The 57,671-nt window shown below is 61.9% G+C and carries 49 protein-coding genes and 2 pseudogenes (1 of these 51 running past the window's edge); 24 read left to right on the forward strand and 27 right to left on the reverse strand.

Features of this window, described 5'->3' with window-relative positions:
* Positions 1-153 (reverse strand): transposase (locus tag QD408_RS23260; RefSeq protein WP_414140949.1); only part of this gene is annotated, 153 nt, incomplete at its 3' end.
* A 74-nt stretch (positions 154-227) separates the two neighbouring features.
* Between QD408_RS23260 and QD408_RS23265 the strand changes: the two are divergent.
* The 9 genes and pseudogenes from QD408_RS23265 to QD408_RS23305 all read left to right on the forward strand — a co-directional run.
* Positions 228-425 (forward strand): annotated as a pseudogene (locus QD408_RS23265) (ISAs1 family transposase); the annotation flags it as partial.
* A gap of 586 nt (positions 426-1,011) precedes the next feature.
* Positions 1,012-1,896 (forward strand): dihydrodipicolinate synthase family protein, encoded by an 885-nt coding sequence (locus tag QD408_RS23270; RefSeq protein ID WP_414140913.1) that lies wholly within the window; start codon positions 1,012-1,014, stop codon positions 1,894-1,896.
* Positions 1,897-1,903: 7 nt separating this feature from the next.
* Positions 1,904-2,581 (forward strand): GntR family transcriptional regulator, encoded by a 678-nt coding sequence (locus QD408_RS23275; protein WP_190237407.1) that lies wholly within the window; start codon positions 1,904-1,906, stop codon positions 2,579-2,581.
* A gap of 59 nt (positions 2,582-2,640) precedes the next feature.
* Positions 2,641-3,969: an ABC transporter substrate-binding protein gene (locus QD408_RS23280; protein ID WP_088681482.1), complete on the forward strand. Its 1,329-nt coding sequence runs from the start codon at positions 2,641-2,643 to the stop codon at positions 3,967-3,969.
* Positions 3,969-4,907, forward strand: coding sequence for a carbohydrate ABC transporter permease (locus QD408_RS23285; protein WP_414140915.1), 939 nt, complete (start codon positions 3,969-3,971; stop codon positions 4,905-4,907). Before QD408_RS23280 ends, QD408_RS23285 begins: the two co-directional genes overlap by 1 nt.
* Complete coding sequence (locus QD408_RS23290; RefSeq protein ID WP_033183241.1) at positions 4,907-5,722, forward strand: carbohydrate ABC transporter permease; 816 nt, start codon at positions 4,907-4,909, stop codon at positions 5,720-5,722. Before QD408_RS23285 ends, QD408_RS23290 begins: the two co-directional genes overlap by 1 nt.
* An 18-nt stretch (positions 5,723-5,740) precedes the next feature.
* Entirely contained in the window at positions 5,741-6,727 is a 987-nt protein-coding gene (locus QD408_RS23295; protein ID WP_414140916.1) for a sugar kinase, read from the forward strand.
* Between the two features lie 132 nt (positions 6,728-6,859).
* Entirely contained in the window at positions 6,860-7,882 is a 1,023-nt protein-coding gene (gene ftsZ / locus QD408_RS23300) for a cell division protein FtsZ (RefSeq protein WP_088681588.1), read from the forward strand.
* Between the two features lie 42 nt (positions 7,883-7,924).
* Positions 7,925-8,901: pseudogene (locus QD408_RS23305) on the forward strand (L,D-transpeptidase family protein).
* Positions 8,902-9,010: 109 nt separating this feature from the next.
* Here QD408_RS23305 and QD408_RS23310 read toward each other — a convergent pair.
* Positions 9,011-10,336 (reverse strand): NAD(P)/FAD-dependent oxidoreductase, encoded by a 1,326-nt coding sequence (locus QD408_RS23310; RefSeq protein WP_414140917.1) that lies wholly within the window; start codon positions 10,334-10,336, stop codon positions 9,011-9,013.
* A 219-nt stretch (positions 10,337-10,555) separates the two neighbouring features.
* On the opposite strand from QD408_RS23310, the gene QD408_RS23315 reads away from it, so the two are divergent.
* Both QD408_RS23315 and QD408_RS23320 read left to right on the forward strand, forming a co-directional pair.
* Positions 10,556-11,032, forward strand: a complete 477-nt coding sequence (locus QD408_RS23315) for an Lrp/AsnC family transcriptional regulator (protein ID WP_008532606.1) — start codon at positions 10,556-10,558, stop codon at positions 11,030-11,032.
* 125 nt (positions 11,033-11,157) lie between these two features.
* Positions 11,158-11,472 (forward strand): EthD family reductase, encoded by a 315-nt coding sequence (locus QD408_RS23320; protein WP_414140918.1) that lies wholly within the window; start codon positions 11,158-11,160, stop codon positions 11,470-11,472.
* Between the two features lie 74 nt (positions 11,473-11,546).
* On the opposite strand, the gene QD408_RS23325 is transcribed toward QD408_RS23320, so the two are convergent.
* The 7 genes from QD408_RS23325 to QD408_RS23355 form a co-directional block, all read right to left on the reverse strand.
* Complete coding sequence (locus QD408_RS23325; RefSeq protein WP_414140919.1) at positions 11,547-13,202, reverse strand: ABC transporter ATP-binding protein; 1,656 nt, start codon at positions 13,200-13,202, stop codon at positions 11,547-11,549.
* Positions 13,202-14,056, reverse strand: a complete 855-nt coding sequence (locus QD408_RS23330; protein WP_088681488.1) for an ABC transporter permease — start codon at positions 14,054-14,056, stop codon at positions 13,202-13,204. Before QD408_RS23330 ends, QD408_RS23325 begins: the two co-directional genes overlap by 1 nt.
* Complete coding sequence (locus QD408_RS23335) at positions 14,053-15,003, reverse strand: ABC transporter permease (RefSeq protein ID WP_088681489.1); 951 nt, start codon at positions 15,001-15,003, stop codon at positions 14,053-14,055. Before QD408_RS23335 ends, QD408_RS23330 begins: the two co-directional genes overlap by 4 nt.
* A gap of 87 nt (positions 15,004-15,090) precedes the next feature.
* The gene (locus QD408_RS23340) at positions 15,091-16,701 is read right to left on the reverse strand and encodes an ABC transporter substrate-binding protein (RefSeq protein ID WP_088681490.1); all 1,611 of its coding nucleotides are present in this window, start codon (positions 16,699-16,701) and stop codon (positions 15,091-15,093) included.
* Between the two features lie 77 nt (positions 16,702-16,778).
* The gene (locus tag QD408_RS23345; RefSeq protein ID WP_088681491.1) at positions 16,779-17,492 is read right to left on the reverse strand and encodes an HAD-IA family hydrolase; all 714 of its coding nucleotides are present in this window, start codon (positions 17,490-17,492) and stop codon (positions 16,779-16,781) included.
* 240 nt (positions 17,493-17,732) lie between these two features.
* Entirely contained in the window at positions 17,733-19,109 is a 1,377-nt protein-coding gene (locus QD408_RS23350) for an aspartate aminotransferase family protein (RefSeq protein WP_414140920.1), read from the reverse strand.
* A 14-nt stretch (positions 19,110-19,123) separates the two neighbouring features.
* Entirely contained in the window at positions 19,124-19,981 is an 858-nt protein-coding gene (locus QD408_RS23355) for a GNAT family N-acetyltransferase (RefSeq protein WP_414140921.1), read from the reverse strand.
* A 307-nt stretch (positions 19,982-20,288) separates the two neighbouring features.
* On the opposite strand from QD408_RS23355, the gene QD408_RS23360 reads away from it, so the two are divergent.
* Positions 20,289-20,957 carry a haloacid dehalogenase type II gene (locus QD408_RS23360; RefSeq protein ID WP_088681493.1) on the forward strand — a complete coding sequence of 223 codons (669 nt, stop codon included), beginning with the start codon at positions 20,289-20,291 and terminating at the stop codon, positions 20,955-20,957.
* 14 nt (positions 20,958-20,971) lie between these two features.
* Positions 20,972-22,246 (forward strand): NAD(P)/FAD-dependent oxidoreductase, encoded by a 1,275-nt coding sequence (locus QD408_RS23365; protein WP_414140922.1) that lies wholly within the window; start codon positions 20,972-20,974, stop codon positions 22,244-22,246.
* Between the two features lie 208 nt (positions 22,247-22,454).
* Here QD408_RS23365 and QD408_RS23370 read toward each other — a convergent pair whose 3' ends face one another.
* The 6 genes from QD408_RS23370 to argE all read right to left on the reverse strand — a co-directional run bounded on the left by QD408_RS23370 (position 22,455) and on the right by argE (position 29,030).
* Positions 22,455-23,912, reverse strand: coding sequence for an NAD-dependent succinate-semialdehyde dehydrogenase (locus QD408_RS23370; protein WP_414140923.1), 1,458 nt, complete (start codon positions 23,910-23,912; stop codon positions 22,455-22,457).
* Positions 23,913-23,934: 22 nt separating this feature from the next.
* On the reverse strand, positions 23,935-24,975 hold the full coding sequence (locus QD408_RS23375) for a tartrate dehydrogenase (protein WP_414140924.1): 1,041 nt from the start codon (positions 24,973-24,975) through the stop codon (positions 23,935-23,937).
* Positions 24,976-24,986: 11 nt separating this feature from the next.
* Positions 24,987-26,450 (reverse strand): aldehyde dehydrogenase family protein, encoded by a 1,464-nt coding sequence (locus QD408_RS23380; protein WP_414140925.1) that lies wholly within the window; start codon positions 26,448-26,450, stop codon positions 24,987-24,989.
* Between the two features lie 126 nt (positions 26,451-26,576).
* Positions 26,577-26,933 carry a cupin domain-containing protein gene (locus tag QD408_RS23385; RefSeq protein WP_088681498.1) on the reverse strand — a complete coding sequence of 119 codons (357 nt, stop codon included), beginning with the start codon at positions 26,931-26,933 and terminating at the stop codon, positions 26,577-26,579.
* 25 nt (positions 26,934-26,958) lie between these two features.
* On the reverse strand, positions 26,959-27,882 hold the full coding sequence (locus QD408_RS23390; protein WP_414140926.1) for a 2-hydroxyacid dehydrogenase: 924 nt from the start codon (positions 27,880-27,882) through the stop codon (positions 26,959-26,961).
* A gap of 23 nt (positions 27,883-27,905) precedes the next feature.
* The gene (gene argE / locus QD408_RS23395; RefSeq protein ID WP_414140950.1) at positions 27,906-29,030 is read right to left on the reverse strand and encodes an acetylornithine deacetylase; all 1,125 of its coding nucleotides are present in this window, start codon (positions 29,028-29,030) and stop codon (positions 27,906-27,908) included.
* Between the two features lie 248 nt (positions 29,031-29,278).
* Here argE and QD408_RS23400 point away from each other — a divergent pair, with 248 nt between their 5' ends.
* On the forward strand, positions 29,279-30,199 hold the full coding sequence (locus QD408_RS23400) for a GNAT family N-acetyltransferase (protein WP_414140951.1): 921 nt from the start codon (positions 29,279-29,281) through the stop codon (positions 30,197-30,199).
* Here the strand turns inward: QD408_RS23400 and QD408_RS23405 are convergent.
* Positions 30,184-31,110 carry a LysR family transcriptional regulator gene (locus tag QD408_RS23405; RefSeq protein WP_414140927.1) on the reverse strand — a complete coding sequence of 309 codons (927 nt, stop codon included), beginning with the start codon at positions 31,108-31,110 and terminating at the stop codon, positions 30,184-30,186. The genes QD408_RS23400 and QD408_RS23405 overlap by 16 nt on opposite strands.
* Before the next feature lie 102 nt (positions 31,111-31,212).
* Between QD408_RS23405 and QD408_RS23410 the strand changes: the two genes are divergently transcribed.
* Complete coding sequence (locus tag QD408_RS23410; protein WP_414140928.1) at positions 31,213-31,848, forward strand: DsbA family protein; 636 nt, start codon at positions 31,213-31,215, stop codon at positions 31,846-31,848.
* A gap of 16 nt (positions 31,849-31,864) precedes the next feature.
* Entirely contained in the window at positions 31,865-32,476 is a 612-nt protein-coding gene (locus tag QD408_RS23415) for an NAD(P)-dependent oxidoreductase (protein ID WP_414140929.1), read from the forward strand.
* Positions 32,477-32,611: 135 nt separating this feature from the next.
* Here the strand turns inward: QD408_RS23415 and QD408_RS23420 are convergent, their stop codons facing one another.
* The 10 genes from QD408_RS23420 to QD408_RS23465 form a co-directional block, all read right to left on the reverse strand.
* Entirely contained in the window at positions 32,612-35,242 is a 2,631-nt protein-coding gene (locus tag QD408_RS23420) for an AMP-binding protein (protein ID WP_414140930.1), read from the reverse strand.
* Between the two features lie 54 nt (positions 35,243-35,296).
* Positions 35,297-36,976 (reverse strand): ABC transporter permease, encoded by a 1,680-nt coding sequence (locus QD408_RS23425; protein WP_414140952.1) that lies wholly within the window; start codon positions 36,974-36,976, stop codon positions 35,297-35,299.
* On the reverse strand, positions 36,969-37,979 hold the full coding sequence (locus QD408_RS23430; protein WP_414140931.1) for a Fe(3+) ABC transporter substrate-binding protein: 1,011 nt from the start codon (positions 37,977-37,979) through the stop codon (positions 36,969-36,971). Before QD408_RS23430 ends, QD408_RS23425 begins: the two co-directional genes overlap by 8 nt.
* 107 nt (positions 37,980-38,086) lie before the next feature.
* Positions 38,087-39,127, reverse strand: coding sequence for an ABC transporter ATP-binding protein (locus QD408_RS23435; RefSeq protein ID WP_414140932.1), 1,041 nt, complete (start codon positions 39,125-39,127; stop codon positions 38,087-38,089).
* A gap of 190 nt (positions 39,128-39,317) precedes the next feature.
* Entirely contained in the window at positions 39,318-39,452 is a 135-nt protein-coding gene (locus QD408_RS23440) for a hypothetical protein (protein WP_280950433.1), read from the reverse strand.
* Positions 39,453-39,495: 43 nt separating this feature from the next.
* Positions 39,496-40,542: a GDP-L-fucose synthase gene (gene fcl, locus QD408_RS23445; RefSeq protein WP_414140933.1), complete on the reverse strand. Its 1,047-nt coding sequence runs from the start codon at positions 40,540-40,542 to the stop codon at positions 39,496-39,498.
* A 27-nt stretch (positions 40,543-40,569) separates the two neighbouring features.
* On the reverse strand, positions 40,570-42,780 hold the full coding sequence (locus QD408_RS23450; RefSeq protein ID WP_414140934.1) for a GumC family protein: 2,211 nt from the start codon (positions 42,778-42,780) through the stop codon (positions 40,570-40,572).
* The gene (locus tag QD408_RS23455; protein ID WP_414140935.1) at positions 42,777-43,922 is read right to left on the reverse strand and encodes a glycosyltransferase family 4 protein; all 1,146 of its coding nucleotides are present in this window, start codon (positions 43,920-43,922) and stop codon (positions 42,777-42,779) included. The genes QD408_RS23450 and QD408_RS23455 overlap by 4 nt, the downstream gene beginning before the upstream one ends.
* Positions 43,916-45,016, reverse strand: coding sequence for a glycosyltransferase family 4 protein (locus tag QD408_RS23460; protein WP_088681511.1), 1,101 nt, complete (start codon positions 45,014-45,016; stop codon positions 43,916-43,918). Before QD408_RS23460 ends, QD408_RS23455 begins: the two co-directional genes overlap by 7 nt.
* Positions 45,013-45,963, reverse strand: coding sequence for a glycosyltransferase family 2 protein (locus QD408_RS23465; protein WP_088681512.1), 951 nt, complete (start codon positions 45,961-45,963; stop codon positions 45,013-45,015). The genes QD408_RS23460 and QD408_RS23465 overlap by 4 nt, the downstream gene beginning before the upstream one ends.
* Before the next feature lie 493 nt (positions 45,964-46,456).
* Here QD408_RS23465 and QD408_RS23470 point away from each other — a divergent pair, with 493 nt between their 5' ends.
* The 6 genes from QD408_RS23470 (at position 46,457) to QD408_RS23495 (ending at position 55,665) form a co-directional block, all read left to right on the forward strand.
* Positions 46,457-47,779: an O-antigen ligase family protein gene (locus QD408_RS23470; RefSeq protein ID WP_414140936.1), complete on the forward strand. Its 1,323-nt coding sequence runs from the start codon at positions 46,457-46,459 to the stop codon at positions 47,777-47,779.
* Positions 47,776-49,905 carry a nitrous oxide reductase family maturation protein NosD gene (locus QD408_RS23475; protein WP_414140937.1) on the forward strand — a complete coding sequence of 710 codons (2,130 nt, stop codon included), beginning with the start codon at positions 47,776-47,778 and terminating at the stop codon, positions 49,903-49,905. The genes QD408_RS23470 and QD408_RS23475 overlap by 4 nt, the downstream gene beginning before the upstream one ends.
* Before the next feature lie 476 nt (positions 49,906-50,381).
* Positions 50,382-51,239: a WecB/TagA/CpsF family glycosyltransferase gene (locus tag QD408_RS23480; protein ID WP_414140953.1), complete on the forward strand. Its 858-nt coding sequence runs from the start codon at positions 50,382-50,384 to the stop codon at positions 51,237-51,239.
* Between the two features lie 15 nt (positions 51,240-51,254).
* Positions 51,255-52,748 carry a sugar transferase gene (locus QD408_RS23485; RefSeq protein WP_414140938.1) on the forward strand — a complete coding sequence of 498 codons (1,494 nt, stop codon included), beginning with the start codon at positions 51,255-51,257 and terminating at the stop codon, positions 52,746-52,748.
* A 57-nt stretch (positions 52,749-52,805) separates the two neighbouring features.
* On the forward strand, positions 52,806-53,849 hold the full coding sequence (locus tag QD408_RS23490) for a UDP-glucuronic acid decarboxylase family protein (protein ID WP_088681517.1): 1,044 nt from the start codon (positions 52,806-52,808) through the stop codon (positions 53,847-53,849).
* A gap of 4 nt (positions 53,850-53,853) precedes the next feature.
* On the forward strand, positions 53,854-55,665 hold the full coding sequence (locus QD408_RS23495; RefSeq protein ID WP_414140939.1) for a glycosyltransferase: 1,812 nt from the start codon (positions 53,854-53,856) through the stop codon (positions 55,663-55,665).
* A gap of 83 nt (positions 55,666-55,748) precedes the next feature.
* Here the strand turns inward: QD408_RS23495 and QD408_RS23500 are convergent, their stop codons facing one another.
* Positions 55,749-56,516: a LuxR C-terminal-related transcriptional regulator gene (locus QD408_RS23500; RefSeq protein ID WP_414140940.1), complete on the reverse strand. Its 768-nt coding sequence runs from the start codon at positions 56,514-56,516 to the stop codon at positions 55,749-55,751.
* A 564-nt stretch (positions 56,517-57,080) separates the two neighbouring features.
* On the opposite strand from QD408_RS23500, the gene QD408_RS23505 reads away from it, so the two are divergent.
* Both QD408_RS23505 and QD408_RS23510 read left to right on the forward strand, forming a co-directional pair.
* Positions 57,081-57,587, forward strand: coding sequence for an acyltransferase (locus QD408_RS23505; protein ID WP_088681520.1), 507 nt, complete (start codon positions 57,081-57,083; stop codon positions 57,585-57,587).
* Positions 57,584-57,671 carry the 5' portion of a Gfo/Idh/MocA family protein gene (locus tag QD408_RS23510; protein ID WP_414140941.1) on the forward strand. Its footprint extends 950 nt past the window's final position, so 88 of the gene's 1,038 nt are visible here — the first part of the coding sequence; it begins with the start codon at positions 57,584-57,586; its stop codon lies beyond the right edge, outside the window. Before QD408_RS23505 ends, QD408_RS23510 begins: the two co-directional genes overlap by 4 nt.

Raw genomic sequence — 57,671 nt, forward strand, 5'->3', positions numbered from 1 at the left:
ATGATGTGCCCCCGAGCGCAACACCCACAAACAGCCGTTCACAAACAACCGGTTGTCTGCTCCCGTCCTGCCTGGATCGCCCGCCTTGCCAGGCAGCAAAGGCGCAATTCTCGACCATTGCGACTCGTTCAACTCGTATCGCTTCACCGCCATCAAGGCCTCCGTGCGTCACACGGGTACTCTATGAATCAGTGATCAACTGATTTGGGAATCCTGAATGTCGATTGGTCCTAGACGTCATTTTTCACGACGACCTCTCGAGACTGCGAACCGCTTCCGGACCCCAGAACATGGCTCTCGTCAAACACATCGCCATGAACCTCGTCAGAAATCCAAACGACAAGCACAGCCTCAAAGTCCGGCGAAAAAAGGCAAACCTCAACGACGACTATCTCGAAAAGCTCATCACCCAAGCAATAAATTAACCTGAAGCGATTCCCCTGACACGGGTCCGGGGCAGCCGAAATCGTCACTAAATGCCTGCGCGTTCGCTCTCCTGGGCCGAACTAGTTCTCTCGGAACCGACCGGATTCTCCATCTGCGACCCTGAGAAGGTGAATATCCTCTAGCCGCCGTGTTCGCTGTTTCCCGGCCCGGCTCCGCGCGGGAAGTTTTGCGCGGGCTGTCCGAGATCAGGACCACACTTCGTCCCGAAGACGCGGCAGCGGCGCTGAGCTCCTTCATGGACGAACTCTGAGCGCAGGCCGGCATTCCGTGTAGCGTCCGACCGGAGAAATCACGGCCGCTCAAGCCGCTGCACTCGCGCACGGCAAATATCAGCCGTGGCGCCGCATACCTACGACATCAACCCTGCCTCGCCCAACCAAAATACCCACTTGACCTTAGTATGTTCGGGGACATCGATTCAGGTGCTATGCAACCGCTTTGGAAGTGCAAAAGGACATTGTGGAGGGGCGGGTCCAATTGCCGACCCATGGAGATGGTAACGAATCCCTTTACAACTAACATGTCAGTCTGCTACACCTGACCCGTTAGCTGGGAGGAATGAAGTTGACATCAAAATTCGGGCTTTCCGTCGCCCTCGCCACGCCGTTCCATGAGAACGGCAATATTGCGATCGAGGTGATGATCGCGCAGGCGCGGCGGTGCCTTGCTGCCGGATGCTCCAGCGTGACGCTGTTCGGGACGACGGGTGAAGGTTCTTCGATCGGCAACGGGGAACGGGAGCGCGTGCTGTCTGCCTTTCTCGATGCCGGCATTGCGCCTGGCAACATCATCGCCGGCGTGTTGGTCGATGCCGCGGAAGATGCGGCGACGCAGGCCGGTCAGGCCCTTTCGCTCGGCGCCCGCAATATCCTTCTTGCCCCGCCGTCCTATTTCAAGAATGTCAGCGATGACGGCGTCTTCCAGTGGTTTTCCGCCGTCTTCGCCCTGCTGGGCGACAAGGCGCGCGATATCATCGTCTACAATCTTCCGTCGGTGACCATGGTTCCGCTGACGGTGTCGCTGATCGGCCGTCTCAAGGCCGCTTTTCCCAATATCGTCACCGGCGTCAAGGATTCCTCCGGCGACTGGCCCTATACCGAAAGCCTGCTGAAGGCGCATAACGATCTCATCATCCTGGTGGGCGACGAACGGCACCTCGCCAAAGCCGTGCGACTCGGCGGCCAGGGCGCGATCTCGGGCATGGCGAATTTCGCGCCTCGCGAACTCAGGCCGCTGGCCGAAGAGGGCAAGGACGACGTCCGCATCGAGAATATGGTGGTGGAACTGCTGAAACATCCCGTCATCCCGGCGGTGAAGGCGATGATCGCGCGCACCACGTCGGAGGAGACGTGGATTGCGGTGCGTCCGCCGCTCATTTCGATCTCGGGTGAAGCGCGGGCGCAGCTCGCCCTGGCTTTCGATCATCTTTTCCGCTCGAAAGCCGCATAGGTCAGCCATGTTCGTGGGGGAGGCGATGGAGGAAACGGAGGAGCAGCCGACACTGCGGGAAAAGGCGTATGCGAGCTTCACGCGCCATCTTCTTGCGCGTGACGTGCGCCCCGGCCAGTTCGTTTCCCAGCGCCGGCTCGTCGAGCTGACGGGCCTGCCGCTCGGCGCCATCCGCGAGCTCATCCCCCGGCTCGAAGCTGAAGGGCTGATCAAGACCGTGCCGCAGCGGGGTCTGCAGATCGCCCACATCGATCTCAACCTCATTCGCGAGGCCTTCCAGCTGCGCGTGTTCCTGGAGAAGGAAGCCGTGGCGCTGTTTACCAGGTCCGCCTCGGACGAGACGATCGCGAAACTCCTGAAGCAGCATCGGGATATCGCCGATGCCATTCGCAGCGGCGACGGATCGCATGAGCTGGAACTGCGCGCGCAGGCCGTCGACTGGGGCATGCACGACGCCTTTATCGATGCGCTTGGAAACACCATCATCTCGAACGCCTACCGCGTGAACTCGATCAAGATGCGCCTGATCAGCCAGGACCGTTTCCGCATCGAGGGCCATGTCGGGCCTGTCATGGGCGAGCATCTGAAGGTTCTCGAGGCGATCGAACGACGATCGGCGGAGGACGCCGTCAACAGCCTTGTCGCACACATCAACGGTGCAAGGGATCGTGCGCTGAGGATATAATCGGGAATAATCGGCCGGCGATGAGGAGATCGCCGGCACATAAAGGAGGAGGAACTCACATGCCATCATTCTTCAATCCGACGCGCAGAGGATTTCTGGCGGGCACGGCCGCGCTTGGGGCGAGCAGCATGCTCGGCATGCGCGCCGCATCGGCCGCCGTCGACTGGAAGCGCTTCACCGGCACGACGCTCGAAGTCAACCTGGTCAAGAGCCCGCGCAGCGAAATCCTTCTGAAATACCTGCCTGAATTCGAGGCGCTCACCGGCATCAAGGTCAATGCCGAAGCGACGCCCGAGCAGCAGCAGCGCCAGAAGACGACGATCGAGCTCAGCTCCGGCAAGCCAAGCTTCGATGTCGTGCACATGAGCTACCATGTCCAGAAGCGGCAGTTCGAAAAGGGCGGCTGGCTTGCCGATATCAGCGGCTTCCTCAAGGACGCCTCGCTGACCGACCCGTCGCTCACCGAAAGCGATTTCGCCGAAGCCGGCCTCGCTTTCGCCAAGGATGGCGACGGCGTTCTGCGCTCTCTTCCCTTCTCGGTCGATTACTGGATCATCTACTGGAACAAGGCGCTGTTCGAGAAGAAGGGGCTTGCCTATCCCACGAGCTTCGACGAACTGGCAAGTGCGGCCGAAGCGCTGACCGATCCTTCGACCAACACCTATGGCTTCGTCGCCCGCGGCCTGAAGAACGCCAATACGCCAGTCTGGACATCGCTGCTGCTCGGCTATGATTCGAGCCCGCTCGGCCCCGACGGCAAGCTGCGCACGACCTCGCCGGAAGCGGTCGATGCGGCCAAGCTTTACCAGAAGCTGATGACCAAGACCGCCCCTCCCGGCGTCTCCGGCTTCAACTGGGCCGAGGCGCAGTCGGCCTTCCTGCAGGGCAAGATCGGCATGTGGCTCGATGGCGTCGGCTTCGCGCCGCCGATCGAAAATCCGGAAAAATCGCGCGTCGTCGGCCAGGTCGGTTACGGCATCATGCCGAAGGGCCCGAAGGCACAGGCCGCCGGTACCTTCGGCGACGGTCTCGGCGTCGTCGCGGCCAGCCAGAAGAAGGAAGCCGCCTATCTCTTCTGCCAATGGGCGATTTCGCATGAAATGGGCGCACGCCTGCTGCAGGCCGGCGCCGGCGTTCCTTTCCGCCAGTCGGTGCTCGAGGATGCGAAGGTCCGCGAAGGCGTCAAGATGCCGGCCGCATGGCTGGATGCGGTCGTCGGCTCGGGCAAGATTTCCAAGCTCGCGCTGCCGGTCATCATTCCGGTCACCGAGTTCCGCGACATCTATGGCGTCGGCCTCACCAACATGATCGGCGGCGCCGATCCTGAAACCGAACTGAAGACGGCGACGGCACAGTTCGAACCCGTCCTGGCGAAGAGCGAGGGATAATGGCCTCGGCAGGCATCGAAACGGCCGCAGTGGCCAAGGCGCTGAAAGGAAGGAGCAAACCGGACAGGTTTGCTCCCAACTACTGGCCCTTCGTCATCCCGGCGCTCATCGTCATATCAGCCGTCATCGTCTTTCCATGGGTGTTTACGGTGTGGATGAGCGTCAACAGCTGGACGCTCGGTCAGTCGCAGGTCTTTGCGGGGCTGGACAATTATATCCGACTCGCGACCGACATGCGCTTCTGGGAGTCACTGTGGCATACGGTGCTCTATACGACGCTCTCCGTGGTGGTTCCCCTTTTCCTGGGGACGCTCGCCGCACTGATCTTCGATGCCCGGTTCCCGCTGCGCGGTCTCATTCGAGGCATATTCGTGATGCCGATGATGGCGACCCCGGTCGCCATCGCGCTCGTCTGGACCATGATGTACCATCCGCAGCTCGGCGTGCTCAATTATCTCCTCTCCTTCGTCGGCATCGGCCCGCAGGAGTGGATCTACAATCAGAGCAGCGTCATTCCATCGCTGGTGCTGGTCGAAAGCTGGCAGTGGACGCCGCTCGTCATGCTGATCGTGCTCGGGGGCCTGGCGGCCGTCCCGCGCGAGCCTTACGAGAGCGCTGAGATCGACGGCGCCAATGTCTGGCAGAAATTCCGCTATCTCACGCTGCCGATGATCGCGCCGTTCCTGATGATCGCGGTGATCATCCGCAGCATCGATGCGGTGAAGAGCTTCGACATCATCTATGCCATGACCCAGGGTGGGCCCGGCACTGCGTCGGAAACGATCAACATCTATCTCTACAACACCGCCTTCGCCTATTACGACATCGGCTACGGCTCGGCCATGGCGGTCGTCTTCTTCATCCTCATCGTGCTGCTCTCCTTCGTCCTGATGATGATCCGGCAGCGCGTGAACTGGTCCGACGGGGAGGCACGCTGATGAAGCGCAAGACGCTCGATCGCATCGGACTGCTGTTCGTCGCGCTGGTGATGATCTCGCCGGTCGTGCTGTTCTTTCTCTGGATGATCTCGCTGTCGCTGAAATACGAGATCGACAACGGCGCCTATCCGCCGATCTTCATCCCGGAACGTTTCGCCTGGTCGAACTATCTGAAGGTCTTCGAGGAGAACAACTTCTTCCTCTATCTCTGGAATTCGGTGCTGGTGACGGGGGCGGCCACGCTTCTGGCGCTCCTGATCGGCGTGCCGGCCGGCTATGGCATCGCGCGGCTGAAGGCGGAGAAATCCGCGATGGTCATCATGATCGCGCGCATGACGCCCGGCCTTTCCTTCCTGATCCCACTCTTCCTGCTGTTCCAGTGGCTGAACCTGCTCGGCACGCTGATGCCGCAGATCATCATCCATCTCGTCGTCACCGTGCCGATCGTCGTGTGGATCATGATCGGCTATTTCGAAACGACGCCGATGGAACTCGAAGAGGCGGCAAGCATCGACGGCGCGACGCCATGGCAGGTCTTCCGCCTGGTCGCCCTGCCGATCGCGAGGCCCGGCATCGTCGTCGCCTTCATCCTGTCGGTGATCTTCTCCTGGAACAACTTCGTCTTCGGCATCGTGCTCGCCAGCCGCGAGACGCGAACACTCCCCGTCGCCGTCTACAACATGCTGTCTTTCGAACAGGTCAGCTGGGGGCCGCTTGCGGCCGCCGCATTGATCGTCACCTTGCCGGTGCTGATCCTGACGGTGTTTGCGCAGCGGCAGATCGTGGCGGGCCTGACGGCAGGCGCCGTCAAGTGAGCAGGTGAGGCAGAGATTTTGATGGCTTCTTCCGCCTTCGAGCCGCCTCCCGGTCCTGCGTGCCGCGTGCTCTCAGTCGGCGCGGCGGTGCTGGATACGCTGTTCCGCGTGCGCTCGCTGCCCACCGGCCAGGGCAAGATCCTGCCCTACGAGATGCTGCAGGTCGCCGAAGGCATGGCGTCGAGCGCGGCATTCGCCGTCGCCCGCCTCGGCGGCCAAGCCAGCCTCTGGGGTGCGGTCGGCGACGATGCCGCGGGCGAACGCATCATCGCGGATCTCAGCGCGAGCGGCATAGATACGAGCGGCATGGCGGTTGTGCAGGGCGCCCGCTCGGCCGTCTCGACAATCCTCATCGATGACGAGGGCGAGCGGCTGATCGTGCCTTTCTACGATGCGCGGCTGCACGATACGGTCAAGCCGGTCACGGAGCGGGAGGTCTCGTCCTTCGATGCGGTGCTCGTCGACGTGCGATGGCCAAAGCTCGCGCTGGCGGCGCTGTCGGCGGCGAGAGGGGCGGGCAAACCGGCCATTCTCGACGGCGATGTCGCGGGCGATGGTGTGATCGAGCTGCTGGCGCCGGCGGCAAGCCACATCGTCTTCTCGCAGCCGGCCGCCGAGCGGCTCGCCGGAACGACCGATCCCGTGGAACTCGTCCGCCTGTTGAAGCGAAAGTTCGAGCAGGCCTTCGTCAGCGTCACCGCAGGCGAAAACGGCTGCTTCTGGTTCGACGAGCAGACCGGCAAAATCCACCACCTCGCCGCACCGCGGATCAGGGCCGTCGATACGCTCGCGGCCGGCGATATCTTCCACGGCGCCTTCGCGCTCGCCGTCGCGGAAGGCATGCCGATCGAAGAGACGATGCGGTTGTCGTCCATGGCGGCGGCGCTCAAATGCCAGGTCTTCGGCGGCCGCACCGGCGCGCCGACCAGAGCCGAGGTGTGCGCTGCGCTGCGGGATTGGGACGCCAGGGCGGTTGAGGCCGGCACGCAGGACCGTGCCCGATAATCCACACACAGCCGGCCAAACTCCGCCGCAGCCAAATTCTTTCGCCCTGCCGCCGCCTTTTTATGTTCTTAATGTGACGATTGATTCGTCACGGGCGAAGACGGAACATCCATGGGGCATAAGGAGCATATGATGACGGACGCCAAGAGCAGCATTGTGGGGCTGCGGCCGCATATCACCGTCATTGGCGTCGGTGGCGGCGGCGGAAATGCGATCAACAACATGATCGCGGAAAATCTGGCCGGCGTCGAATTCATCGCCGCAAACACGGATGCGCAGGTGCTGGCGACGTCGAAGGCCTCCCGGCGCATTCAGCTCGGGGCACAGGTGACCGAAGGGCTCGGCGCGGGTTCGCTGCCGGAAGTCGGCCGTGCGGCCGCCGAGGAATCGCTCGACGAGATCATGGATCACCTGAGCGGCTCGCATATGTGCTTCGTCACCGCCGGCATGGGCGGCGGCACGGGAACGGGTGCGGCAGCGGTGATCGCCCGCGCTGCCCGCGACGCGGGCATCCTGACGGTCGGCGTCGTCACCAAGCCGTTTTCCTTCGAAGGCAACCGCCGCATGCGGACGGCCGAGGTCGGCATCGAGGCGCTGCGACAGGCGGCCGATACCGTCATCGTCATTCCGAACCAGAACCTCTTCCGCATCGCCGACGCGAAAACCACCTTCGCCGATGCCTTCATGACCGCCGACCGTGTGCTCTATTCCGGTGTCGGCTGCATTACCGATCTCATCGTCAAGGAAGGCCTGATCAACCTCGATTTCGCCGATGTGAAATCGGTGATGCGCGGCATGGGCCGGGCCATGATGGGCACGGGCGAAGCCTCGGGCGAAAGCCGTGCGATGAAGGCGGCGGAGGGGGCAATCGCAAACCCGCTCCTCGACGATCTCTCGATGAAGGGCGCCAAGGGCGTGCTGATTTCGATTTCGGGCGGCTCCGACATGACGCTGTTCGAAGTCGACGAGGCGGCGAGCCGTATTCGCGACGAAGTCCAGGCGGACGCCGAAATCGTCGTCGGCGCAATCTTCGACCGTGGCCTCGACGGCAGGTTCCGTGTCTCGGTCGTGGCAACCGGCCTGGAAGGCCATGCCTATGACGCCATGCCGGGCGTCGCCCCGGAAGGCGTGCAGGTGCCGCGCATTTTGCAGTAAAGCCTTGTGGAACAACTAGCATCGGCGATCATTTGATGGTTCATGAAAACTGTCATATCGGTCGCAACGCTGGCTTTGCTTTTCTCCTTCGACACGGCGGATGCGCTGGAGCTGTCGCCGGAGGCCGTCAACACGGCCTCCCTTGCTTCGCTCGCAGCCGAGCGTCCGCAGAAACCGTCGCCGGACCCTGACCCGGCGATCGTGCGCCTGCAGGTGCTTCTCGACCGTGCGGGCTCCTCTCCCGGCGTGATCGACGGCCTCTATGGTGAGAATGTCGGCAAGGCCTTGGCCGGCTTCGAGGCGATGAACAAGCTCCCCTCCAATGGAAAACTGGACCCGGAGGTGATCGGCCGGCTGGAAAACGGCGCGCCCATCGTCGCAAGCTACGTCATCACAGAGGAGGATGCCGCCGGTCTCGTCGACCGTATCCCCGAAGATTACGGGGAAAAGGCGGAGATGGCGAGCATGGGCTATACCAGCGTGGCCGAGAAGCTGTCCGAGCGCTTCCATATGGATATCGACCTGATGAAGGCGCTCAATCCCGCTTCGGATTTTGCGCCGGGCAAGACCATCCAAGTCGTGGCGACGGGCGCGCCGAGAGAGGGAAAAGTCAAGCGCATCGAGGTGAACGGCAGGAGCGGGCAGGTGCTGCCTATGGCAACGACGGCGCGCTGCTTGCGGCCTATCCGGCAACGGTCGGCAGCAAAGACAATCCTTCACCCAGCGGCACGCATAAGGTCAAAGGCGTCGCGCGGATGCCGGTCTACCGATATGATCCGAAGGTGAATTTCAAACAGGGCAAAAACAACAAGGTCCTGACGATCCCCAAGGGACCGAACGGGCCGGTCGGCAGCGTTTGGATCGATCTGACCGAGCCGACCTACGGCATTCATGGCACGCCCGATCCCGAACTGATCGACAAGGTGGCTTCGCATGGCTGCGTCCGCCTGACCAACTGGGATGCCGAAGAGCTTGCCGGGATGGTGAAGCCGGGTGTCGTGGTCAAATTCACCGACTGATCCGGACTAAAGCGCGTCGCGATCTTTCAGATTCGCTCCTTGCGCTTTAGGTCCTTGTTTTACGCATGTCGTCGCCGCAAAACCGCTGCACACTTTTGCGCGACATGCTTTAAAAATCAGCGACTTTGCCCCAGGCCGATCTCTTGAACCGGTCGGGGTGATAGGGCTTGGGATCGACGATCGGTGCGTCGCCGCTGACGATATCGGCGATCAGATGGCCGGCACCGGGGCCGATGCCGAAGCCATGGCCGCTGAAGCCGGCGGCGAGGATGAAGCCGGGGATCGAGGTGATTTCGCCGATCCCGGGCACGCCGTCCGGCGTGCTGTCGACATAACCGGCCCAGGCGGCGGTGATCTGCGTGGTCCTGAGATCGGGCAGAAGCTCAAGGGCGCGCGCGTGGGTGCGCTCGATCGTCGGCCGATCGACCTTCGGATCTAGAATGCGCATGCGTTCCATCGGTGTCGGCGCGTCCAGCCGCCACCGCCGCAAGGTCTCGTGGCCGGACCTTGCGCCCTCCAATCCACCGGGCGCGAGGCTGCGCCAGCGCCGGATGAACATCGGCAGAAACTGCGGCGCGTAGCGGAATTGCTGCGGCGTCAGGTCGACGCGGCCGCCGCCGCTGATGGCGAGCGTGTAACCGCCGTCGCCGCGGCGCGTGGCGGAGACGGCGGAGGTGTGCAGGGCATCCGGCAGCGCGGCGGCAGGCGCCGAAACCGAAAGGATCGACGAACGGATAGACGCCTGGGGAAAGCGGATGTCGAGCTGATGGCAGAAGGAGGAGGCCCAGGCGCCGCCGGCGAGAACCGCGATGCGGGTGCGAATGGTGCCGTGCTCGGTGACGACGGCGGAAAGACGCCCGCCTTGGGTCTCGATGCCGCGGGCGGCACAGGATTGACGCACCGTGCCGCCAAGTTTCAGGATCGCGCGCGCCACGGCCGGAGCGGCACTCGCCGGATCGGCCGTCCCGTCGGTCGGGGAAAAGACGCCGCCCTTCCAGGCTTTGCCCGTCGCACGGCCGCGCTCGGTTGCCTCCGCGCCGTCGAGCATATGGGTGGTGACGCCGGCCGTGCGGGCAAAGTCGCGCCAGCGCGCCCAGCCGGCCAGTTCTTCCTCGCTGTTGCTCAGATAGAAGAGCCCGCAGCGGCGAAAGCCGGTCTCTTCGCCGGACTCTGCCGAAAAACGCTCCCAGAGATCGAGGCTCTTCGTCGCCATCGGCAGCTCCCGCGCATCGCGGTTCTGCTGGCGGCACCAGCCCCAGTTCCGGCTCGACTGTTCCGCGCCGATCCGGCCCTTCTCGACGAGAACGACCTTGAGGCCGCGAAGCGCCATATAATATGCCGTGAAGACACCGATGATGCCGCCGCCGATCACCACGGCATCGGCAGCCGCGGGAAGCTTCAAGGGTGACTCAACGAGTTTCAGCGGTGCCGGCATGGGGTATTCTCCGTTTACGGCGTAATCTAGCGAGAATTGCGGATGCTGCGTTGCCGGAGTTCGGCCGGCCGGCAGCACAACATGCCGTCTTGCGGGAAGTGCACAGAGGCTTGTGCTTCGCAGCAGCTCGCAAAACGAAATAGACAGGCAGGGGCAATGTGTTACCTTCGATGAAAGCTGTTGGACAGCATAATCTGCTGTAACCCGAATAGGTGCTTCGTGAAACTCGATCGAATCGACGTCAAGATCCTCCACGAACTGCAGAAGAATGGGCGCATCACCAATGTGGAACTGGCCGATCTCGTGGCGCTCTCCCCGAGCCCGTGCCTGATGCGCGTGAAGAAGCTGCAGGCGGAAGGTTATATCGAAGGTTATTCGGCCCAGATCAACGTCGGCAAGCTTGGCCAGACGCTGACCGTCTTTACCGAAATCACCCTGAAGAACCACCGGCAGATCGATTTTGCCCGCTTCCTCGCGGCGATCGAAAAGGTCGAGCAGGTCATCGAATGCCATCTCGTTTCCGGCGGCTACGACTATCTCGTCAAATTCGTCACCTCGGGGATCGGTGAATACCAGACGATCATGGAGCGCCTCACGGATATGGACGTCGGCATCGACAAATATTTCAGCTTCGTCGTGCTGAAATCGCCGATCGTCAGGGCGCATATGCCGCTGACGAGCCTGTTTCCGCTCTAGGTTCAGCGAAAACGACCTTGCTCTCGCCAAACTCGCTTTAGCCAAAATCTGGTTGCGCTGTATGAGTCGGTGACCTAGAAAATCCCCTCGGACGCTCGGAGAGGCGTTCAGGCAGGAGCCCGACCATGATCAAGATGAGCGTCTACTATCCGGCCGATGGCGGCTCGAAGTTCGATCACGACTACTACCGTACCCACCACATGCCACTGATCCAGAAACGGCTCGGCGATGCCTGCCTGCGCTACGAGATCGATAAGGGCCTTGCGGGACGCGAATCTGGAAGCGCGCCGGAGTTCGTCGCGGCGTGCCACGTCTACTCGCCGAGTCTGACGACATTCCAGGAGGCGCTTGGTCCCCACCGCGCGGAGATCGCCGCGGACGTCGCCAACTATACGGACATCGCGCCCATCGTACAGATCAGCGAAATCGTTGAAGGCTAGGGGTTTGGCTCGTCGGGCGTAGCCGTCGAACTTTCCATGATCGGCGTAGTGTTGAGAGTACGGCAGCGCCGGTCCTAGCCCCTGCTATAGGCGCGCACCAGTTCCGGATCCTGCGTCAGCCCGTCGAGCCAGGCCGGATCGAGCTTCGGCACCGAGGAGAACAGTAGCTGGGAGTAGGGGTGCTGCGCCGCCTTGATCTTCTCGGGCGTGATTTCCTCGACCTTCCTGCCGTCATACATCACGACGATCTCGTCGCAGATCGCCTCGACCACCGAAAGATCGTGGCTGATGAAGATGTAGGAGAGGCCGAGTTCGCGCTGCAATTCCTTGAGCAGATCGATCACGGCGGCGGCGACGACCGTGTCCAGAGCCGAGGTGATCTCGTCGCAGAGGATCAGTTTCGGATCGGCGGCGAGCGCGCGGGCGAAATTCACGCGCTGTTTCTGCCCGCCTGAAAGCTCTCCCGGCCGGCGATGGCGAAGGCTGCGCGGCAGGCGGACCATGTCCATCAATTCGTCGATGCGGGCGCTGCGCGCCTTGGCCGCCATGCCGTGGTAGAAGACGAGCGGCCGGTCGAGGATATCCTCGACCGATTTTGCCGGGTTGAGCGCCGTATCGGCATATTGGAAGACGATCTGCATCTGGCGCAGCTGATCGCGCGAGCGTTCGCGGGCGCTGTGGCCGAGTTCCTTGCCGTCGAAGACGATCTTGCCGAAGGCGGCGGGCAGGATGCCGGCGATGGTGCGGGCAAGGGTCGACTTGCCGCAGCCGGATTCGCCGATAATGCCGAGATTGCGGCCTTTCTCGACCTTGAGGCTCACCTGCTGGACGGCGCAGACCAGCGGCCGGCCGTCGGCCTGGCGCTGGCCGTAGCCGGCCACGACGTCCTCGATCGTCAAGAGCGGCGCCGGCAGAGCCTCGCCATCGATTTCGGAATTGCGCGCCTTCGGCTCGAAGGCGGCCAGCAGCTCGCGGGTATAGGGATGTTTTGCCGCGGTGAGGATTTCTTCCGTCGTCCCGGTCTCCTGGACCTCGCCGCCCTTCAGCACGACGATTCGGTCGGCGATCTGGGCGACGACGGCAAGATCATGCGAGACGTAGACGCCTGAAATGCCGCCCTTCTTCATCGCCGATTTGAAAGCGCGCAGCACTTCGATCTGCGTCGTCACGTCGAGCGCCGTCGTCGGCTCGTCGAAGATCATCAGCTTGGGGTCGCCGATCAGCGCCATCGCTGCCGAAAGGCGCTGCAACTGGCCGCCTGAGACCTGGTGGGGATAGCGTGTGCCGATGATCTCGGGTTCGGGCAGGGAAAGCGCCCGGAAGAGTTCGACCGCACGGCTTCTCGCTTCGTCGGCCGACATCAGGCCGTGGATGCGCGTGACCTCGATCACCTGATCCATGATCGTGATGGCTGGGTTGAAGGCGGCGGCGGCCGATTGCGGGACATAGGCAACCTCGGTGCCGCGCAGCCTGGCGCGCTGCTTTTCGGTAAGTCCGACCATATCCTGGCCGTCGAGCGAAACGCTGCCGCCCGAAATGCGGCAGCCAGGCCGGCAATGGCCCATCAGGGTGAGCGCGATCGTCGTCTTGCCAGAGCCGCTTTCGCCGATCAGCGCGACGATCTCGCCCTCGGCGATATCGAGGCTGACGCCCCGGATAATTTCGACGCGGCGGCCGGAATCGGTGGTGGCTTCGACGCGGAGGTCGCGGATTTCGACGAGATTGGTCATCACTCGCTCCGATCGCGGATTTTCTGCGGCAGGTTGTCGATCAGCAGATTCACGCTGATCGTGAGGCTGGCGATCGCAAGCGACGGGAACATGACGGCGGGAGCCCCGAAAGGCAGGCCGCCGATGTTTTCGCGAACGAGCGCACCCCAGTCCGCATAGGGTGGCTGCACGCCGAGCCCCAGGAAGGAGAGGCCGGAGAGCAGGAGAACGATGAAGACGAAGCGCAGCCCGAGATCGGCCAGCACCGGACCGACGATATTGGGCAGGATTTCCGAGCGGATCAGATAAAGGGTGTTTTCGCCGCGAATGCGGGCGACGGTGATGAAATCCATCGAATTGACGTTGACGGCGAGCGCCCGGGCGAAACGATAGGAGCCCGGTATGTAAATCACCGAAAGCGTCAGGATCAGCACCGGGATCGACGATCCCACGGCCGCGACCACGACGAGGCCGAAGAGCTTGCCCGGGATGGAATTCATCGCATCGAGGAAGCGCGAAAGCAGGGTATCGAGCCAGCCGCCGGCGACGGCCGCGATCATGCCGAGCACGACGCCGCTGAAGCAGGCGATCGTCACCGCCGCGAGCGAGATGCCGACTGTGTAGCGCGCGCCCATCAGAATGCGCGAGAACACGTCGCGGCCGAGATAATCCGAGCCCATCCAGAATTGCTGGGAGATCGGGCCGAAATAATCGGTATCGACGATCTCGCCGACGGGGTAGGGGATGAGCAGATGCGCGAAGATCGCGATGAAGGCCCAGAAGAGGATGACGGCAAGCCCGACCAGCCCGACTGGGTTGAAGCGGTAGCCGAGCCGGCGCGTGGCGGCGGGCCGTTGTTGGATATCGGATGTCATCGCAGCCTCGGATTGGAAAGAATGGCGATAATGTCGGCAAGCGTGATCAGGATCAGGTAGCCGAGGCAGAAGATCATCGCGCAGCTCTGGATCAGCGGCAGGTCGCGCGTGGCGACCGCATCGACCATCAGTTTGGCGATGCCGGGATAGTTGAAGATGGTTTCGACGATGATCACTCCGCCGAGCAGATAGGAGAGCGACAGCGCGATCGCGTTGACGATCGGGCCAAGCGCGTTGGGAAGCGCGTGCCGCAGCACGATGCGGGTCCGCGACGCGCCTTTCAAAAGAGCCATCTCGACATAGGGCGTGCTCAGCGTTTCAACGACCGCGGCGCGGGTCATGCGGATCATCTGCGCTGAGACAACGAAGGTCAGCGTGATGACGGGCATGGCGTAAACGCGCAGCATATCGGCAAGCGAGTGGACTTCATTGGCAAGCGACAGTGCCGGCAGCCAACGGAGATAGACGGCAAAAACCAGCACCGCCGAGGTCGCCACCATGAATTCCGGCACGGATATGACGCCGATCGTCAGGATCGTCACGATCCGGTCGTAGACCGAGCCGCGCAGCATGGCGGCGGTGATGCCGAGCGTCAGCGCGATCGGCACTGAGAACAGCGCGGTCACGCCTGCGAGCTTCAGCGTATTGACGAAGCGGCCGCCGATCAGCTGGCTGATCGGCATGTCGTTGGCATAGGACGTGCCGAGATCGCCCGAAAGCAGGCCGGCGAGCCAGTGAAGGAAGCGCAGGATAGCCGGCTGGTCCAGATGCATGGCCTTGCGCAGGCCTTCGACGGCTTCCGGCGTCGCCGCCTGCCCGAGCAGGATCGTCGCCGTATCGCCGGGCAGCATGGTCGTGGCGAAAAACACGGCGAAGGAGACGATCACCAGTGTGACCAGGGCGATGAGCAACCGGTTCGATATGAGGGACAGCACCTCTTTATTCATGCGCGCGCTCCCTTCGGCATTCGGCTGAGGATTATAACGCAGGGGAAGGCGGGCCGGGGACAAATTCAGTCCCCGGCCGTTGCTTCCTCAGGCTTCGAGCCAGACATATTCCGCGAAGGCATAACCCATCTGGCCGCCGAGCGGGCTGGGCTCCAGGCCCTTGAGCTTGGCGCTGGTCGCGTCGACGTTGGAGAGATAGGCCGGAATGATCGTGCCGGCCTGCTCGGCGACCATGCCCTGCATCTCGTTGTAGATGGCCTTGCGCTTGTCCTGATCGAGCAGGCCGCGCGCTTCTATCAGCATCTTGTCGAACTTCTCCGACTTGTACTGGCTTTCGTTCCAGGGCGCGTCCGATGCATAGAGCAGCGAGAACAGGATGTCGGGCGTCGGGCGCGGGTTGATGTTGCCGAAATGAACCGGCGCCTTGAGCCAGTAATTGTCCCAGTAGCCGTCCGACGGAACGCGCTGGACGTCGAGCTTCATGCCGATCTCGGCGCCCGCGGCCTGGATGATCATGGCCATGTCGATCGAGGAGTTTGCGGCTTCCGAAGCGATGACCGGGATCGACTGGCCGAGAACGCCGGCCTTCTGGAAGAGGAACTTCGCCTTATCAGGGTCGAAGCTCTTCGGTTTCAGATTGGCGTCGCGGTAGAAGTTGACGGGAGAAACCGGCTGGTCGTTGCCGACTTCGCCCAAGCCCCGCAGCGCCGATTTGACGATCTGCTCGCGGTTGACGAGATATTTCATGCCTTCGATGAAGGACTGCTTGCTGCCCGGCTCCATGTCGAGCCGGATGTTCAGATTGGTATAGTTGCCGGAGGTCGTCTTCGACAGCACGAAGCCGGCGCCCTGGCTTTCAATAAGGCGCATCGAGCGCGGATTGATCGAGGCGGCGAGATGGATGTCGCCCGACAGCAGCGCGTTGACGCGGGCATTGTCGTCGCTGATCGCGAAATATTCGAAGGAATCGACGTTCGGGCCGGATTTCCAGTAGTTCTTGTTCTTGATGCCGACGGAGCGGACGCCGGGCTCGAACACTTCCTTGACGAAAGCGCCGGTGCCGTTGGCCTTGGAGAAATCGGTGGTGCCGTCGGCGACGATCATGAAGTGATGCATCGACAGGATCGTCGGCAGGTCGGCGTTCGGATTGGCGAGCGTGATCTCGGCGGTCTGTTTGTCGATCGCCTTCACGCCAGATATCTGCGCGGCGATCTTGGCGACCTTGGAGCCGACGGCCGGATCAAGGTGGCGCTTCAGCGAGAAGACGACGTCGTCCGCGGTCAGAGGCTTGCCGTCATGGAAGGTCACGCCGCTGCGCAGCTTGACGGTCCAGACTTTCGCGTCCTTGGATTCGATCGCCTCGGCAAGCTCCATCTGCGGCGTGCCCGTCTTATCGAGGAAGGTCAGGCGATTGTAGAAGGAGCAGCAGCGCACATAATCGGTCGAGAGCGAAGCCTTCGCCGGGTCGAGCGTGTCGGCCGTCGAGGACGACCAGCCGGCCGCCTTGAGCGCGCCGCCGGCAACCGGTGTCGCCGCAACCGCTTTCGAGGCGCGGCCGAGGATCAGCCCGCCGGCGGACATGGCGACGCCGCCTGCCAGCATCATCTGCAGAAGCTCCCGCCGGGTTGCGCCGCGGCGGATGGCATTTTCGATCGTTGCGTCGTCAGACGCGGTCCAGTTGGTAATTCTATCGGTCATGTCATTCCCCTTTTGTCATCTGGTTGGGGGCTGCCCGTCTCCACGCGGGCTTGGCCCAGGTCGGGTCGTCCTGCGGATCAGCTCCGCGCTGCGGCCACGGCTTCGGCAAGGCCGGCCATGGATGTAAAATGGTAGTCGGGCTCGGTGAATTCGGCCGGCTCGATGGTGCCGCCATATCCCTTCTGCGCGTGGCGGCGCTCGATCCAGCAATTGGTCATGCCGAGCGCACGCGAGACGCCGATGTCATGATATTGGCTCTGGGCCACGTGCAGAATATCGCTTTTCGACGCGCCCTCGGCAGCCACGAAATCAAAGACGCTCTCGAAGAAGGCCGGGTCCGGCTTTTCCGTGCCGGTATCGTCAGCCGTGAAAGCGGCATGGAACGGGTTGCCGAGTGCCGCGGAAAAATGGTCGAAAGCCCAGCGGCGGGCATTCGTCATGGCGATCAGGCGGTAGTCGCGGGCAAGCCGCGCCATCGCGGCCGCGCTGTCGGGAAATGCCTTCCAGGTCCTGGCGGAATCGCGCAGCCGCTCGCCATAGGCCTTGTCGGCGGGCAGGCCGAGCTCCGGCGCGATTGCGAGATAGACGCGCACGAGATCGTCGGGAAAAAGCGAGGCATTCTCGCTGTAGCGGGCGGCGCGATAAAGCGTCAGCGCCCGCTCGCCATCGATCGTCACGTCAGCTTCGGCAGCGATCTCCTGAAGGCAGGACTTCAGGCCGCCCTCGAAATCGATCAGCGTTCCGACGACGTCGAAACTCATATATTTGAATTCAGGCAGAGACTTCGTCATGTCGTGTCCCCAGTGTCGGGCGCAAGCGGCATGAACTGCCGCCGCTTCGCAAAAATCTATGTCGTTCCCAAGCCCGGCTTTGCCCCGGGTCCTTATGATGAGCCCCTATTTTTTAGGGGTGCTTGGCTTCTGCTCACTTGGAGTTTGGCACCTTCTCGGCATGGATTGCGCCGAATAGACGCCGTGATGCGGCACAAAATTCTGAATATCGGCATCAGGCGGTATTTCGCCGGCTGAGCTTTAATCCCTCAGCGCCCGCCTGACGTCGGGGTCCTCCAATGTCTGGTCGAGCGTCCTGAGGGTCTTTTCCAGGATCGCATCGATGTCGGCGTCGGTGCAGCAGAGCGGCGGGGCATAACCGAGAACGCCGTTGGCGAAGGCGCGGATCACCAGGCCGTTCTCCCAGGCGCGGTCGAAAATCCGCCGGGCGGGCTGGGCTTCGGCGGGAAGCGGCGTGCGGGCGCTCTTATCGGTCACGAGCTCGATTGCCGCCAACATGCCGCGTCCGCGCACGTCGCCGACCAGCGGATGATCCCTCATCGCCTCGAGGCCCGCCATCAGCCGGGCTCCGGCCTTTACCCCGTTTTCCAGCAGGCCGCCCTCATAGAGCTTCAGCACTTCGAGCGCGACGGCGGCGCTGACCGGATGGGCGGAATAGGTATAGCCGTGACCGACCGCCGAAGCGCCGGCGCCCTCGGCAATCGCCTGGTAGACATGGTCCGCCATGAAGACCGCGCCCATCGGCACATAGCCCGATGTCAGCCCCTTGGCGGTGGTGATGAAGTCGGGAACGACCTCCTCTTCCGAGCAGGCAAACAGCGGCCCGGTGCGGCCGAAGCCGGTGATCACCTCGTCGGCGACGAAAAGAATGTCGAGCTCGCGGCAGAGGTCGCGCATGGCCTTCAGCCAGCCCTTGGGCGGCACGATGACGCCGCCGGAACCCTGGATCGGTTCGGCATAGAATGCCGCGACGCGATCGGCACCGATCGCCTCCACCTTGGCCCGCAGAGCGGCAAGCGATGCCGCGATGATCGCCTGCGGATCATCACCGACCGGGTTGCGATAGGGGTAGGGCGACGGAATTTTATGCTGCCAGTCGAAGGGGATGCCGAAGCCGGCATGGAAGTTCGGCAGCGCGGTCAGCCCCGCACCGACCGTCGAGGAGCCGTGATAACCCTGCTCCAGCGAGATGAACTGGTCGCGCTGCGGCTTGCCGCGGGCGATCCAGTAATAGCGGATGAAGCGGATCGTGCTGTCGACGGCGTCGGAACCGCCAAGCGTGAAATAGATGTGGCTTAGATCGCCCGGCGCGCGCTCGGCAAGCTCGGCGGCAAGGCGGATGGCGGGTTCGGAGCCCAGGCCGAAATAGGCCGTCGCATAGGGCAGTTCGCGCATCTGGCGCGTCGCCGCCTCGACGATCGATTCATGGCCATAGCCGGCATTGACGCACCAGAGGCCGGCAAAGCCGTCGATCAGCTGGCGGCCGTAAGCATCGGTCACCGTCGCCCCCTTGGCGGATGCCAACACCCGCACGCCCTGCGCTTCATGGCTGCGATAGGAGGCCACGGGATGAACGAGATGGGCGCGGTCGAGCTCGATGAGGGAATTGCTGTACATGGATGTCTCCTGCTTCAGCCGAGGGCCTGATTGACAAGGGCGAAAGTGGTCGCGGACGGATCGGCGTCGCGCGGAATCACCGGCTTGGTGATTGGGATCAGCGGTTTCGCCATGGCGATTCCACCGCCGACATGGGCGAGGCCCTGTGCGGCAAGCCAGGGCGCCAATCCGCTGTCGTCTGTCGTGTCGACGCGCAGAAACCCTCCCGGCCGCCGGGCGATGAAATGCGCGGCAAGGGCTTGGGCATCGTCGAGACCGGCGGCGACGATGGGGCCGATGACCTCGCCGCGGCCGAAGGCGCGAAGTGCCGCGAAGCCGCAGACGCGGCCGTCCCGGCGTATCACCGCGAATTCACCTGCCTTGGCGAGATGGGCGAGCAAGCGCCCGCGACCGGCGCCGAAGGCGCGGCGGTCGAGTGCGCTGATGGCATCCATATCGGCGGCGGTCGCAGCCTCCGTCCCCCGCAGAGCGGCAATCTCTCCTGCCACGCCCTGGTGCTGCCGGATCGCGCCCGTCTCCCTGAAGCCGAGCTTTTCATAGAGCGGCAGCCCTTGCTCCGTCGCGACCAGCCGCAACGGACGGCTGCCGGCGATCTCCAAGGCGGCGTCCATCAGCTTGCGGCCAAGGCCGCGCCCGCGCATCGCCTCGTCGACGATCACCATGTTGATGGTGGCGCAGTCGGCCTCGTACATCGTCGTCAGCACGGTTGCGACGACCCGGCCCTCTTCGATCGCGACCACGCCTTCGCTGAGGGCAAGGGCCATCTGCCAGTCCTCCAGCCGGTGCGGCCAGCCCGCTTGGCGGGAGAGCTGGACTGCGGCCTCCAGGTGTTCCGGGCCGAAAGCCACGAGATCGATCTGACGTGTCTGCATTGCGATGTCCTTCATCTCTTGCCGCAAAGTTTGGTGCAGGATCGACCGGCAGATCGTCTGAAGGCGGCGATCCCGGCAGTATCTTATAGCGTTGCTCGGACGGCCCGCCGCATCTTATGCTGGCAGGCGCGGGCGCATCACGAACCTCTCCGGCAATATGGCCAGCAACGGCGGCGGCCGCGCACAACCTTCTGCCAAAGCCGGCTCGGGATACGAAACATTCTGCTTCGGCGGTCCGGATTTCAGATGAGCGGACGCTCTGGCCGCAGCCTATGATGAGAGCAGCTGGAACATCAGGGATACCGTCATGGCTCACTTCCGTCCGAAATACATCACCTTCGACTGCTACGGCACGCTGACGAACTTCCAAATGGCGGAAGCCGCCCGCGATCTCTATGGCGAGCAGCTGAGCGAACCCCGCATGCTGGAGTTCATCCGGAACTTCGCCGCCTATCGTCTCGACGAGATCCTCGGCGACTGGAAGCCTTACAATGAGGTCGTGCACAATTCGCTCGAACGGGCCTGCAAGCGCAACGGCATAATATTCCGCGAGGAAGCCGCGCGGATGGTCTATGAGCGTGTGCCGAGCTGGGGGCCGCATCCGGACGTTCCGGCCGGCCTTGCCAAGGTCGCCAAGGAAATCCCGCTGGTGATCCTTTCCAACGCCATGAACGCGCAGATCATGTCGAATGTCGAAAAGCTCGGCGCACCGTTCCATGCGGTCTATACCGCTCAGCAGGCCAATGCCTACAAGCCGCGCTTCCAGGCCTTCGAATATATGTTCGACATGCTGGGCTGCGGGCCGGAGGACATCCTCCATTGTTCGTCGTCCTTCCGCTACGACCTGATGTCGGCCCATGATCTCGGGATCAAGAACAAGGTCTGGGTCAATCGCGGCCACGAGCCCGCCAACCCCTATTACGGCTATGTCGAAATTCCCGATATTTCGGGACTGCCCGGCGTCGTCGGGCTCTGAGGGAGAGCCGCGGCATGAAGCTCCAATCCTACTGGCACGACACCGCTCCGGCCTTCGCCAACGCCGCACAGGGACCTGTGGAAGGCCATTATGACGTCGCGGTCGTCGGCGCCGGCTTTACCGGGCTTGCCGCGGCCCGCCAGCTCGCCAAGGCGGGTGTTCGCGTCATCGTGCTGGAGGCCGAGGTGGTCGGCTGGGGAGCCTCGGGGCGCAATGGCGGCCATCTCAACAACGGCCTTGCCCACAGCTTCATCGGCGCCAAGGCCGAACTCGGCAAGGAGCGCGCCATCGCGCTCTACCAGGCGCTCGACGCTTCGATCGACACCATCGAGGCGATCATCGCCGAGGAGGGGATCGACTGCAATTTCCGCCGCGCCGGGAAACTGAAGCTCGCCTCCAAGCCGCAGCATTACGATGCGATCGCCCGCAATTTCGAGGCTATTCATGCCGAGGTCGATCCCGAGACCGCGCTCCTGTCGGCGAGCGACCTGAAAAGCGAGGTCGGCGCGCCCTTCCATGGCGCGATGCTGTCGAAAAAGAGCGCCATGATGCATATGGGTCGTTATGTCGTCGGCTTGGCGGAGGCCGCCAGACGCCATGGCGCGACGATCGTCGAAGGTGCCGCCGTCAGCGACCATCGCCAGGCGGACGGAAGACATGTCCTGAAGACAGCCAAGGGCGTCGTGACGGCCGACCATGTGCTGATTGCGACGGGCGCCTATACGACGCCCAATTTCGGCTATTTCCGCCGCCGCATCATTCCCGTTGGCAGTTTCATCATCGCCACACGACCGCTGACGGAGACGGAAATCGCGGCGACCATGCCCGGCAACCGCACCTGCGTGAACTCGATGAATATCGGCAATTACTGGCGCCTCGCGCCGGATAATCGGCTGATCTTCGGGGGGAGGGCGCGCTTCTCGGCCACCTCGGATCAGCGTTCGGACGCCAAAAGCGGCACGATCCTGCATGACAGCCTCGCCCGCATCTTCCCGCAGCTTGCCCATGTCGAGATCGATTATTGCTGGGGCGGGCTGGTGGATATGACTAGGGATCGTTATCCCCGCGCCGGATATCAGGACGGCGTCTGGTATGCGATGGGTTATTCCGGCCATGGGGCGCAGCTCTCCACCCATCTCGGAATGACGATCGCCGACGCGATCCTCGGCCGCCCGGACCATAATCCGCTCAAGGGCCTGGAATGGCCGGCGGTTCCCGGCCATTTCGGCAAGCCCTGGTTCCTGCCGCTGGTGGGGCTCTATTACAAGATGCTCGACAAGGTTCAGTAGGCCGGCCGGCTGTGCAGCTCAAGGGGTCGCGAAAGCAACTCCCAGACTGCTGACAATCCGTTGCAAAATCCACGACGTCATCCCAGGCCTTGTGCCGGATCTGCTCCGGCCCACTTAAGTGTCTGAACGTAAAGCGTTTTCATGTCAAACAATTGCAGTGGTCAGATGCTCGGCACAAGGCCGAGCATGACGGAGGGGACTTGCCTGGTCAGGCGAGGCCGCCGATATGGAAGGACTTCAGTTCCAGATATTCCTCGATGCCGGCCTGCGCGCCTTCGCGGCCGAGCCCCGATTGCTTGACACCGCCGAACGGGGCGACCTCGGTCGAGATGGCGCCGGTGTTGAGGCCGACCATGCCGAATTCGAGCGCTTCGCCGACCCGCCAGGCGCGCTTCAGGCTTTCCGTATAGAAATAGGCCGCAAGGCCGTAAGGCGTGCCGTTGGCAATCACAAGCGCCTCCTCCTCGGTCTCGAAGCGGAAGAGCGGCGCGACCGGACCGAAGGTCTCTTCACCGGCGAGCTGCATGTCGGTGGTGGCGCCGGTCAGGACCATGGGCGCGGTATATTGCCGGCCGGCCGGCAGCTCCGCCCTCCTGGTGACGATCGCGGCCCCTTTGGCAAGCGCATCCTCGACATGGCGGTTGATCTTGGCGATCGCCGCCTCGTTGATCATCGGTCCGATCGCGACGCCCGCTTCCGTTCCCGGCCCGACCTTCATCGCATCGACGCGGGCGGCAAGCTTCCTGGCGAATTCATCATAGACGCCGGCCTGGACGAGAATGCGGTTGGCGCAGACGCAGGTCTGGCCGCCATTGCGGAATTTCGAGACGATCGCGCCCTCGACGGCCGCGTCGATATCGGCATCGTCGAAAACGATGAACGGGGCATTGCCGCCGAGTTCCAGGGAAAGCCGTTTGACGCTGTCGGCAGCACCGCGCATCAGCAGCGAGCCGACGCGGGTCGAGCCGGTGAAGGAAATCTTGCGGACGGTCTCGTTGGCCATGATCTCGTTGCCGATCCCTGTCGGCATGCCGGTGACGATGTTGATCACGCCGGCCGGAATACCGGCCTTTTCGGCAAGCCAGCCGATGGCGAGCGCCGAGAAAGGCGTGAATTCGGAAGGCTTGATGACGACGGTGCAGCCGGCGGCAAGGGCCGGCGCCACCTTGCGGGTGATCATCGCATTGGGGAAATTCCAGGGCGTGATGATGCCGCAGACGCCGATCGGCTCCTTCAGCACGACGATACGCCGGTCAGGCGTGGGCGACGGGATGGTGTGCCCGCCGATGCGGCGAGCTTCCTCGGCAAACCATTTCACGAAGGAGGCGCCGTAGCGGATTTCGCCGCGTGCCTCGTCGAGCGGCTTGCCCTGTTCCGTGGTCAGGATCAGCGCGAGATCTTCGATGTGTTCGATCATCAGCGCGTGCCATGCCTCGAGAAGTGCTGCGCGCTCGGCATGCGTCCTCTTCTTCCACGGGCCATAGGCCGCTTCCGCGGCCTCGATCGCTGCCCGCGTTTCAGCCGCTCCCATGTCAGGGACCGTGCCGATGATCGCCTGGGTGGCCGGATCGATGACGTCGACGCTGTTGCCGGATGCGGCAGGAATCCACTTTCCGCCGATAAGCGCCTGTTGCCTGATGAGGCCGGCTTCCTTCACGTTTTGCATCTGTCTGTCCCCGATGACGAAATTAGAGCTGAGCGAGAATGGAGGCGGTGATCGCCTCGGTCCTGTCCTTGCCCGGAACCGTGCCGATGCCGCAGGCCGTGGTCCATTCGATCGCCTTGATGATGGCGCCGGCCGCGGCCTTCTCCCCGAGATGGTCGAGCATCATGGCGCCGGACCAGATGGCGGCGATGGGATTGGCGATGCCGAGATGGGCGATATCAGGAGCCGATCCGTGCACCGGTTCGAACATCGACGGCGCGCTGCGATCCGGATTGATGTTGGCCGAGGCGGCAAAGCCGAGCCCGCCCTGGATGGCGGCGCCGAGATCGGTCAGTATATCGCCGAAGAGATTGGAGGCGACGACCACGTCGAGGCTTTCCGGCGCCATCACCATGCGCGCCGCCATGGCGTCGATGTGATAGCTCGTCACTTCGACATCGGCATATTCGCCGGCAAGCTTGTGGGTGATCTCGTCCCAGAAGACCATCGAGAATTTCTGAGCGTTCGATTTCGTCACCGAGGCGAGCTTGCCGCGGCGGGCGCGCGCCTGTTCGAAGGCGAAGCGCAGGATGCGCTCGACGCCCGCGCGGGTGAAGATCGAGGTCTCGACGGCGACCTCATCGGCCGTGCCCTGATGGACGCGGCCGCCGGCGCCGGAATATTCGCCCTCGGTGTTTTCGCGGATGCAGAGGATGTCGAAGCCTGCGGACCTCAGCGGACCCTGCACGCCGGGCAGCAGGCGATGGGGACGGATATTGGCATATTGCACGAAGCTCTTGCGGATCGGCAGCAACAGGCCGTGCAGCGAAACCGAATCCGGCACCTCAGCCGGCCATCCCACAGCGCCGAGCAGGATGGCGTCGAAGCCGCGCAGCGTCTCGATGCCGTCGGCCGGCATCATCGCGCCGGTCTGCTTGTAGAAGGTGCAGGACCAGGGAAATTCCGTGCCGTCGAGCGAAAAGCCGGCCTTGTCGGCCGCCTTCTGCAGAACCGACCAGGCGGCTGCGGTGACATCTTTTCCGATACCGTCGCCGGGAATGAGAGCGATCCGATAGGTTGTCATGGAATTTCCTCTTAAAGACTGATCAAGACGCTCTTGCTCTTGCGATTGGCATGATAGGCCTCGCGGCCGAGATCCTTGCCGATGCCCGACTGCTTGTAGCCGCCGGTGGGAAGGATATGGTCGCGCGAGCGGTTGTACCGATTGACCCAGACCGTTCCGGCCTGCAGGCGGCGCGTGAGCCGGATCGCCCGGGAAAGATCGCGGGTGAAGAGCCCGGCCGCGAGGCCGTAGGTCGGATGGTCCGCCAGCGCCAGCGCCTCTTCCTCGTCCCGGAACGTCTGAAGCGTCAGCACGGGGCCGAAAATCTCTTCGGTGACGGCGGGCGAGTTACCGTCGATGCCGGCGATCAGGGTCGGCCTGTAGAAATAGCCGGGAGCATCCATCGGCAGGCCGCCCGTCAGGCATTCGCCGCCGGCTTCGATGGCCGCCGAGACGATTGCATGGATACGATCCTGCTGCTTCTCTGAAATGATTGGCGAATATTGTGCAGCGCCATCCCAGGTCGGAGCGGCAGCGGCGGTCTTCATCCGGGCGATGATCGCTTCCACGAGCTGCCCGGCGGCGGCTTCCTCGACGATGAGGCGGGAGCCGGCAACGCAGGCCTGGCCGGCATTGCTCATGATGCCGGCTGCAATCGCGGCCGCCGCCTTGTCGAGATCGGCATCGGCGAAGACGAGCTGCGGGCTCTTGCCGCCAAGCTCCAGCGTCATCGGCTTGACGCCCGTTCGGGCGATGTTTTCCATGATCGCCGATCCCGCGCGCGTCGAGCCGGTGAAGCTCACCTTGCCGATGTCGGGATGGCCGGTGATCGCCGTGCCGGTGATCGGCCCGTCCCCCAGCACGACATTGATCAGCCCAGCCGGCAGGCCGGCGCGAAGCGCGAGCTCGGCCAGATGAATGGTCGAAAAGGGCGTCATCTCGGAGGGTTTCAGAACCACCGCATTGCCGGCTGCAAGCGCTGGGCCGAGCTTCCACGCTGCCATCGATATCGGAAAATTCCATGGCGTGATCGCGCCGACGACGCCATATGGCTCCGTCATGATCATGCCGAGATTGCCGTCGTCGGTCGGCACGAGATCGCTGCCTTCCTTGTCGGCGAATTCGGCGAAGAAGCGGATCTGCTCCGCCGAAACCGCAATGTCGCCTTCCACCAAATGGCTGACGGGACGCGTCGACGAGAGCGCTTCCAGCCGCGCCAGATGTGGCGCTTCCTGCTCGATCAGGTCGGCCCAGCGATGCAGGACCTTCAGGCGCTCGCGTGGGCGAACGCCGCCCCAGTTGCTGTCTTTCAGCGCTGTTTTGGCCGATTGGACGGCCTGGTCGACCAGATCCTCGCCGGCAACAGGGCAACCGGCATAGGCCTTGCCGTCGGACGGGCGGCGCATGGGAAGGACACCGTCCGCCGGTATGAGGCGACCTCCCACGAGATGGCCGATGGGAAGGGAAAGGCTGTCGGGATCGAAACTCAGCGTCATGGCAATACCTCGGATCACTGAGAGCAAGGCTAGCCGATCGGCCGAAGTAGCTTGATCCGATGACGGCGGGGAGGGCAGCGGAAAAACCCGTTCTGCCGCCGCCCGACAGCTTATTGTTTGGCGCCCTCACGCCATGACGGTGACGTAGATCTTGCGGACCGTTTCGATGGTTTTCCAGACGCCGACGAAGCCGGGCTTCATGACGAAGCTGTCGCCCGCCTTGTAGACGACGGGATCGCCGCCTTCCCCAGTGATTTCGACGACGCCGGAGAGGATGTGGCAGAATTCGAAGGTCTCGCCCTTGATCGAGCGCGTGACGCCGGGGGTGGCTTCCCAGACGCCGGTATGAATCATCTCGCCGCGGGCGACGTCCTGCGCCCAGGTCTTGAACTCGGGATTGCCCGAGATCAGCCGCTCCGGCAATGGCAGGTTTTCGCGCGGCGCAAAGGACGGGTTCGGGTCGATGGTCTTGAGAAGCGACATGGGGTTTCCTTTCGAGGTTGAACTGTCAGTAGCCGCGACGCCGGTCGATCAAGCCGACCGGGTCCAATCCGGCACGCATCCGCTTGATGTTGTCGGCGACGGCGCGGGCAGCACTATGGGGTTGGGTGACGCTCGCGACATGAGGCGTGAGCATTATTCCGGGATGGTTCCAGAAGGCATGCTCCGCCGGCAGCGGCTCCGGATCGGTGACGTCGATCACGGCGCCGGAGAGATGTCCGCTGTCCAGCGCCGCGATCAGGGCTTCGTGGTCGAGCTGCGGCCCGCGGCCGGTATGAACCACCGCCGCGCCCTGCGGCAGGCCGGCGAAGAGGTCGGCGTCGAGAAAGCCGCGGGTCTCGTCGGTCAGCGGCAGGAGGCAGACCAGGATATCGGTCTCGGCCAGCATGGCCGCGAGCCCGGCATCGCCAGCGTGGCAGGTCACTCCCTCGATCTCGTGCTGCGACCGGCTCCAGCCCGACAGCGGAAAGCCGAAAGGCCTCAGCCGCTCGAGCACGGCCCGGCCAAGCACGCCGAGGCCGAGAACGCCGATGCGGCGCTCCGGCGCCTGGAGCTGGGGCAGGGCCTTCCAGACCCGATCGCGCTGCTGCCCGAGATAGGCGGGCAGGTTGCGGTGAAGCGCCAGCACGGCAAGCGTCACATATTCCTGCATCATGCGCACGATGCCTTCCTCGACCATACGCACCACCTTCACATGGTCAGGCACCTCGTCGATCTGGAACTGGTCGACCCCGGCGCCGATCGAAAACAGCACTTCGAGATTGCGGTAGCGCGGGAGGTCGGCGGGAACCGTCCAGCTGATCAGGTAGCGCACGGCGTCGGGATCGACGCTCGCAGGTTCCATCGAGAAAGGCAGATCCGGCAGTTCGCGCGCGAAGATCTCCTGGAAGACGGCGCCGCGGCGGGCATCGGAATTGAAGAGAAAGGTCATCGTCCGGGTTCCTTCTCGGGAAATCAGGCGCGGCAGCGGGCGGCAAGCGCCTCGACCATCGCCTGGCAGGCGGCAAGCTCGGTCATCAGGATGAACTCATCCGGCTTGTGAGCGCGGGCGATATCGCCCGGGCCGCAGATGATCGCATCCACGCCCGCTCGCTGATAGAGGCCGGCTTCCGTGCCGTAGCTGACGGCCGCGAGCGGCGCCTTGCCCGTCAATTCCTGCAGCAGACCGGCGAGCGGTGCGCCCGGCGGCAGCGAGAGAGCCGGATAGGCGCTGAGCACATCCCATTCGACGGCAAAACCCCGGGTCTTCAGGGCCTCCGCAGCCTCGCGCACACCGGCGAGCAGGGAGACGGGATCGACGCCGGATACCGCGCGCGCCTCCACTTCCAGGGTGCAGAGATCGGGAATGATGTTGACCGCCTGGCCGCCATGGATAGTTCCGGCCTGCAGCGACGAATAGGACGGTTCGAATGCCTCGTCGAACGGGCCTCTCGCCAAATCCTGGGCCGTGGCAATCGCCGCGTTCAGCACGTCGGCCATGGCATGCAGAGCGTTGAGGCCGAGGTCGGGCCGGGAGGAATGACCGGTGCGGCCCCTGACAGTGATGCGGGCGGCGGCCTTGCCCTTGTGGGCGAGGATCGCCTGCATGCCGCTCGGCTCGCCGATCACCGCGCCGAGCGGCGGCGCACAGAGATCGGGCAGCCGGGAAAGCAGATGAGGCACGCCGCGGCAGCCTGCCTCCTCGTCATAGGAAAAGGCGAGATGGACCGGGCGGGCAAGCGGGCTTGCCGTCAGCGCCGGCACGGCCGCGAGGACGGCGGCCAGGAACCCTTTCATATCTGATGTGCCGCGGCCGTAGAGCCGCTCGCCTTCGGCTCTCAGCACGAAGGGATCGGCGCTCCAGCCGGCTTCATTGGCGGGGACGACATCCATATGGCCGGAAAGGACGTAGCCCGGCTGATCGGAAGGGCCGATGGTCGCGAAGAGATTGGCCCGGTCGCCCTCGGGACCGGGCAGAATATGGGCTTCGATCCCGAAGGAGCGGAGATAGGCGTCGATCCAGCCGACGATGGCCTCGTTGAACGTGCCGACGACGGAGGGGAAGCCGATGAGCTTGCGGAGGATCTCGACCACCTGCATGGGCGTCCGCGGCAGGGTCTCGGAAGCGCTGTGCGTGCTGGCTTGAGAAGACATTCCCAACCTCTTTGAGTAAACGGCGACACCGCCGACTGGAATCTTTTCCAGGATGCGAGGCTTTAGATGCCGAAAGCTTCATCGATTTGGTTGATTGTTGCGCAGGCTTGGGATTGACCAGCGATTTCTGCCGGCGGCTTTCCTATAGTCTGGCTGGGAGGGGACGTCGGGACATGAGTCCGGCCGACGTTGTCATGGGGATCAATTTCTGGAGGAAGCGCGTGACCGCTGGGAAATCGAGACTGGTCGACAGCTTCGAAATGCGCATCGCCGACATCGATACGGTCGATCTCGAACAGTTGCATGCCCTGTCGATCGGCGTCGGCTGGCCGCACCGCGCCGACGACTGGCAATTCGTCCGCGAGATCGGCCAGGGCGTGGTGGCGCTGGATGAAGTCGGCCGCGTCTTGGGATCGGCCATGTGGTTTCCCTATGGCGTGGATTTCGCCACGATCGGCCTCGTCATCACCTCGCCTCGCCTGCAGGCCCGGGGCGCCGGCCAATGGCTGATGGACCACGTCCTCGCCGAGATTCCCCAGCGCAATCTCGGTCTGAACGCGACACGGGCGGCCAAACGCCTTTATCGGTCTCTCGACTTCACGATAGAGGCCGTCGTCTCCCAATGCCAGGGCGAGGCATCCTTGCCGCCTGATGTGCAAACACCGCCCGACGCCGAAATCCGGGCGCTGAAGAGGGCGGACCTCGCGGCCATAACCGCGCTGGACAAAGAGGCTTTCGGCGCGGATCGCGCCTCGCTGCTTGCCCGAATTCTTCCCTCGTCCAGCGGCCTCGGCTTAATCCGCAACGGAAAGATCGAAGCCTTTTCCTTCTGCCGCCGGTTCGGCCGCGGCCACGTGATCGGCCCGGTGGTGGCCGCGGGCGACGCCGACGCGATCGCCATCATCCGCCCGCATGTCGCGGAGCATGCCGGCAGATTCCTGCGGCTCGACACGCGTGAGAAGAGCGGAGCCTTTTCCGATTTCCTTTCGCATTGCGGCCTTTCCGTCTTCGACACCGTCACCACCATGTCGCGCGGCCGCCCCTGGCTCGAGGTGCGGGAGCATCGCGCGGGCACGCCGAAAATATACGCATTGGCCGGTCACGCGCTCGGCTGACTCATCTTTCTCGCCGCACTGCGCCGCCGCTCGGTCTCGGCAAGAAGATCGACGAAGGCGCGAACCTTTGCGGGACGAAACCGGGCCGGCGGAAATACCGCGTAGATACCGCCGCTCGGCAGCAGCCAGTCCGGGAACATCCGAACCAGCCGTCCCGACTGTACTTCGGCGGCAATCGAGAAATCGGGAAATATTCCGAGCCCGATGCCCGAGCGCATACAGGCGTAGACCGCTGCGGTCTTGTCACAGGTCACCAGCGGCGAAAACTCCGTCAGCACCTGCTCGTCTCCCCGTGAGAAGGATAAGCGGCCGATGTGCTTCAGCGCTTCATTGCCGATCCAGGGCAGCCGCGGCGTGTCAGCCGGCGAGACCGGCCCGAGCCGGGCCGCAAGGGCAGGGGAGGCGACCACGACCTGATGGAACGTGCCGATCTTGCGGGAGACATTGCTCGAATCGGCGAGCCATCCGACGCGGATGCCGAGATCCCGTTCGTCATCCACGAGATTGCTGACCATGTCGTCGAAATTGGCTTCCACCCGCATCTGCGGATAGGTCTTGAGATAGGTTGCGATCGTCTCCGCCACCACGGCAGTGCCGTAATCGAGAGGCGCGGTCAGCCGCAACAGGCCCGTCGGTTCCTCGGTGTGGCGCGCGACGTCGGCAAAGGCGGATTCGGCTTCCCTCAAGAGCTGGCTCGCGCGCTCGTAGAATTGCCGTCCGGCATCCGTGGGCCGCACCCGCCGCGTGCTTCTCACGAGAAGCGTGACGGCCAGTTCTTCTTCCAGCCTGCCGACCTGATGGCTGACAACCGCCTTGGCGACGTTCAGCCGATCCGCCGCCGCCGTGAACGAGCCGGCTTCGATGACGGTGGTGAAATAAGCCAGGCGGTTGAGGTTGAGAAGTTTTGACATGCAAATTGTCTGATCTGATCAGACAAAGAGTATGATTGATCCGTATTTATAGCAAGATCGATTGCTGGCAATCTGCCCCGGAATTCGAACCCGAGGTCATCCATGCAGACGCCCGTCATCTATCTCTTCGACCCATTGTGCGGCTGGTGTTATGGCGCGGCCCCCGTGCTCGACAAGCTCTCCGCCCTCGGCATGACGGTCGAGCACCTGCCGACCGGACTGTTCAGCGGCGCCGGCGCCCGGCCCATGGATCGCGGATTTGCCGGCTACGCCTGGCGCAACGATCAGCGGATCAACCAGTTGACCGGCCAGCCGTTCAGCCAAACCTATTTCGATCATGTGCTGAACGCCGAGAATACCCGCTTCGATTCCGGAGCCGCGACGCTTGGCATCGTCGCCGTCATGGCGACCGATCCGGGCGCCGAAGGGCTCGCGCTCAAGGCGCTTCAGACCGCTCGATATGTCGAGGGAGCCGACATCGTCACACATCATGGCGTGGCGGCCGTTTTGGACAAGGCAGGGTTTGCCAAAGCCGCCGCCCACCTCCAGCAGGCCGATGATGCGCTCTCCAAGACCCTTGCGGAGCTGGTAAAGCGCGGCGGCGGCACGCTGCGTTCGCTGCATGCGGACGGCGTTCCCGCGCTCGCGGTCCAAAAGGCCGGCAAGCTTCACCTGATCTCGTCGAATGCCCTCTTCGGCAGCTTCGACAGCCTCGTCACCCAGATCACCCATCCCTGAAACGAAAGGTCAAACCATGGCTAAAGTCGCTCTCATCGGCGCATCGGGAAAAGTAGGCGCCCGCCTTGCCAGCGAGCTCTCCAATCGCGGACACAGCGTCACCGGCATTGCCCGCCACCCGGAAAACATCGTGGCCTTGCCGAATGTCACGCCGGTGCGCGGCGATGTCGCCGACAAACAAGGCCTCGCTGAGCTTCTCAAAGGACACGACGCGGTCATTTCTTCCGTGCATTTCCTCGATAGCGATTACACCGTGCTCGTCGACGCCGTGCGCGCCTCCGGCGTGAAACGCTACCTGGTCGTCGGCGGCGCCGGCAGCCTGGAAATCGCTCCGGGCAAGCGCCTCGTCGATCAGCCCGAATTTCCTGCCATCTACAAGGCCGAAGCCCTCAAGGGTGGCGAGTTCCTGACCTATCTCAAGACGGTCGACGATCTCGACTGGACCTTCCTGTCGCCCTCGGCCCTCTTCGTCCCCGGCGAACGCACGGGGAACTTCCGTCTCGGCGAAGATCAGCTTCTGTCCAGCGACAAAGGCTCGACCATCTCGTTCGAAGATTATGCCATCGCCATGGTCGACGAACTGGAAAACCCGAAGAACATCCGCAAGCGCTTTACCGTCGGCTATTGATCGCCAGGCGTCCAGCCATCGGCCCACGGGACACGATCCAAGCAACAGGCTGCCGACATCGGCAGCCTTCGTCTGTTTGTGGGGGCCTCGAGGGCAGTCATCCGCCGCATGGCCGATTGCCGCAATCCCAGCCACCTATTGCGCAGCGCAAGGAGCGGTCGCGGCCGGCTCAGGCCCGTCGCTATTCCTGGCTATCGCCATTGCGCTGAACACGTTGCGGAGCTCCGCCACGGCCTTGTTGGCGAGCATGCCGATCGCCAGGCCGCCGGCGATGGCGAGCAGGTGAAAGACCGGAACCGGCAAGGCGCCGGCTGCCGGCGTCATCAGCAGCTCCGGTACGAAGCGGTGCAGCAGGTAGATGGGGAAGGCAGAGACCGCGATCAGCGTCACCACGCGGCCGAGCCACACCGGCAGGCGAATATGCGGCAGATGAAGAAGGGTGAGAAGCGCCGCGAAGATCGTCAGATACTTGATCGTCGTTCCAATCCAAACCGTTTCCCAGAAGGCGAGATAACCGAGCACGACCGCCGCAAGCGCCGTCAGGACCGTCCGCCGCGCCGCGCTGTCGGCAAGGCCCGCGCACCAGCCGAAGATGCCGAGGTAAAATCCCCAATAGATCGTGAAAATCTGCCGCTTGCCGATGTCGAAGACGGGCGGAAGGGAAAAGCGCGCGGCGACAGCCAGTCCCAGCAGGCCAAGCGAAAAGGCAAAGGGTCTTGCCCGCGCGAGTTTGCGCACCGCAGGCACGGCGAAAATGAGCGACAAGACGAGAAGCGTCTGCGCATAGGCTTCGATGAACCAGTAGAGATAGGGAACCATCTCGTGGCGCTCCGGATCGGCATAGCCGAAATTGCCGGTCAGCGTGATCGAGGCCCAGGGAACCGTCCGCCACGCGAGCGCATAGGCGGCGACGATGAAGAAATAGGGAATGAGAACGTTGATGGCGGGGCGCAGCGCATGGCGGAACTGGCCGGCGAGGAAATGGGCTGATTGGAAGCGCGCCAGGCTGAAGCCGACGAGGAGCAGCATGACGCCCGATCCGCCGGGAATGGGCCACAGCATCTCGTGGTGCACCACCACCAGCAGGATGGCCATCGCCCTCAGGACCAGGTCGGTCGGCAACGCCCTGATGTCGGCAAGCCGGGAGGAGCGTGTTGCCCTCAGGCAAGTGTCGAGTTCGGCGATCCGCATATGCGCCCAGCCTTCCGGCAGGTCGACGCCGAGCCGGTCGAATTCCATGGTCAATTGCAGGAAGCGCAGGGAATCGCCGCCGAGCGAGACGAAGCTGTCATTGCGGCCGACGGTGAGGGGATAGAAGACGTGGGCATAGGCTTCGAGCACGCCGACCGCCGCCGGACGGCTTTTCTCGCGTGTCTTGCGCATCTCCTCCCCAAGCCTGTCATAATCGATCTTGCCGGAGGCAAGCCTTGGCAGGTTCGGTTGCTCGGCAACGGAGATCAGGTTCGCGGGAAGATGGCTCGCCTGCGCAAGGATCCGCCGCGCCCGGTCGGCCACGCCCGCTTCAGTCACATAGGCCTGCAGACCTTCATCGTCACCCACCACCGCAGCCGCGATGCCGGCCTCCGCCAGAGCCTGCTCCATGATGTCGAAGCCGATCCTCAGGCCCGCGACCTTGGCGAAACGGCTTTTGCGCCCGACGATGCGGAAGAAACCCTGCTCGTCGCGGACGGCGATATCGCCGGTATGCAGCGCCTCGACCTCGGCCGGGCGCGCGAGATCGGAGCGATCCGCACCGTAACCCATCATCACGTTCGGGCCGGAATAGACGAGTTCTCCAGCGGCACCCGGCCGGTCGACCGGTTTTCCGTCATCATCGACAAGACTGAGGCTGCCGCCGGATATGGCGATGCCGATCCGCTCTTCATTGTCCGACAGGCTCTCCGGCGGGACGAAGGCGATACGGGCCGCAGCCTCGGTCTGGCCGTACATGACGAAGAAGCGGCCGCCGCAGGCGCGCATGTGGTCCCGATAGAGGCGAATGCGTTCGGGAGCGAGCCTTCCGCCGGCCACCGTCATGAAGCGCAGCGCCTTGAGCTCAGCCGTCCGGAAGCGCGTCTTTTCCATGAGTTCATAGGAATAAGGCACGCCCGAAAAATTGGTGCAGCCGCTTTCGCCGATCACGCGTGCGAAATCGTCGCTCATCACGGAGACGCCGGGGAAGAAAATGCTGCCGCCGGCGATCAGGTGAGAATGGAGGACGGAGAGCCCATAGGAGTAGTGAAGCGGCAGGACGAGGGCAGCCCTGTCGGCCGGGGAAAGGTCGAGATAACCCGCGATCGAACGCGCATTGGCGTCGAGACTGGCATAGGAAAGGCGCACGGCCTTGGCAGCGCCCGAGCTGCCGGAAGTCATCAGCACGAGAGCGAGATCGGGATGAAGTTGCTGCGCGCTCCGCGCAGGCCGGCTTTCATCGATCAGGCGCCAGCGGCCGTCGACCGGCCGGAAGGTGAAGTCGGGCCGAAAGGCTGCAAGAAAATCACTCCATAGCCGGTCGTCGCATGGGGGCAGCATGGCGACCGCATGGCCTGCCCGCAGCGCGCCCAGATAGGCGACGATCATATGCTCCGAGGTTTCCGCCGAGATCGCGACAAGCCGCTTTTCTCCCCGGCCCAGCCGCTCGGCAAACCGCAAGGTTCGCGCGTTGAGATCGGCATATGAAAGCGTCCGCCCGTCGGCGAAGACAAGCGCCGGGCGATCATCCGCGCGAAGGATTTCTGACAAGATGTCGACAGGGATCATGCTCATGCTTCAGGTTGCCGGAAAACTTGCCGAAGCGCCTATAATCCTTGAGTATCACAGTCAACTACTAGCGGCGTGACCCATTATTTTTTGATGTTGATCGGCCGCTTTCCTGCCCACTCGCGAAAGCATGGCAACCGGCAGGATGCCGACCGCCACGATGGCCAATGCGACCAGAGACGCTTCCTCATATGTGCCGCGAGCCGCCTCGCCGTAGAGATGCGTCGCGAACGTCTCGAAGTTGAGAGGCCTGAGGAGCAGGGTCGCAGGCAGTTCCTTGACGCAATCGACGAAAACAAGGAGCGCCCCGGTGGCGAGCGCCGTTTTGGAGAGCGGCAAATGCACATTCATGAAGGTCTGGTTGGCCGTCTTGCCGAGGGTCCGGGACGCATGATCGAGCGACAGTGGTATGCGGGACAGCCCCGCATCGATGCTTCCGGCCGAGATGGCAAGGAAGCGAACGACATAGACATAGATCAGGGCCGCCCCCGAACCCATCAGCAGCAGGCCGGTCGAATATCCGAACCATCGTTGTGCCGTCTGATCGACGATCCTGTCGAAAGAGGCGAGCACGATCAGGGAACCGATCGCGATCACCGTGCCGGGTGCTGCATAACCCATGGTCGAAAGGCGATAGGTCCAGCCGGTAAGCGCGCCCGGCCTCAGCCGGCCCGCATAGGCGATCACCACGCCGAGAACCACGGCCAGAACCGTGGCGATCGAAGCAAAGCTCAATGTATTCAGAGCTTCCACGGCGAGCCGGTCCGAAATGCCCGTGAAGTTCCAGCGTTTGAAAGCCTCGACGGCGAGATAGAGGCCGGGAATGGCAAAGCCGATCAGTGCGGGCAGGATGCCGAGGGCAAACAGGGCTGGAGAACGCCAGCCATGGACCCGGCGCGGTGCAGCCGGATTGAAGCGCTGCGTCCCCGTGCTGTAGCGCTGCTTTCGCCGTGCCCAGCGCTCGAGAGACACGAGCAGGACGACGAGAAACAGAAGAAGCAGGGCGATCTGCGAAGCGCCCGGCAGATCGGAGCGTGTGACCCAGGTCGAATAGATCGATACCGTCAGCGTGCGGATGCCGAGAAACTCGGATGCGCCGATGTCGTTCAGCGTTTCCATCAGGGCAAGGCTGATCCCGACGGCGATGGCAGGCCGGGCAAGGGGCAGCGCCACTTTCCACAGCACGGCGCGTTGGGTTACGCCAAGCGTCCGTGCAGCCTCGATGAGATTTGCGGACTGCGTGACGAACATCGCCCGCGTCGGAAGATAGACATAGGGGTAGAGCACGAAGCCGAGCAGGAAGATGCAGCCCGGCATCGAGCGAATGTCGGGGAGCCGGAATTCCCGGGGACTGGAATAGCCGAACATCCAGCGGATCGCGCCTTGGAAGGCGCCGAGCGGATGGAGGATATCGAGATAGGCATAGGCAATGATGTAGGACGGCACGGCCAGCGGAAGCAGCACCACCCATTCGAGCAGCGCTCTGCCCCGAAAGTCATAAGCCGTCACCAGCCACGCAAGCATCGTCCCGACAATTCCGCTCACCGCCGCCACTCCCGCAAGCAGTATCAGCGTGTTGACGAACGTGATCGGCAGGACGGTGGCGGCGAGGTGGCTCCAGAGCCCGTTTGACGGGAGCGCCGCCTGAGAGGCGATCCCGAGAACGGGAAGCAGAACGAGTACGGCAACCAGGCAGGATGCCCGCGTCCAACCCGAGAGATGGTTACGGCGCTTAGCTATCGAAGCCGACCTTGTCGACCAGTTCGCTCGCCTGCTTGCGGTGGCGCACCACTTCGCCGAGCGGCGTCTTGTCGATGGTCAGTTTGCCGAATGACTCGATGATGGGATCGGCCGCGACGCCTGCCTTCACCGGATATTCGTAGTTCGCCTCGGCGTAGATCTTCTGCGCTTCGTCGGAAACCAGATATTCGAGGAGCTTGATCGCCTCGTCCTTGTTCTTGGCGTGCTTGGCGACGGCCGCGCCGCTGATGTTCACCTGCGTGCCGCCCTCCTTGAAGGTCGGCAGGACGACCTTGATCGCCTGGCCCCAGGCAACCTGATCCTCGCCGCCCTTGCCCGAGCGCATCAGCCCGACATAATAGGAATTGGCGATACCGATATCGCATATGCCGCCGAGAATATCCTTGGCAACATCGCGGTCGCCGCCGGCTGCCTTGCGCGCCAGGTTCGCCTTGACGCCCGCCAGCCACTTTTCGGTTTCCTCCGCCCCGTAATGCGCGATGTAATCGGCAATCAAAGCGGTGTTGTAGGGGTGCTGGCCCGGCCGGATGCAGATCTTGCCCTTCCAGGCGGAATCGGCGAGCTGCTCGTAGTTGAAAGTTGCCAGGTCGAGGTCCTTCGCCGCGTAGAGAACGCGCGCCCTGTAGGAAAGGCCGAACCAATGACCGTCTGGGTCTCGGAGCTGGGATGGGACGGCATCGGTCAGGACAGCGGACTGGATGGGCTGCGTGACGCCTTTCTCGACCAGGTCGACGAGGTTGCCGGCGTCAACCGCCATCAAAATGTCTGCGGGTGAACTTTCCCCTTCGCTTGCAACACGCTCCGGCAATCCGTCCTTCAGGAAAACGGTGTTGACCGTGATGCCGGTCGACTCGGTGAAAGCTTCGAGGAGAGGCTTGACCAGGCCGGGTTCCCGGGTGGTGTAGATATTGACCTCAGCAGCGGTCGCGGCAAGCGGAAGTGCCGCAGAGATAGCCAGGCCGAGAGTGAAGCGTACGAACATCGAGAGTCCCCCTAACTCGAGAAATGCCGTAGCATCCAGCATACTGGAATTTTAAAATCAACTTATGAACGGCTTTCCAAGCACAAAAAAAGTTGATCGGCTGCCGATCAATCCCGATCAGGCGAACGGAAGGCAAGGACCGGCGTGCCGGGAAAACTGAAGGTGATCCGGTCGCCGATCACGCCAAGCCGCTTGGTCGATCTTGCCTTGATGGGTGCGGCCAGCCCCTCCACCTCGATCGTCACCTGCTCGATCTCGCCCAGCAGGGAGCGGTCGATGACCGTGCCGGCATGCCGATCCGCCGCTCCGCTCAAGTCGATATCCTGAGGCCTGATATAGGCGATTGCCTCGACACCCTCCGGCAACGGCGAACGGAGCGCAAATTCCCCAAGGGCCGTTTGAATATGCCCCGATCGCACCTTGCCCGGCACCTTGTTGTAGGTGGTGAAGAAGTCGGCCGCATAGGCGGAGTTCGGGCTGTCGTAGAGTTCGTAGCTGGAGCCCGTCTGCACGATCTCGCCAGCCCGCATCAGCACCACCCGATCGCCTGACGACAGGGCTTCCTCCGGATCGTGCGTGACGATGACCGCCGTCGTTCCCAATGCTCTCAGCAGGCCAAGCGTATCCTGCCTCACTTTCTCGCGAAGGGTTCTGTCGAGATTGGAAAACGGCTCGTCGAGCAGGAGCAGCCGGGGAGCGCGCGCCAGAGCCCGCGCAAGCGCCACCCGCTGCTGTTCTCCGCCGGACAGAGTGTGGGGATAGCGCTGCCTCATCTGCGCGAGACCGAGGCGGTCGGTCAGCTCGCCGATACGCTGCTCGACCTCTCGCCGGTCGTCGTTTCCGAGACCGAAACGTATGTTCTTTTCCACGGTCAGGTGCGGAAAGAGCGCATAATCCTGAAAGACGAAACCGATTTTCCGGTGCTCCGGCTGAACGAAACGGGAAGGGCCGGCAACCTGTCCGCCATATATCGATACCGAGCCCGCATCGGGCTTCTCGATCCCCGCAATGATTCTGAGCAGGGTGGACTTGCCGCACCCGGAATGGCCGACCAGGCAGACGATCTCACCTTCGGCGACCGTCATCGAGACATCGTTTAGCGCTTTCGCCCGGCCGAACCGCCGGGATACCTGTGAAAGGTCGAGCATCCCGAGTTCCCATCCGTGGTGAATGCCGTTCTTCGTCTGCCGGGAAGGTGTCTATCTCAGCAGAGAGGAATGTCCAAGCCCCGCAGCCCGGTTGAAACGTGCAGCGCATTGCTCGGAAGAGCGAATAGGAAAATCGGTGTGCCCAGGCTTTTTAATCCCATGGCCGCCACGGTTCGTATAGGGACATCGGCTATCTGCTGAGCAGCGCGACCAGCGACATCGGCATCTCGACCGTGAAGAAATCCATTGCCGTACCGATAATGATCGTCCACGCCACGATCAGGAAAATGAGCGCTGCAATCCTGATTTCTATCGGTCCCAGCATATGTGTCCCCCCAGACAAAACCTTTATCCCTCGCGAAAATCCGCTATCCGCGAGGGTGATGTGCGACCGGAGAGTGCGTGGGGGCGTGCAGCGCCGAAGTCTTGGCCCTCTCGAAACTGATGTCGCTTTGACCGTTGCTTCGCTCGAGACAATGCCCGTCCAGGAAGGCGTGATAGGCGTCTGCGATGCCCTCCTTTAGGCCGATCTTAGGAGACCAGCCGAGGGTGCGAAGCTTGTCGACGCTCAGGAGTTTACGTGGCGTGCCATCCGGCTTGCCGAGGTCGCGCGTGATCTTGCCTTTGAAACCAACGATATTGGAGACGAGGCGTGTCAGTTCGAGAATGGAAATGTCTTCGCCGGAACCGACGTTCACATGACTTTCGGCGGAATAGGTCTTCATGAGATGGAGGCAGGCGTCGGCGCAATCGTCGACATGCAGGAATTCGCGCCGCGGCGTGCCGGTGCCCCAGATGCATATCTCGTGCTGCCGGTTGATCTTGGCCTCGTGCGCCTTGCGTATGAGCGCCGGCATGACATGGCTCGACCCGAGGTCGAAATTGTCCCCTGGGCCATAAAGATTGGTGGGCATGGCCGAGATGAAATCTCTGCCATGCTGTTTGCGATAGGCCTGGCAGAGCTTCAAACCGGCAATTTTGGCGATCGCATACCATTCATTCGTGGGCTCCAGCGATCCGGCCAGAAGTGAATCCTCGACGATCGGCTGATCGGCGAACTTCGGATAGATGCAGGACGAGCCCAGAAACATCAGTTTTTCGACGTTGGCTCTATGGGCTGCGTGGATGACGTTCGCCTGGAGAACCAAGTTGTCGTACAGGAAGTCGGCCGGATAGGTCGCGTTCGCGAGAATGCCGCCGACCCGCGCAGCAGCCAGGAAGACGGCGTCCGGACGATTTTCACTCATCCAGGCCTCGACCTGATCCTGCCGCCTGAGATCGACCTCGGCGCGGGTGGCCGTCAAAATCTCGCAGCCCTCGGAAGCGAGACGCCGCACGATCGCAGAGCCCACCATGCCGCGATGGCCCGCGACATAGACCCTTTTTCCGGCAAGGCTGTAGATCAGTTCAGGCATAGGCAAAACCCCCAGCGACGCTCGAATTCATGCTTCAAAATCGTGGTATTTCATCAACGATCTTTCGAACAACTCTGAATCGCTGAAGTTGTATTTGGCATGCTGCTTCGGTTGGACATCGTTTATGACGACCGAAAGCTCGGCATTGCGTACGCTTTTCAGCTGCTGCAGGCAGAATTCGACGGCGCGACGGCTCGTCTTTCCCCATCTGACGACCACCAGCGTTCGCTCCGCTGCCGCCGTCAGATGCATCGTATCGGTCGAAGCGAGCACGGGCGCGCTGTCGAAGACGACGATCTTGCCTCTGACGCGGGCCATTTCGATGATGTCAGCCGCATCGCTCGAATGAGTGTGCCGATGGAGCCGGGGATTGCCGGCCGGAATGAAGTCGATACCGCTTGGATGGTGATGAATGATGTCCCCTAGTCGGACCTGTCCACTCAGGAATTCATTCAACCCATGCTCGAGCTCCGATTGGAAAAACGAGTCCAGCCTTCCGTGTCGAAGATCGCCGTCGACAAGCAGCACCGGAATTCCGTTTGCGGCGAGTTCGATTGCCAACGATCTGGCGACAAGCGACTTGCCTTCTCCGCTGTGGGCCGACGTCACGACGATGCTGTTGGGCAACTTTCCGCCATTGGATTGTTTGAGCGAAATGATGACGGTGCGAATTGCCTCGTCGAACATCCCGTCCGGCACCTGCCCGAAGAATGTCGACGGATTTCCCCCGTCTTTCCTTTTCAAACGCGGGACGAATCCGGCGGGTACTATGCGCGGCATGCCGGCCATCTGGTCGAAACTACGGACCGACTTGTCCATCATCTCGACCACGAAAGCGGCTGTCACCGCGATCGAAACTGAAGCCAGGAGGGCGCCGACCAGATAGAAAAGCCGTCCGCGTCCCTGCGGCGCGAGCGGTACTGCGGCCGGCGACAAGACTTCCAGTTCGGCGCCCGGCAGCAAGGCTTGCCCGGCCAGGGTCCTGCGGTTCTCCTCGAGCTTATCGAGCGACGTTTGCTCCTTGTCAGCCAGGCGCTGGAGCCGCATCAGCTCCGTTTGCGCCAGGGCAGAGCGAGAGCGCTTATCGTGAGCCTCCGCCAATGCCGATTGGACGACGTCGTGCTCATGATCAAGCGCCGCAAGCTTGGCGCGTATCGACTGGAGATACCGGTCGATCGCAAGGCTGAGATCGGTGCGGGATTTAAGGATTTTCGCGCGCGAATCGACCACTGCTTCGGCGGTGTTGCCATATGTTTCGAGAAGACGGTCGAGATCTTGTTCCTGCGCACGAAGCTCGCGCTGCATTGCGCCGATGCTGTCGGGAATAACGATGGTCTGCAGGGCAAGCGAGGGGTCGTCGGCCGCTTCCAGTGTCGATATCGTTGCTCTCATTTCAGCGCGGCTTTGGTCGATTTTCGTCTGCCGCTCGCCCAACTCCATTATCGACTTGATCTGTTCGACCTGAGCTTCGTCATTTGAGACGACGTCCATCGTTTCCTGATATTGGTCGGCGGCGTCGCGTGCCGCCTTGGCTCGACCCTGCTGTTCGGCGATGCGCCGCAAAACCCATTCTTCCGCCGCGTCCAGGCGGCCGCGGAAGCTGTTCTTTCGCTCTTCAAGGTAAATACTGATGAGCCGGTTCGGGACCGAGGCTGCCAGCTTGGGGTCACTCGCATCGAAGCCGATCTGAATGACGTCACCCTGGCCGTCGCGCCACACGCGGAGCGCCCTGTAATATTCCGGAATTATGGGCTCTATGCTGTTTCGTGCCGACAACGACGATTTTTCTCTGTCGACCAAGCCGCGCATCAGTGCCCGGATCTCGCCGATGAGCGAGGTCTTCCGCAGCGCCGGATTGAACTCCGGCCACTGATCGAGCCTCAGGTCGCGGATGACCCGCTCTGCGATGCTTCTGGAAAGAAGCCGCTCGGTCTCCGATGTGACGTCCAGCCGATCGTTGAGGCCGGCATCTTCCGCGTCGAGCGTCGTGGCCAAAGGCCTGTGGATGATCAGCCGGGACTCGGCATGAAAGGTCGGCTTCAACCCCGAAATCCCGATTGCGGCAATTGCCATGAGCAGCGCGACTATGGCCGCGATCATGACCATCCTTCGCCGGATGAGGCGCAAGCCCGATGTCAGATCGAAATCGTCCGATCTGGTCTCCACCTGAAACCGTGGATCGTAGCGCATCGACGAGAGCGAGGTGTTGCGGTCTGGCGGGACGGTTGAAATTGTCATCGTTCGCCAACCATCGTTCGAGGTTGCACGGAGACGGCTTCATAGAGTTTTTCCAGCGATCGCATGTAAGCCCTCATGCTGAAATGGTTGAGATAATGAGCGCGGCCCTTCGTCGAGAGATGGTTGCGGACTTCCGGATCGGTGACCAGTTTCGCCAGCGCCGCAGCCAGGGCATCCTTGTCTCCGACAGGCACGAAGACGCCGGTTTCACCGTCAAGGATGACTTCTTCATGCGCGCCGACGCGTGTGGTGACGACCGCAAGCCCGTGGGCAAGCCCTTCGACCACGGCCATTGCCAAGCCCTCGGCATGCGAGGGCAGGACCAGGATATCCGCCTTGGCGCATAAGGCTTGCGCCTCGTCGGCGCCAAGCCAGCCCGGCATTTTCACGAGATCGGAAAGCCCCATGGCGGCAGCCTGGCGCCGGTAATGTTCTACGGGCCCGTCGCCTGCCAGCACGGCTCGCCAGCGGAGCTCTTTCATAACAGGATGGCTCAAGGCAAGCAGAAGCTCCTGAACGCCCTTGCGTTCGCTCAGCCGGCCGAGAAATACGATCAGCGGCGTCTCGCCGACATGAACGCTGCGCGCACCGGGGTCGGGAACACAATTGCGGATGACGGCTATGCGCCGCTCGTCCACGCCCAGAAGCGTCGCCAACGTCGTGCGGTCGCGCTGGCCGAGCGCCACGACCTGGTCGGCATGCTGAAACATCCGGCGTATGAGCATCTGCTGACGTGGCGAGCGGGCGGCAAAGTCGGTCGCATAGTCGTAATCGTGCAGGTGCAATATGTGGGAGCAGCCGAGAAGACGGGCAGCCTCGGTCAGGATCAGTTTTCTGGCGGTGCTGCCGCGGCCGGCGACATGAATATGGTGAATGCGCGCCGGAGCGATGATCCGATCCTTCGCCATCATCAAGATGGCGCCGAGCAGGCGCAAAGGCGACTTCGCCACGGACCATCGGGGGCCTCTGGTGTCGGTGACGAAGTGTGTTTCTCCCGCTTCCCTGGCCGTGTTGGATATATAGCCGACCAGCCTGCCAATTCCGCCGCCGTTTTCGCAACCGCCCGGGACGTAGTGGCGCACGGTTGCTGGCGCGCTCCGCGTCACTGGCCGATTTTCATCCGTGAACACCTTCATCAGCATGCGCCGACCACCTCCCGATAAACGGCCGCAGCCTGAGCGCCGACCCGTTCAGGCGAATTCGGTCCTTTGGCCCATCCGAGCGCGTTGTCACCGAAACTGTTTCTAAGCTCGCCGTTGTCCGCCAATGTCCTGATCGCCGCCGCGAGTTCCTTGGCGTCGCCGGGCGGGACCACCAGTCCCAGCCCATTGGGCTGAACCGTGTCCCGCAACTCGCCGACATCGGTCACGATAACAGGTTTGCCGAATGCGGCGGCGAGGTTCAGCACACCGCTTTGCGATGCTTCCGTGTAGGGAAGCACGACGATGTCGGTATCCAGGAAAAGCTGGGCGACCTCTGCATCCTCGATAAAGCGATTGCGGATATCGTAGCGGCTGGCATCCCCCATGAGCGACTGGAATACCAGCGGATTGTCACCACGGCCCGCGACCGTGATGCGCAGGTTGGGAAGCACGTCCTTGAGCATGGCCTCGGCCCGGACGAGATGTTCGAGGCCCTTATAGGCAAAGATCCGTCCGAAGAGCAGGACGCGGATCGTTCCATCCGCTTGCCGCGGCGCCATTTTCTGTTGCCGGGCGAGTTCCGCATAGCGAAGAATGGAGGGATGCGACAGGACATGGACACAGTCCGGCGATTTCGAATATCGATCGAGAACCAGCCGCTTCAGTCCCTCGCCGTGAACGACAAGATGTCCGGATTGCTTCACCATCAATTCGGGAGCCCAGACGGGCAGCGTACGGGTATCGGCATCGCCGGGATGGATCTGCACGTCATGAATGGTCGTCACGAGCGGGATCGGGCGCCAGAACGGCACGGCGAGGTTCAGCCAAAGCGTCGAATTGCTGAGGAGATGAATGAGGTTCGGCTGCTCCCGCCGGATCAGACGCGTCAGCTGATACAGAAACCAGGGATTGGAGAGAGAACGGTGCCGTGGCCAGTCCAGAAGGTGCAGATCGACAGCCGGATCGAAAGAGGAAGCAAGGTGGGCGTAACGCCGGCGGGGAACTCCGAGCACGACCTGCAGATGCTGCGCGACGCCGCTGGCGTAGGAGATGGTGTAGTCTTCGAGTTCGGAAACCAGCAGGAGCGCCTTCATTTCGCCGGCTCCGACAAGCCGAGGTCCCGACCGCGCCGAGGCAGGTCGTGGGCCGTGCGCAGCGCATCGCGCATCCGCCTCGGCAGGTTTGGTTCTCCGGCAAAAAAGAACCCTTCGACGGCAAGTCTGAGCCTGGTGCGCATATTCACTCCGTCAAGCCTTGCCGACGCGATCCGGTAGGGGTAGTGATCCGTCAGGCGCAGTCTCGCCGGCAGATCGTTGGCTGAAAGAAAGCGGTTCGTCGCTTCGACGGTCGCCTGCCAATGCGCCATTCGCTTTCGCAGCATGGCGGCATCATCGATCGGCCGATACCAGTTGTTGTTGTGGATTCGGTAGAAACCGAGCGAATCCGGCAAGGCGGCAACGTCCCCCAGAAACGGATAGATCCCTGTGAGCCATGCGTCGGCCGATATGCGGAACTGTTCGGGAATATTCCCTGCGGCATCCCACGCACGACGCCGTACGGCGATGGCCGAGGTCATCGGGAAGGGCCACCAGCCGGCCGATTTCGTCAGCCGCAGCGATAAATCTCCGGAACATAGGGTTCGGGGGATCGGCTTGAGGGTCGGCGAGCCATCGCTCAGCACGGGCTGAAGCCGGTGGTAGACCAGCGACAGTTGCGGATTGGCGTGGAATGCCGATGCCGTCGCAGACAGCTTGTCCGGCGCCCACCAGTCATCGGCGTCCAGAAAGCAGAGGATGTCGCCGCGGCTTGACCGCACGGCGGCATTCACTGCGGCTGCCTGCCCCCGGTTCTCCTGGAAGAGCACCTTCACCCGGTTGCCGTAGGCTTCCAGAACGGAGCGCGACTGGTCGCTGGACCCGTCGTCGACGACGATGATCTCGACGTCGGGCGTTTGCTGACTCAAAGCGCTGTCGATCGCACGACCAACGAAGCGGCCATAATTGTGATTGTTGATGAGGACGCTGACGGCTAGCCGCTCCATGACACCCTCTCAAATCAATCGCCGTGCCACTACCGTGACGAGCGACGCACCTGTCATGTAGCGTGCGGAACCAGGACCATGACGCAAAACCATAGGAACCCAACCCTTCCAGGCATCGGCTGCCGACAGCCGGCGCGCACCAGAACATTGCTTCACTTCACCGGAAACTGTGGCGCGGCGTGCTTCGCGGTGTGCATTCCTCGCCAAGCTAGCGATGAATGGGCACGCATAACATCTGCTCTTATGGGCAATCCCGTAGACCCCGGCACCAACCTTTGGGGGAAGTTCCTCCCAAGGGCTTAGGCGCACCAACGTCCTTGGATGGTGGGCGGCGCATTGGAAGTAGCCCGGCCTTCATTTGTGTAAGTTGATTGCCGGCATGGCTGCATGATTGTTCCTTGATAGAACAGCGCAGTCATGAAAGCAGACATATGTCTTTCCAAATTGCCGCGACCGACAGCCTCTCATCCGTCCAAACCAGCCGGCGACGACAATGAGCGCATATGGGCTTAGAATCACCAGCAGGCCGGCCATCGGCTGGCGAACCATAGAATGCTGGGGCGCCGGCGTGTCGCTTTTCCTCCAGACGGGGGCGCTTTTTCCGCTCATGCTGGCAGATGCCGATGGAGCGCTCAGCGATCCGGCCAAGGCCATATTGCGTCTCCTTTGCCTGCCCGTATACGCATTTGCCGGATTGATCCTGATACGAAATTTTCCGCAGTTTCTGATCGCACTCCGGCGCAGCCTGCCTTTCCCCCTGCTGCTCGCCCTGCCGTTCTTGTCGGTCCTGTGGTCGGTCGGCCCGTCAGCGACCTTGAGACGCGCCATCGGCCTGCTGTTTTCTGTGCTTCTGGCCTATGTGCTGGCGATACGCTTCACGCCGAGACAACTGCTTCTGCTGGTCTTTGCGACCGTGGGAACCTGTATCGTCATGAGCGTGGCCATTCTCGGAGCGTCGCCGAGCCTCGCCCGCATGCCCCTGGATGGCGCGCTGCGGGGCATCTTCATCCACAAGAACAGTCTCGGTTGGTATGCCAGCATCATGATACTGGTGGCGACCGCGGTGCTGAAGGACGGCACTCTCGGCTGGCGGCGAACCGCCATCACCTTGCTGATCGCGGGTGGGTTCTGTCTTGTGGGCTCAGGATCGATGACCGCGATCATCGCGACGGCATCGGCATTCTGCCTGATCGGGTTCTATTCCCTCTTGCAGAGAACCAGCGGCATGGTCCGCATCGTCGTCATCCTGTTTTTCGTTCAAATGTCAGTCGGCCTTCTCATCGTGCTTCACGAATTTCTGGTTCCGTTCCTCGAAGCGCTCGGCAAGGACGCCACTTTGACGGGCCGGGTGCCGTTGTGGGAACTGGTCGATCGTCAGATAGCCGATCATCTGCTGCTCGGCTTCGGCTACCAGGCGTTCTGGACGGACGCGAACCCCGAAGCCTGGATCATCTGGTCAAAAATCCAATGGCAGAGCCCGCACTCCCATAATGGATACCGCGATACGATACTGAGCTTCGGAATAAGCGGACTGAGCCTGTTTGCGCTGATGCTGTGCCGCGCAGTGCGCCAAGGTGCGATCCTTCACTGTCGCGATACGCAATATGGCTGGCTCTGGCTGAACGTCTTCACGATCATGGTTTTGGTGATGAATCTGACCGAGAGCCTGTTTCTGATCCCGAACGACGCCATTTTCATTCTGTTTGCCACTGCCATCATCATGTTCTCGCTCTACGCGCCCGTCGTTTCGACCAACCCCTGCCCACCGCAGCCGGCGCCTGCAACGAGCATGACGAGGGAGCTGCAGCTCTCATGAGGCGGCGCTTCACGCTGATCTTGAGCATCTTTTCCGCCGCGCTCCTTCCGCAGCCGGGCAATACGGCCTCGGTGACGACGGACGCGGATACGCCCGATCTGATGCAGAGAACGATCCGGGAAGCAACCTGCGCGGAAGCTTCGGCGGCGACCTTGTCGGCCAAGCTGGCAGGGACTTCCTTGAGCGACATAGCGACCAGCACATCCGCGGCAAGGACATCGTTCTACGTTTCTCCGGATGGCGACGACAGCTGGAGCGGCCTCCTTGCCCGGCCAAATGCTGAGCGCACCGACGGTCCGTTTGCCAGCATCGAAAAAGCGCGTGATGCTGCGCGCGCCAAGCCTGGCCAAAGCACGATTGCGATGGGCGGTGGGGACTACTATCTCGTGCAGCCGATCGTCTTCGACGCTCGCGATGCAGGCCTCATCATCACGGCGAGATGCAACGAAACGCCGGTTTTGCACGGTGGCCCGCTCATTCGTAACTGGACGTCTCAAGCCGCCGGCCGCTGGACGGCGCCGCTGAGATTGCCGCCTGATGAGGCGGTGGGCGATCTTTTCGTCGATGGGACCCTCCAAACCCGAGCCCGCTTTCCCAACGCACCCCTTGACGGAGATCCGCGCAAGGGATGGCTGTTCGCGGCCAAGTGCGAGCAGGACACCGATGGCTGGCAAGGCAATACACAATTTTGCTTCCATGCCGGCGATCTTCCGGCATTGGGAGATCCAACCGGGCTCGTCGTTCACATCGTCGGCGGTTTCAAGCCGGGAAGCCAATGGGGCAGTGACACGCTCCCGGTCGTTTCAGTCGACATGGCAACGCGGACCGTTCACACCAAAGGCACCGGCTATTTTTTCACTGGGGAAGGCAGCCGCTATTTCTTGACCGGAGCAGCGGCCCTCCTCGATGCCCCTGGGGAATGGCGGTATGACGTGGCTGCGGGACAGCTCGACTATATCCCTACCGATGGGCTCTCACCGAGTTCCGCCGTTGTCGCCGGCATCCTGCCGACATTCCTCAAGCTGGAGGGCGCCGATGGCATGGTCGTGTCAGGGCTCGAGTTTCGCGATGGATCTCCGCTGGGCAGCGGCAAGTTCTACACCGACACCAGGGGGTTTGGGGCCATACGCCTCGAACACGCGGACCGCGTCAGGCTGCTCGGCAACGTCATCGAAAATGTCGGCGTCGGCATCCACGTGAGCGAAAGCGAGGATGTTCTGATTGCCGGCAATGTGATCGGCGATGTGGCCGGCAACGGGATCTACGTCGGCACGACCTATGGCAGCTTCGGCAAATCGAACGGCGCCCGAATCCTGTCGAACCACATCCACGACATCGGAAGGGTCTACTTTGAAACCGCGGGAATATGGTTCCAGGCGACCGAGGGTATCAGGGTCGCCCATAACCTGATCGAAAATGCCGCGCAGTTCGGTATCGCCGGCGGCTCGCTGTGGGGCGCGCAAGACGCAGTGCACGACGCCGTCATCGAGCATAACGAGATCCGCAATGCCAATCAGCAGACGGCCGACGGCGGCGCCATCAAGATGATGGGCGAGCAGGCGGACCTCCTGAACAGCAGCATCCGCTACAATCTGGTTATCGGCACAAGCCACCTCATGAACAGGGCCGATGGGACGTTCTGGCCTTCCGGATATGAGAATATCAATGAATGGCCGACCCCTATCAGTTGGGCGATCTACACCGATGGCAAGGCCAGTGGTGTGCGCATCGAAGGCAATACGCTCTCGGACAACGTATCGGCGATCGGCATCAACGGCGGCTGGAGCAACCTGGTGACGGGAAACGTCATCAAACGCGGATCGGGCGCGGCTTTTCGCGTCGATGACGGCACCGGCTGGGGTTGGCATCCGCCATGGGCTGAGCCTAATCGCATCGAGAACAATACGGTGTCGATCGACAGCAGCAGCGGGCTTGCAGCCTACGTCTACGCTCCGAACCACGGGCCTGAATCCGTCGCGTTCGCGCATAATCGCTACATCGGCAATTTGAACGGCAAGAGCTTCCGAATACATCCTGACATCATGCGTTGGGGAGAGTTTGGCAGCCTACGCGATCTCCAGAGGGCCGGGGCGGACACCGGAAGCGTCGTCGCGCCGCCCGATTGACAAGAGGCGCCGAGCAGACCCCGAAACTCTCGTCCGAATCCGCCGCCGGCCTTCCACCCGATCCGGCGTCAGGAGCTCCCTGATGACGATATGGCCATCGGAGCTCAAATCTTTCTGCAACTGGCTGGCTCTGTCGGGCGCCTCTGAAGGCTCGCCAGCCGGGGCGTTCATCCCGCCTGTTCACGACACCTCTCTCCTCCGCGTTGCTATCGCTAAAAATATACTAGTTCCGCGCGAGCTCGACTATCTCCAGCGGATTCACGAAGGTCAAACCGCTCCTTTGGGGCAACTGCCATCAAAAGGAGCATTACGACAAGCTTTGGGGTACATGGACTTACTTCGAATATTGTAAGTCCTCATGGCGGAAGGCGTAAATATAGAGCTTCTTCTACGTCCAATAGCTGGAACAGCAAGTATGGAGGCAATCGTCCTCCCAGCATATTCTGATGACAGTTTCAGTCGCGAAAGCGCAGGTCATGAGAAAGCAACCAGCAGACGACAGCCAAACTTCAGCTCACCATCCCAAGGGCTCCCTGGAATGGACGAATGTCCTTGGTGTTCGCGTTTCGGCAGTCAATCTCAAAAGCGCGACTGGATTTATTCAAAAAGCGATCGAAGACGGCAGGAAGGAATATGTGTGCGTTCGCGACGCGCACGGCGTCGTCCGCTGTCAGGATGATCCCGAGCTCCGGTCGATCCATAACCGGGCGTTCCTCGTGACCCCCGACGGCATGCCGCTGGTATGGGCGTTGAAGCGTGCCGGCCATTCGGAGAGCGACAGGGTCTACGGACCCGACCTGATGCTGTCCGTTTTCGAGGCCGGCACATCGAAGGGTATACGCCACTTCCTTTATGGCGCAACGGATGAGACGCTGCAGCAGTTGCAGGCGCGCCTTCTCGCAAGATTCCCGAAAGCCGAGATCGCCGGCACCTACGCGCCGCCTTTTCATAAGCTGTCACCGCAAGAGGAAGCCGATATTGCAGATCGGCTCAATCGATCCGGCGCCGATATCATCTGGGTCGGGCTGAGCAGCCCCAAGCAGGAACTCTGGATGGCGCGCATGCGCGATCGTCTGGATGCATCGATGCTCATCGGCGTCGGAGCTGCATTCGATTTCCACGCCGGCCTCAAGCGGCAGGCTCCGAGGATCATTCAAAGAAGCGGCTTCGAATGGGCGTTTCGTCTTCTGTGCGAGCCGCGACGGCTGTGGCGGCGCTATGCGCTCGTCGTGCCGGCCTTCATTTCATTGACAGCATTCCAGAGACTGGGACTTCGAAAGTTTCCGATCGAAGACGCCGTTTCCGGATCGGGTACATCGAGACAAATGCGGTAGGGGAGTATAAGCGTCATGTCCTTATTTGCACCGTCAGGGATGGCAACGGGGCCGTCAAAGGCGTCCACATCGAATGACATGACGTCGCGGGCGATTGCGGCAGGCTCCGTGCCGCCCATAGCAGCCAAGACGGCCGATCCCCTTCTGCGGGCAGGGTTGAAGAGTTCAGCCGCGCTGCGGCGCCGGCTTCCCCGCTTCGCAACGTCGTGCTTCCTGGTCGGCGGCGACATTGCAAGCTATCTGATTGCCTATTTCGTTCTGCTGTCTTTTCTTCCCGCTGGTGCGGAGGGCACGATGGCGGAGCGTGCGTTCACGATCGCGGCACTTTCTGCGATTGTTCTTTACGCATCGGCCGGCCTCTATCCCGGATATCGGCTGCACGGCTACGAACATCTGCGGCGGCGCATTGTCGCTGCCGTCAAGGTGGCCGTCCTGACGGCATTCGCAGCAATTATCCTGCCGGAGGCGGCACGACTGCTGCTTGCCGTGATCGTGTTCCTCGGTCTCGGGCTGATGATTCAGCCACTCTTGCATTGGCTTGTACGGAGCCTGTGCTGGAGAGTTGGAATGTGGGGGGAGCGCGCGGTTATCATAGGCGGGCGCAACCTTACGCCCGCGCTCCTCGCCCATTTCAGAGACCACTGGCAGTATGGCATCAGGCCGGAGCCGTTTTTTTCCGATAGTTTGGAGGCATTGCCCGAAGGCGGGCCATCCATTGCCGTCATTGCGGGCGACACGGGCTCGCTCGTGCCCGACCTGGCCGCGATGCGCGGGAAGTTCGCCGAAGTCATTCTGCTCTCCGACACGCCGAGCTTCAAGGTCAGCGGATTGCGGCCTGCCGATGTCGGCGGAGAGGTCGGCATTCGCCTCACCACCGGCGGGAGTTCGCTCAACTCGGATCTGGTTCGCCGGATCGTCGATCTCGCGATCGCCATCCCTGCTGCAATCGTGGTCACGCCATTCATCGCGATTGCAGCGGCTGCAATCTATATCATCGATCCAGGCCCGGTCTTCTTCCGGCAAACCAGGGAAGGACGGTCCGGCAAGCCGGTGCACGTTCTGAAATTGAGGACGATGTACCAGGATGCGGAGCAGCGCCTCGAAGCGCTGTTCCGGGACAACCCTGCCATGCGCGCGGAGTGGCTGAGCCATTTCAAACTCAAGGACGATCCGCGCATCCTTCCGGTCATAGGGCATATGCTGCGCTCTTCGAGCATCGACGAGCTCCCGCAATTGGCCAACATCATGGCAGGCCAGATGGCCTTCGTCGGACCACGCCCGTTCCCGGAATATCACCTTTCCGCGATGGACAGCGAATTTCGAGACAAACGCCGGTCCGTCACGCCGGGGCTCACGGGCCTTTGGCAAATATCCGAACGAAGCAATGCGGATATCGAGCTGCAGCAGCAACTCGACGAGTTCTATATCGACAACCGATCCTTGTGGTTCGATTTCCACATCCTTCTCAGCACAATTCCCGCAGTCTTGAAGGGCAAGGGAGCTTGCTGACCTGTTCGTCGTCCTGAGGGCAATCATCAAAAACGGAGCACACCAATGCACGGACAAATGCACGGACAAAAGCGAGTCATGGTTACCGGCGGCACCGGATTTCTGGGGTCTTTCCTGTGCGAAAGACTTTTGCGAGAGGGTAACGACGTCCTCTGCGTGGACAATTACTACACCGGTTCGCGCGACAATGTGCTGCATCTTCTCGACGATCCCCGCTTCGAGATCCTCCGCCACGACATTACCTTCCCGCTCTATGTGGAGGTCGATGAGATCTACAACCTCGCCTGCCCGGCATCTCCGGTCCACTATCAGTTCGATCCCGTGCAGACCGTGAAGACCAATGTGCACGGCGCCATCAACATGCTCGGCCTCGCCAAGCGCACCAAGGCGAAGATCTTCCAGGCTTCCACGAGCGAGGTCTACGGCGATCCGGCGGTCCATCCGCAGCCCGAGGAGTATCGCGGCAGCGTCAATCCCATCGGTCCGCGTGCCTGCTACGACGAAGGCAAGCGCTGCGCCGAGACGCTGTTCTTCGACTATCATCGTCAATATGGCGTGGAAATCCGGGTGGCGCGGATTTTCAACACCTACGGGCCGCGCATGCAGACCAATGACGGCCGCGTCGTCTCCAACTTCATCGTCCAGGCGCTTCGAAACGAGCCGATCACGATCTTCGGCGACGGCAGGCAAACACGGTCGTTCTGCTATGTCGACGACCTGATCGACGGTTTCATCCGCTTGATGGGCGCGCCTGCCGGGGTCACAGGCCCGATCAATCTCGGCAACCCCGGCGAATTCACGGTCCGGGAACTGGCCGAAATGGTGGTCGAAATGACGGGATCGAAGTCCGGCATCGTCTTCAATCCCCTCCCGATCGACGACCCGACCCAGCGCAAGCCCGACATCAGCCGGGCAACGCAGCAACTGGGCTGGCAGCCGAAGGTGAACCTTCGTGAGGGGCTCGGAAGAACGATCGCCTATTTCGAGTGGAAGCTTTCCGGTGGCGCAAAGAACAAGCGCAGCGCCAAATCCCGGCAGGAGGCTTATTCGCATCCGCTTTCTCAGAAAGCCGGCTTCACCGTTCCGGAAATCACACGATAGAGGCATGGACAGCAACGTCGATCACCGCAAACCAAGGCTCGTATTCTTCCAGTGGGACCATCAGCCCAATGCGAATGCAGCCGGTTACCTGCTGCTGCACATGCAGCAGCAGGTCAAATGCCTCGCCACACACTTCGATGTCGTCGTCATAAACCGCGACTGCGATTATGCAGAGATATGCGACCGGTACGAACCGGATCTGGCGCTGTTCGAAAGCGGCTACCGGTCACACGGGTCACGGCGGATAAAAATCACCAACATCAATACCCAAGTTCCGAAGCTCGGCCTTCACAACGCCGATCCATGGTGCGACCGGCGCAGCGGCTTCCTTTCCGATATGGAGCACTGGGGCATCGAGACCTATTTCTCGATCGGCACCATGACTCCCGAATATATGCCTGAGCTTGGGGATAACCTGTTCGTCTGGCCAAACTTCATCGACCCCGACGTCTATCGCGACTACGGCCAGCAGAAGGTCATACCGGTCACGCTCACGGGCCAGGTCTATGGCCTCTACCCCTGGCGGCAGAATGTCTTTCCGATCATCCGCGACCGCTATCCCTGCCTGGTCTCGCCGCAACACTCCTATGAGAGCAAGCTTGCCTCCCAACTCTTGTCGGGAGAGGCCTATGCGCGCGTCCTCAACGCGAGCTTCGTCGTCCCCACATGCGGAACCGCCGGCGGCGAGGTCGTGCGCAAGCACTTCGAGATCCCCGGGACAAATGCCTGTCTCTTGACGGAACGTACTGAAGCCGTGGAGGCGGCCGGCTTTTCCGACATGGAGAACTGCGTCTTTGCCGACCAGCGCAACGTGGTCGAACGATTGGAATACCTCTTTGGTCATCCCGATGAAATGCAGCGTATCGCGACGTCAGGCCACCGTTTGGTTCACTCGCGTCATACGCTGAAGCACAGACCGCAAATATATCAATGGTTCATGCTGAACAGAGGCTTGCGATTTGGCGAAAAGATCATCCAGCTCGGGCCGTTCGGCGATCTCACAAAGGTCGAACGCAATTCACAGCAAGGAAGCACGCACATTGTCGGTGAGGCGAGCGATCGCGCCTTGCTGAAGCAGGGCGATCTGCTTCTCGAGCAGGGCAGTGTGGAGGAGGCCAAGCAATGCTACCTCCGCTGCCTGGACTATGTGTCCTACCTGCCGGAAGCCAAATTCCGCCTGGCCATCTGCGCATTGCATGAGGGCGATGCTGATCGCGCCTATGACCTGTTGGTGAACTTGGTCAAGATAACGATGATCGACTATGGGGCGAGTGACCCGGATCCTGTGGAATGGGCATATTTCCTCCTTGCCTTGGTCTGCAAGGGAGATTTTGAGCAGGCGCGGAAATTGCGGGATTTCTATCCAAGCCTATCCCACGACGAACTCAGGCGCATGCGCCTCGTCCTCGAGCAACCGGGTCGAAAAAGCAATCGGGCTGCCTCGGGAGAGTACCGCAGCGATCGAAAAAGCATTCACCGGATTCCCACGCGGAGCGATCACGAATGGCTTTCATGGGTTGCCGATATTCTCGAGCGTTGCCAGAAGCCGGATCTCGCGAACGCTCTTCGTGATGTCCCCCTTGCCGTGAACGAAACCGCATCGCTGCACACCAAACATCATCCTTCCCTGCGCCTGCGATTCTACTCGGGCATAGATGGCCTGATGATCAAGCTGCGTCTGAACAGCTTGAGGCCGAACGTGCCGCCTCTGCCGGAATTTCAATATCTTCGGCATCTCGCGCGGGGTCTGGTTCCGCCTTCACAAAGGGGTCCGCTGCGCAGGATCAGAATGGCGCTCACGAAGTCTTCTTTGTGACCGCTAAAACAAATCTCGTGGCGCAAATTTGTTTTGCGCCACGAGTGAAAAGGCTTGATCGGCTGACGGTATCAGCGCTGTTCTTAGTTCGCCCCAGAGCCTGCAAGACTATCCGAAAAAAGATCGTTGAGCTTGAACACGACTTCCGTCCTATTCGTTGCCTTGACCTTTTTCATGATGTTGCGGACATGCACTTTGACCGTGCTTTCTCGCAGGTTGAGCTCATAGGCGATGATCTTGTTCGCCTTTCCGCGCCGCAGCGCCGCGACGACTTCGGCCTGACGATCGGTGAAGATCCCGGCCAGCGGGTGCGCCGTCGAGCTGCTCGACTGCAGCAAGTGACGCATGGCGAACAAGGCGCTTGCGGGCACAAAAAGCCCTCCTGCCACCGAGAGCACGATCAGCTCCACGCAGACCTTGATGCTGACCGTGGCAGGTATGTAACCCTTGGCTCCGTAGTCGATCGCCTTCACGATCTGGCCGAAATCGTCACTGTCGGCCAATATGACGACCGGTGTCGACGCGAATTCCGACGAAAGGCTCTTGATCTGCTCCGAGACGGCAGGATCGTCGACCATCTTGCCGCCGACGTTCAAAAGGATTGCCGAAAGCGGAGGATATTCTTCGCGTTTTTGCTTCCACTCCTCAATCGATCCAAACGCCACAATAGCGAATTCATCAGTGTGGCCGGCCATGCATTGCGCAAGGCAGTGCCGATCAAGCTCCCTCTTGTCGAGAATGAGAAGCGAGTGCTTTGGAGTTGACGGCCGTGTAAGCGCCGCCAAACCATTTTCTATCTCTAGAGGAATAGATGTGTTTTCCTGCCTATGGTTTATGTTTATGGAATTCAAAGCCCCATCCTCCTACTCGTTTACTAGGACTTAACCCAAAGTCGAATGTCCAACTCCCCTGTCGACATGGGTGTTTCACTAACAAAAGTGCTAATTGAATACCATATTTCTGGGGTTTCCATACTAGTTAATAGTAGTTACTCCAGATCATGCGTTCCGCAGGAAGCTGTAAGCGGTTAAATTTTTTAAACTAACCAATCAATTTTTAAGTGTCTCATATATAGACGTATAGCATTACTATAGACATTCAATTGAACTCGCTAAACTCATGTAAACAATGCCCATCTTCGGTGTAAGGGGCAGGGGCGAGCGCGTCATGACCTGCCGCCGCCCCCGGTTGATGAGCATCAACCTTCGCATGCGGGCATCACCCAACTTTCGTACGCAGGTACGCCTTTAGGTGAATAAGCTTCCACGTTTTGTTTCTTTACTCAGATGGAGAAAACAATTCTCTTTGTAAGGCAAAGAAATATTTGTTCTGCCGAAATGAAAGCTTGGACACATCTATGCGGGTGTCTGTTTCGGCAAAATAGAGCTTGTTGAAGAGTAGGGGGTGCAGGCGTAATGATTGCATCGAACGTCAAGCTGGATGACAGCTGCGTCATCCATCATCCAGATCTCGTGAATCTCTATGGCTGCACGATCGGCGCGGGAACGCGCATCGGCACCTTCGTCGAAATCCAGAAAAACGTCCTCGTCGGAGAGGACTGCAAAATATCAAGTCATTCCTTTCTCTGTGAAGGCGTGACGCTGGAAGACGGCGTTTTCATCGGCCACGGGGTCATGTTCACCAATGACACCTATCCGCGCGCCGTCAATTCGGACGGAAGCCTACAGACCGAAGCCGACTGGGTTCTCATCCCCACTCTCGTCAAGCGCCACGCATCGATCGGCAGCAACGCCACCATCCTGCCTGGCGTGACCATCGGAGAGGCCGCACAGGTCGGCGCCGGCGCTGTCGTCACCAAGGATGTGCCTGCCGGCGCCATTGTCGCCGGCGTTCCGGCCAGAATCATCGGTCGCGTTCATGACCGAGCAGTCACCATGCAAGCGTTGGGAGAAATGCGATGATCGGTATCGCCGTTGTCGGGTATGGGTATTGGGGTCCGAATCTGGTTCGCAACATTTCGGAAGCGGCCGGCGCGCACCTCGTTT

Source organism: Rhizobium sp. BR 249, from assembly GCF_047445895.1.
GTDB lineage: Bacteria > Pseudomonadota > Alphaproteobacteria > Rhizobiales > Rhizobiaceae > Rhizobium.

Excerpts from the sequence above, each read along its gene's own strand:
- QD408_RS23275 (WP_190237407.1), top strand. The coding sequence starts at position 1,904 with ATGTTCGTGGGGGAGGCGATGGAGGAAACGGAGGAGCAGCCGACACTG.
- QD408_RS23280 (WP_088681482.1), top strand. The coding sequence starts at position 2,641 with ATGCCATCATTCTTCAATCCGACGCGCAGAGGATTTCTGGCGGGCACG.
- QD408_RS23285 (WP_414140915.1), top strand. The coding sequence starts at position 3,969 with ATGGCCTCGGCAGGCATCGAAACGGCCGCAGTGGCCAAGGCGCTGAAA.
- QD408_RS23290 (WP_033183241.1), top strand. The coding sequence starts at position 4,907 with ATGAAGCGCAAGACGCTCGATCGCATCGGACTGCTGTTCGTCGCGCTG.
- ftsZ (WP_088681588.1), top strand. The coding sequence starts at position 6,860 with ATGACGGACGCCAAGAGCAGCATTGTGGGGCTGCGGCCGCATATCACC.
- QD408_RS23310 (WP_414140917.1), bottom strand. The coding sequence starts at position 10,336 with ATGCCGGCACCGCTGAAACTCGTTGAGTCACCCTTGAAGCTTCCCGCG.
- QD408_RS23320 (WP_414140918.1), top strand. The coding sequence starts at position 11,158 with ATGATCAAGATGAGCGTCTACTATCCGGCCGATGGCGGCTCGAAGTTC.
- QD408_RS23325 (WP_414140919.1), bottom strand. The coding sequence starts at position 13,202 with ATGACCAATCTCGTCGAAATCCGCGACCTCCGCGTCGAAGCCACCACC.
- QD408_RS23330 (WP_088681488.1), bottom strand. The coding sequence starts at position 14,056 with ATGACATCCGATATCCAACAACGGCCCGCCGCCACGCGCCGGCTCGGC.
- QD408_RS23335 (WP_088681489.1), bottom strand. The coding sequence starts at position 15,003 with ATGAATAAAGAGGTGCTGTCCCTCATATCGAACCGGTTGCTCATCGCC.
- QD408_RS23340 (WP_088681490.1), bottom strand. The coding sequence starts at position 16,701 with ATGACCGATAGAATTACCAACTGGACCGCGTCTGACGACGCAACGATC.
- QD408_RS23345 (WP_088681491.1), bottom strand. The coding sequence starts at position 17,492 with ATGACGAAGTCTCTGCCTGAATTCAAATATATGAGTTTCGACGTCGTC.
- QD408_RS23350 (WP_414140920.1), bottom strand. The coding sequence starts at position 19,109 with ATGTACAGCAATTCCCTCATCGAGCTCGACCGCGCCCATCTCGTTCAT.
- QD408_RS23355 (WP_414140921.1), bottom strand. The coding sequence starts at position 19,981 with ATGCAGACACGTCAGATCGATCTCGTGGCTTTCGGCCCGGAACACCTG.
- QD408_RS23360 (WP_088681493.1), top strand. The coding sequence starts at position 20,289 with ATGGCTCACTTCCGTCCGAAATACATCACCTTCGACTGCTACGGCACG.
- QD408_RS23365 (WP_414140922.1), top strand. The coding sequence starts at position 20,972 with ATGAAGCTCCAATCCTACTGGCACGACACCGCTCCGGCCTTCGCCAAC.
- QD408_RS23370 (WP_414140923.1), bottom strand. The coding sequence starts at position 23,912 with ATGCAAAACGTGAAGGAAGCCGGCCTCATCAGGCAACAGGCGCTTATC.
- QD408_RS23375 (WP_414140924.1), bottom strand. The coding sequence starts at position 24,975 with ATGACAACCTATCGGATCGCTCTCATTCCCGGCGACGGTATCGGAAAA.
- QD408_RS23380 (WP_414140925.1), bottom strand. The coding sequence starts at position 26,450 with ATGACGCTGAGTTTCGATCCCGACAGCCTTTCCCTTCCCATCGGCCAT.
- QD408_RS23385 (WP_088681498.1), bottom strand. The coding sequence starts at position 26,933 with ATGTCGCTTCTCAAGACCATCGACCCGAACCCGTCCTTTGCGCCGCGC.
- QD408_RS23390 (WP_414140926.1), bottom strand. The coding sequence starts at position 27,882 with ATGACCTTTCTCTTCAATTCCGATGCCCGCCGCGGCGCCGTCTTCCAG.
- argE (WP_414140950.1), bottom strand. The coding sequence starts at position 29,030 with ATGCAGGTGGTCGAGATCCTCCGCAAGCTCATCGGCTTCCCCTCCGTC.
- QD408_RS23400 (WP_414140951.1), top strand. The coding sequence starts at position 29,279 with ATGGGGATCAATTTCTGGAGGAAGCGCGTGACCGCTGGGAAATCGAGA.
- QD408_RS23405 (WP_414140927.1), bottom strand. The coding sequence starts at position 31,110 with ATGTCAAAACTTCTCAACCTCAACCGCCTGGCTTATTTCACCACCGTC.
- QD408_RS23410 (WP_414140928.1), top strand. The coding sequence starts at position 31,213 with ATGCAGACGCCCGTCATCTATCTCTTCGACCCATTGTGCGGCTGGTGT.
- QD408_RS23415 (WP_414140929.1), top strand. The coding sequence starts at position 31,865 with ATGGCTAAAGTCGCTCTCATCGGCGCATCGGGAAAAGTAGGCGCCCGC.
- QD408_RS23420 (WP_414140930.1), bottom strand. The coding sequence starts at position 35,242 with ATGAGCATGATCCCTGTCGACATCTTGTCAGAAATCCTTCGCGCGGAT.
- QD408_RS23430 (WP_414140931.1), bottom strand. The coding sequence starts at position 37,979 with ATGTTCGTACGCTTCACTCTCGGCCTGGCTATCTCTGCGGCACTTCCG.
- QD408_RS23435 (WP_414140932.1), bottom strand. The coding sequence starts at position 39,127 with ATGCTCGACCTTTCACAGGTATCCCGGCGGTTCGGCCGGGCGAAAGCG.
- QD408_RS23440 (WP_280950433.1), bottom strand. The coding sequence starts at position 39,452 with ATGCTGGGACCGATAGAAATCAGGATTGCAGCGCTCATTTTCCTGATC.
- fcl (WP_414140933.1), bottom strand. The coding sequence starts at position 40,542 with ATGCCTGAACTGATCTACAGCCTTGCCGGAAAAAGGGTCTATGTCGCG.
- QD408_RS23450 (WP_414140934.1), bottom strand. The coding sequence starts at position 42,780 with ATGACAATTTCAACCGTCCCGCCAGACCGCAACACCTCGCTCTCGTCG.
- QD408_RS23455 (WP_414140935.1), bottom strand. The coding sequence starts at position 43,922 with ATGCTGATGAAGGTGTTCACGGATGAAAATCGGCCAGTGACGCGGAGC.
- QD408_RS23460 (WP_088681511.1), bottom strand. The coding sequence starts at position 45,016 with ATGAAGGCGCTCCTGCTGGTTTCCGAACTCGAAGACTACACCATCTCC.
- QD408_RS23465 (WP_088681512.1), bottom strand. The coding sequence starts at position 45,963 with ATGGAGCGGCTAGCCGTCAGCGTCCTCATCAACAATCACAATTATGGC.
- QD408_RS23470 (WP_414140936.1), top strand. The coding sequence starts at position 46,457 with ATGAGCGCATATGGGCTTAGAATCACCAGCAGGCCGGCCATCGGCTGG.
- QD408_RS23475 (WP_414140937.1), top strand. The coding sequence starts at position 47,776 with ATGAGGCGGCGCTTCACGCTGATCTTGAGCATCTTTTCCGCCGCGCTC.
- QD408_RS23480 (WP_414140953.1), top strand. The coding sequence starts at position 50,382 with ATGAGAAAGCAACCAGCAGACGACAGCCAAACTTCAGCTCACCATCCC.
- QD408_RS23485 (WP_414140938.1), top strand. The coding sequence starts at position 51,255 with ATGTCCTTATTTGCACCGTCAGGGATGGCAACGGGGCCGTCAAAGGCG.
- QD408_RS23490 (WP_088681517.1), top strand. The coding sequence starts at position 52,806 with ATGCACGGACAAAAGCGAGTCATGGTTACCGGCGGCACCGGATTTCTG.
- QD408_RS23495 (WP_414140939.1), top strand. The coding sequence starts at position 53,854 with ATGGACAGCAACGTCGATCACCGCAAACCAAGGCTCGTATTCTTCCAG.
- QD408_RS23505 (WP_088681520.1), top strand. The coding sequence starts at position 57,081 with ATGATTGCATCGAACGTCAAGCTGGATGACAGCTGCGTCATCCATCAT.